The sequence below is a fragment of the Nostoc sp. DSM 114159 genome (assembly GCF_053470285.1).
This window is the reverse complement of sequence record NZ_JBPFEH010000001.1, coordinates 463,872-521,542: the sequence shown is the minus strand read 5'-3', so window position 1 is coordinate 521,542 and position 57,671 is coordinate 463,872. Positions and strand designations below refer to the sequence as shown.

General features: G+C 41.6%; 48 protein-coding genes, 1 other RNA gene and 1 pseudogene (2 of these 50 cut by a window edge). 23 read left to right on the top strand and 27 right to left on the bottom strand.

Translation table 11 applies throughout. The annotated features are described in order from the left end of the window. Positions 1-533 carry the 3' portion of an IS701 family transposase gene (locus ACR5KR_RS02045; protein WP_448270056.1) on the top strand. The gene continues 499 nt to the left of window position 1, outside the view, so the window shows 533 of its 1,032 coding nt (coding positions 500-1,032); the start codon falls outside the window, past its left edge; it ends in the stop codon at positions 531-533. Positions 534-1,154: 621 nt separating this feature from the next. Beyond that, a complete protein-coding gene (locus ACR5KR_RS02040) occupies positions 1,155-2,414 on the top strand; it encodes an ISAs1 family transposase (RefSeq protein WP_448265261.1) in 1,260 nt (419 codons plus the stop codon). Between the two features lie 334 nt (positions 2,415-2,748). On the opposite strand, the gene ACR5KR_RS02035 is transcribed toward ACR5KR_RS02040, so the two are convergent. Continuing rightward, positions 2,749-4,206: an alpha-amylase gene (locus ACR5KR_RS02035; RefSeq protein WP_445632199.1), complete on the bottom strand. Its 1,458-nt coding sequence runs from the start codon at positions 4,204-4,206 to the stop codon at positions 2,749-2,751. 341 nt (positions 4,207-4,547) lie between these two features. Between ACR5KR_RS02035 and ACR5KR_RS02030 the strand changes: the two genes are divergently transcribed. Continuing rightward, on the top strand, positions 4,548-6,611 hold the full coding sequence (locus ACR5KR_RS02030; protein WP_448265260.1) for a YfbK domain-containing protein: 2,064 nt from the start codon (positions 4,548-4,550) through the stop codon (positions 6,609-6,611). Between the two features lie 296 nt (positions 6,612-6,907). On the opposite strand, the gene ACR5KR_RS02025 is transcribed toward ACR5KR_RS02030, so the two are convergent. The 3 genes from ACR5KR_RS02025 to ACR5KR_RS02015 all read right to left on the bottom strand — a co-directional run bounded on the left by ACR5KR_RS02025 (position 6,908) and on the right by ACR5KR_RS02015 (position 10,299). Continuing rightward, complete coding sequence (locus tag ACR5KR_RS02025; RefSeq protein ID WP_448265259.1) at positions 6,908-7,723, bottom strand: ABC transporter ATP-binding protein; 816 nt, start codon at positions 7,721-7,723, stop codon at positions 6,908-6,910. A 201-nt stretch (positions 7,724-7,924) separates the two neighbouring features. Beyond that, on the bottom strand, positions 7,925-8,035 hold the full coding sequence (locus ACR5KR_RS02020; RefSeq protein WP_448265258.1) for an iron chelate uptake ABC transporter family permease subunit: 111 nt from the start codon (positions 8,033-8,035) through the stop codon (positions 7,925-7,927). 137 nt (positions 8,036-8,172) lie between these two features. After that, on the bottom strand, positions 8,173-10,299 hold the full coding sequence (locus ACR5KR_RS02015) for an acylase (RefSeq protein WP_448265257.1): 2,127 nt from the start codon (positions 10,297-10,299) through the stop codon (positions 8,173-8,175). A gap of 593 nt (positions 10,300-10,892) precedes the next feature. Here ACR5KR_RS02015 and ACR5KR_RS02010 point away from each other — a divergent pair. Further along, positions 10,893-11,036 (top strand): hypothetical protein, encoded by a 144-nt coding sequence (locus ACR5KR_RS02010; protein ID WP_448265256.1) that lies wholly within the window; start codon positions 10,893-10,895, stop codon positions 11,034-11,036. Positions 11,037-11,086: 50 nt separating this feature from the next. Here ACR5KR_RS02010 and ACR5KR_RS02005 read toward each other — a convergent pair whose 3' ends face one another. From ACR5KR_RS02005 to modA, 3 genes are all read right to left on the bottom strand, one after another. Further along, positions 11,087-11,740: a DUF642 domain-containing protein gene (locus ACR5KR_RS02005; RefSeq protein WP_448265255.1), complete on the bottom strand. Its 654-nt coding sequence runs from the start codon at positions 11,738-11,740 to the stop codon at positions 11,087-11,089. A 260-nt stretch (positions 11,741-12,000) separates the two neighbouring features. After that, on the bottom strand, positions 12,001-12,606 hold the full coding sequence (locus ACR5KR_RS02000) for a DUF642 domain-containing protein (RefSeq protein WP_448265254.1): 606 nt from the start codon (positions 12,604-12,606) through the stop codon (positions 12,001-12,003). A gap of 66 nt (positions 12,607-12,672) precedes the next feature. Next, a complete protein-coding gene (gene modA, locus ACR5KR_RS01995) occupies positions 12,673-13,527 on the bottom strand; it encodes a molybdate ABC transporter substrate-binding protein (RefSeq protein WP_448265252.1) in 855 nt (284 codons plus the stop codon). An 820-nt stretch (positions 13,528-14,347) separates the two neighbouring features. Here modA and ACR5KR_RS01990 point away from each other — a divergent pair. Continuing rightward, the gene (locus ACR5KR_RS01990) at positions 14,348-14,749 is read left to right on the top strand and encodes a fasciclin domain-containing protein (RefSeq protein WP_322673082.1); all 402 of its coding nucleotides are present in this window, start codon (positions 14,348-14,350) and stop codon (positions 14,747-14,749) included. A 192-nt stretch (positions 14,750-14,941) separates the two neighbouring features. Here ACR5KR_RS01990 and sfsA read toward each other — a convergent pair whose 3' ends face one another. Beyond that, complete coding sequence (gene sfsA / locus ACR5KR_RS01985) at positions 14,942-15,667, bottom strand: DNA/RNA nuclease SfsA (RefSeq protein ID WP_448265251.1); 726 nt, start codon at positions 15,665-15,667, stop codon at positions 14,942-14,944. A 239-nt stretch (positions 15,668-15,906) separates the two neighbouring features. Here sfsA and ACR5KR_RS01980 point away from each other — a divergent pair, with 239 nt between their 5' ends. After that, positions 15,907-16,575 (top strand): 2OG-Fe dioxygenase family protein, encoded by a 669-nt coding sequence (locus tag ACR5KR_RS01980; protein ID WP_445628005.1) that lies wholly within the window; start codon positions 15,907-15,909, stop codon positions 16,573-16,575. Between the two features lie 2 nt (positions 16,576-16,577). On the opposite strand, the pseudogene ACR5KR_RS01975 reads toward ACR5KR_RS01980, so the two are convergent. Continuing rightward, positions 16,578-17,735: pseudogene (locus ACR5KR_RS01975) on the bottom strand (DUF711 family protein); the annotation flags it as partial. A gap of 79 nt (positions 17,736-17,814) precedes the next feature. Here ACR5KR_RS01975 and ACR5KR_RS01970 point away from each other — a divergent pair. Both ACR5KR_RS01970 and ACR5KR_RS01965 read left to right on the top strand, forming a co-directional pair. After that, positions 17,815-18,606, top strand: a complete 792-nt coding sequence (locus ACR5KR_RS01970; RefSeq protein WP_448265250.1) for an IS5 family transposase — start codon at positions 17,815-17,817, stop codon at positions 18,604-18,606. Positions 18,607-18,862: 256 nt separating this feature from the next. Beyond that, positions 18,863-20,131: a tetratricopeptide repeat protein gene (locus ACR5KR_RS01965; RefSeq protein WP_448265249.1), complete on the top strand. Its 1,269-nt coding sequence runs from the start codon at positions 18,863-18,865 to the stop codon at positions 20,129-20,131. A gap of 225 nt (positions 20,132-20,356) precedes the next feature. Here ACR5KR_RS01965 and ACR5KR_RS01960 read toward each other — a convergent pair whose 3' ends face one another. After that, positions 20,357-21,190, bottom strand: a complete 834-nt coding sequence (locus ACR5KR_RS01960) for a DUF4114 domain-containing protein (RefSeq protein WP_448265248.1) — start codon at positions 21,188-21,190, stop codon at positions 20,357-20,359. Positions 21,191-21,821: 631 nt separating this feature from the next. Between ACR5KR_RS01960 and ACR5KR_RS01955 the strand changes: the two genes are divergently transcribed. The 5 genes from ACR5KR_RS01955 to ACR5KR_RS01935 all read left to right on the top strand — a co-directional run bounded on the left by ACR5KR_RS01955 (position 21,822) and on the right by ACR5KR_RS01935 (position 26,019). Beyond that, positions 21,822-22,322 carry a helix-turn-helix domain-containing protein gene (locus ACR5KR_RS01955; protein ID WP_448265247.1) on the top strand — a complete coding sequence of 167 codons (501 nt, stop codon included), beginning with the start codon at positions 21,822-21,824 and terminating at the stop codon, positions 22,320-22,322. Next, positions 22,307-22,894, top strand: coding sequence for an IS630 family transposase (locus ACR5KR_RS01950; protein WP_448270054.1), 588 nt, complete (start codon positions 22,307-22,309; stop codon positions 22,892-22,894). The genes ACR5KR_RS01955 and ACR5KR_RS01950 overlap by 16 nt, the downstream gene beginning before the upstream one ends. 163 nt (positions 22,895-23,057) lie before the next feature. Then, the gene (argS, locus tag ACR5KR_RS01945) at positions 23,058-24,812 is read left to right on the top strand and encodes an arginine--tRNA ligase (RefSeq protein WP_448265246.1); all 1,755 of its coding nucleotides are present in this window, start codon (positions 23,058-23,060) and stop codon (positions 24,810-24,812) included. Between the two features lie 125 nt (positions 24,813-24,937). After that, a complete protein-coding gene (locus ACR5KR_RS01940) occupies positions 24,938-25,501 on the top strand; it encodes a Uma2 family endonuclease (RefSeq protein WP_448265245.1) in 564 nt (187 codons plus the stop codon). Between the two features lie 8 nt (positions 25,502-25,509). Next, positions 25,510-26,019 carry a cobalamin biosynthesis protein gene (locus ACR5KR_RS01935; RefSeq protein ID WP_448265244.1) on the top strand — a complete coding sequence of 170 codons (510 nt, stop codon included), beginning with the start codon at positions 25,510-25,512 and terminating at the stop codon, positions 26,017-26,019. Between the two features lie 4 nt (positions 26,020-26,023). On the opposite strand, the gene ACR5KR_RS01930 is transcribed toward ACR5KR_RS01935, so the two are convergent. From ACR5KR_RS01930 to ACR5KR_RS01895, 8 genes are all read right to left on the bottom strand, one after another. Next, positions 26,024-26,377: a phage holin family protein gene (locus ACR5KR_RS01930; protein ID WP_448265243.1), complete on the bottom strand. Its 354-nt coding sequence runs from the start codon at positions 26,375-26,377 to the stop codon at positions 26,024-26,026. Between the two features lie 588 nt (positions 26,378-26,965). Then, positions 26,966-27,961 (bottom strand): peptidoglycan-binding domain-containing protein, encoded by a 996-nt coding sequence (locus ACR5KR_RS01925; protein WP_448265242.1) that lies wholly within the window; start codon positions 27,959-27,961, stop codon positions 26,966-26,968. A 106-nt stretch (positions 27,962-28,067) separates the two neighbouring features. Next, complete coding sequence (locus ACR5KR_RS01920; protein WP_448265241.1) at positions 28,068-29,342, bottom strand: M16 family metallopeptidase; 1,275 nt, start codon at positions 29,340-29,342, stop codon at positions 28,068-28,070. A gap of 74 nt (positions 29,343-29,416) precedes the next feature. Then, entirely contained in the window at positions 29,417-30,682 is a 1,266-nt protein-coding gene (locus ACR5KR_RS01915; RefSeq protein ID WP_448265240.1) for a M16 family metallopeptidase, read from the bottom strand. Positions 30,683-30,849: 167 nt separating this feature from the next. After that, positions 30,850-36,270, bottom strand: a complete 5,421-nt coding sequence (locus ACR5KR_RS01910; RefSeq protein ID WP_448265239.1) for a trifunctional serine/threonine-protein kinase/ATP-binding protein/sensor histidine kinase — start codon at positions 36,268-36,270, stop codon at positions 30,850-30,852. 136 nt (positions 36,271-36,406) lie between these two features. Further along, positions 36,407-36,590, bottom strand: a non-coding RNA gene (gene ssrS / locus ACR5KR_RS01905) — 6S RNA. 60 nt (positions 36,591-36,650) lie between these two features. After that, positions 36,651-37,817 (bottom strand): 5-(carboxyamino)imidazole ribonucleotide synthase, encoded by a 1,167-nt coding sequence (locus tag ACR5KR_RS01900; RefSeq protein ID WP_448265238.1) that lies wholly within the window; start codon positions 37,815-37,817, stop codon positions 36,651-36,653. Next, positions 37,814-38,338: a pentapeptide repeat-containing protein gene (locus ACR5KR_RS01895; protein WP_448265237.1), complete on the bottom strand. Its 525-nt coding sequence runs from the start codon at positions 38,336-38,338 to the stop codon at positions 37,814-37,816. The genes ACR5KR_RS01900 and ACR5KR_RS01895 overlap by 4 nt, the downstream gene beginning before the upstream one ends. A gap of 727 nt (positions 38,339-39,065) precedes the next feature. Between ACR5KR_RS01895 and ACR5KR_RS01890 the strand changes: the two genes are divergently transcribed. Next, positions 39,066-39,389, top strand: a complete 324-nt coding sequence (locus tag ACR5KR_RS01890; protein WP_448265236.1) for a slr1957 family protein — start codon at positions 39,066-39,068, stop codon at positions 39,387-39,389. Further along, a complete protein-coding gene (locus ACR5KR_RS01885) occupies positions 39,382-39,576 on the top strand; it encodes a hypothetical protein (RefSeq protein ID WP_448265235.1) in 195 nt (64 codons plus the stop codon). The genes ACR5KR_RS01890 and ACR5KR_RS01885 overlap by 8 nt, the downstream gene beginning before the upstream one ends. A gap of 157 nt (positions 39,577-39,733) precedes the next feature. On the opposite strand, the gene ACR5KR_RS01880 is transcribed toward ACR5KR_RS01885, so the two are convergent. Next, on the bottom strand, positions 39,734-40,219 hold the full coding sequence (locus ACR5KR_RS01880; RefSeq protein WP_194040625.1) for a beta-lactamase hydrolase domain-containing protein: 486 nt from the start codon (positions 40,217-40,219) through the stop codon (positions 39,734-39,736). A gap of 322 nt (positions 40,220-40,541) precedes the next feature. On the opposite strand from ACR5KR_RS01880, the gene ACR5KR_RS01875 reads away from it, so the two are divergent. The 5 genes from ACR5KR_RS01875 (at position 40,542) to ACR5KR_RS01855 (ending at position 43,986) form a co-directional block, all read left to right on the top strand. Next, on the top strand, positions 40,542-41,258 hold the full coding sequence (locus ACR5KR_RS01875) for a DJ-1/PfpI family protein (protein ID WP_445628018.1): 717 nt from the start codon (positions 40,542-40,544) through the stop codon (positions 41,256-41,258). Between the two features lie 114 nt (positions 41,259-41,372). Further along, the gene (locus tag ACR5KR_RS01870) at positions 41,373-41,876 is read left to right on the top strand and encodes a GNAT family N-acetyltransferase (RefSeq protein WP_445628019.1); all 504 of its coding nucleotides are present in this window, start codon (positions 41,373-41,375) and stop codon (positions 41,874-41,876) included. A gap of 112 nt (positions 41,877-41,988) precedes the next feature. Then, on the top strand, positions 41,989-42,597 hold the full coding sequence (locus tag ACR5KR_RS01865) for a TetR/AcrR family transcriptional regulator (protein WP_445628020.1): 609 nt from the start codon (positions 41,989-41,991) through the stop codon (positions 42,595-42,597). A gap of 176 nt (positions 42,598-42,773) precedes the next feature. Next, positions 42,774-43,154 (top strand): DUF120 domain-containing protein, encoded by a 381-nt coding sequence (locus ACR5KR_RS01860; protein ID WP_445628021.1) that lies wholly within the window; start codon positions 42,774-42,776, stop codon positions 43,152-43,154. Further along, entirely contained in the window at positions 43,147-43,986 is an 840-nt protein-coding gene (locus tag ACR5KR_RS01855; protein ID WP_448265234.1) for a class I SAM-dependent methyltransferase, read from the top strand. Before ACR5KR_RS01860 ends, ACR5KR_RS01855 begins: the two co-directional genes overlap by 8 nt. A gap of 11 nt (positions 43,987-43,997) precedes the next feature. Here ACR5KR_RS01855 and xylB read toward each other — a convergent pair whose 3' ends face one another. The 6 genes from xylB to ACR5KR_RS01825 form a co-directional block, all read right to left on the bottom strand. Beyond that, positions 43,998-45,464, bottom strand: a complete 1,467-nt coding sequence (xylB, locus tag ACR5KR_RS01850; protein ID WP_448265233.1) for a xylulokinase — start codon at positions 45,462-45,464, stop codon at positions 43,998-44,000. Positions 45,465-46,236: 772 nt separating this feature from the next. Continuing rightward, entirely contained in the window at positions 46,237-47,736 is a 1,500-nt protein-coding gene (locus ACR5KR_RS01845) for a mannitol dehydrogenase family protein (RefSeq protein WP_445628024.1), read from the bottom strand. Beyond that, positions 47,693-48,850, bottom strand: coding sequence for an ABC transporter ATP-binding protein (locus tag ACR5KR_RS01840; protein ID WP_448265232.1), 1,158 nt, complete (start codon positions 48,848-48,850; stop codon positions 47,693-47,695). The genes ACR5KR_RS01845 and ACR5KR_RS01840 overlap by 44 nt, the downstream gene beginning before the upstream one ends. Positions 48,851-49,029: 179 nt before the next feature. Continuing rightward, a complete protein-coding gene (locus ACR5KR_RS01835) occupies positions 49,030-49,893 on the bottom strand; it encodes a carbohydrate ABC transporter permease (RefSeq protein ID WP_448265231.1) in 864 nt (287 codons plus the stop codon). 38 nt (positions 49,894-49,931) lie between these two features. Then, positions 49,932-50,855 (bottom strand): carbohydrate ABC transporter permease, encoded by a 924-nt coding sequence (locus ACR5KR_RS01830; RefSeq protein ID WP_448265230.1) that lies wholly within the window; start codon positions 50,853-50,855, stop codon positions 49,932-49,934. Between the two features lie 111 nt (positions 50,856-50,966). Beyond that, the gene (locus ACR5KR_RS01825) at positions 50,967-52,313 is read right to left on the bottom strand and encodes an ABC transporter substrate-binding protein (protein WP_448265229.1); all 1,347 of its coding nucleotides are present in this window, start codon (positions 52,311-52,313) and stop codon (positions 50,967-50,969) included. Between the two features lie 148 nt (positions 52,314-52,461). On the opposite strand from ACR5KR_RS01825, the gene ACR5KR_RS01820 reads away from it, so the two are divergent. Together ACR5KR_RS01820 and ACR5KR_RS01815 are read left to right on the top strand one after the other, a co-directional pair. Beyond that, entirely contained in the window at positions 52,462-53,262 is an 801-nt protein-coding gene (locus ACR5KR_RS01820) for an SDR family NAD(P)-dependent oxidoreductase (RefSeq protein WP_448265228.1), read from the top strand. A gap of 101 nt (positions 53,263-53,363) precedes the next feature. After that, positions 53,364-54,344 (top strand): sugar-binding transcriptional regulator, encoded by a 981-nt coding sequence (locus ACR5KR_RS01815; RefSeq protein ID WP_448265227.1) that lies wholly within the window; start codon positions 53,364-53,366, stop codon positions 54,342-54,344. Positions 54,345-54,633: 289 nt separating this feature from the next. Here ACR5KR_RS01815 and ACR5KR_RS01810 read toward each other — a convergent pair whose 3' ends face one another. Both ACR5KR_RS01810 and ACR5KR_RS01805 read right to left on the bottom strand, forming a co-directional pair. Next, entirely contained in the window at positions 54,634-55,383 is a 750-nt protein-coding gene (locus tag ACR5KR_RS01810) for an SDR family NAD(P)-dependent oxidoreductase (protein ID WP_448265226.1), read from the bottom strand. A 128-nt stretch (positions 55,384-55,511) separates the two neighbouring features. Beyond that, positions 55,512-56,999 (bottom strand): DHA2 family efflux MFS transporter permease subunit, encoded by a 1,488-nt coding sequence (locus ACR5KR_RS01805; protein ID WP_448265225.1) that lies wholly within the window; start codon positions 56,997-56,999, stop codon positions 55,512-55,514. A gap of 472 nt (positions 57,000-57,471) precedes the next feature. Here ACR5KR_RS01805 and ACR5KR_RS01800 point away from each other — a divergent pair, with 472 nt between their 5' ends. Next, positions 57,472-57,671, top strand: the start of a protein-coding gene (locus ACR5KR_RS01800) for a hypothetical protein (RefSeq protein WP_448265224.1). It continues 250 nt past the right edge of the window; 200 of the gene's 450 nt are visible here — the first part of the coding sequence; its start codon is at positions 57,472-57,474; its stop codon lies off the right edge, out of view.

Sequence of the window (57,671 nt, the reverse complement as noted above, 5' to 3'; positions counted from 1 at the left end):
CCAGTCAGAAAAACCTCAAGTTCTTTAAAGACAAGGAATTAAGGTTTTTAACAGGAGTAGCTAAAAATCGTTCATGTTCAGTCGATGGGAAAAATTATACTCAAGTCCAAAACTTAGAAATTCCAGAAGTTGGTTTAGTAGTGTATCTAAAAAACTTTGGTCAGGTAAAGGTATTTCGCAGAAGTTTCAAAAACGAAGCTTACAGATATTACATTATGTATATTCCTGAAAAAGATGCACTTTTATCAATTTCTAGAGCAGACTTCAAAGAATTACACTCAATACATTGGGGTATTGAGTGTTACCACAGAGCTATTAAACAAGTTTGTGGTGTTGGTAAATTTATGGTGAGGACAACTGAGGCCATCAGAACTCATTTTTTTAGCGCAATTCGAGCTTTTACACAGCTAGAATTAATGCGAGCAGAAGAGTTAATAGAAAATTGGTACGAACTCCAAAGAAATTTATCTCTTCAAGTAGCCCGTGACTTTATTTTAGAACACCTATCACAGAAGTTGATCCAGATTGCATAATACCAATTTTCTGTCAATGCGTAAGTTCTACTAGTTTTTTATTGTCTCCTACACTAGAATTTGTCTTATAGTTATAAATCAATACAGTTCAGGATGAGCAACAAAACCTTCATGTAGAGACGCGATTTATCGCGTCTTCAAAGACCAATTATCTACATCAATAACCCTTAAGCCAAGCGTATTGAGCTATAAATAAAATATTGGAGTAAAAAAATTATTTATCTGATAATTCTGATCTTGTGGGCTGTTGATCGGAGTTAATAAATTCAGTCTTAGGTGGTCTTCCTATAGTATTAGGAGGTTGTTTTTTTGTTTTGGGTTGTGGATTATTATTCTCGCTCATGTTCATTTATCTCCTTAATAGCTTTAATTATTTGGCTGTTTTAAGATTTCTTGCTTGGAGTTGAACAAGCAAAAAATTCAGCGAACGCAGTCAGTTTGTGTTCTGATGATTATGACTTCAAGCGATCAGGGTAAGCTCATCTAATTTGGTATAGGGTGAGCTTGACAAATTAAGTAAGATAAGCATAAACAAAGGCGGAAAAAATGCACTTGACTTAAGAACAAGATCAATGAGAAGACTTTAATACTGTTGTCCCAAAATCTTCAGGAGCCAAGTTGATGTCACAGGGCTTTGAAACAAAATCTGCGGATGAACTTCAAAACGCACGTAGTCAGCGAAAGTCAAAAGAAATAGCAGACATCGGCAGTATTCAACAGAGTTTAATGGAGCATTTTGGGGATATCAAAGACCCAAGAGTAGATCGAACCAAAAAACATCAACTCACAGATATTTTAGTAATTGCGATTTTAGCCATCATCGCTGGAGCGCAAGGGTGGGAAGATATTGAGAATTATGGCATCAGCAAGCAACAGTGGTTAGAAGAGTTTTTGGCATTACCAAACGGTATTCCATCGGATGACACCTTTCGTCGAGTATTTGAATTCATCGACCCAGAAGTATTAAATCAATGTTTTCTGCAATGGGTGGAAACCCTGGTTGGTTCGATGGGGGGAGAGATTATCCCCATAGATGGAAAGACCATTAGAGGTTCTTATGACCGAAATCAGGGTCAAAGCGCACTCCACGTCATAAGTGCCTGGGCAAGTGAACAACGTTTAGTGTTGGCACAGGTAAAAGTAGAAGATAAATCTAATGAAATTACGGCGATTCCCGCATTATTAGAGTTACTAGATATCACAGGTGCTATCATCACCATTGATGCAATGGGGACACAAACTGAAATTGCCAAACAGATTGTCGCTAAAAAAGCTGATTATGTCCTAGCACTTAAAGCTAATCATCCCACTCTCCACTCTCAAGTACAACAATGGTTTGAAACTGAGAAAGCCAATAATTTCCGAGGCGTTGATGTCAGTTATGACAAACGAATTGAGAAAGCACATCATCGCCGAGAAATTCGTGAAGTTTGGACTGTACCTGTTGCTGCTATTGGCGAGCTTTATCAACCCAAATTATGGGCAGGATTGAAAACCCTAGTGATGGTAGTTCGTGTGCGTCATCTTTGGAACGAAACTACCCGTGAAGTTCAGTTTTATCTCACCTCTTTAAACAGTGATGCTCAACTTATCGGTCGGGCTATCCGAAAACACTGGGGCATTGAAAACGAGGCTCATTGGACTCTCGACTGTACTTTTGCTGAGGATGCTTGTCGCATTCGTTCTTTTCATAGTCCCCAGAATTTTGCGCTTTTAAGACGCTTTGCTCTCAATGCCCTTAACCTTGAACAAACTTACAAACGTAGTCTTCGTCAAAAAATGAAACGCACTGCTATGGATAATAACTATATGATTCAGGTTCTTAGTTGTTGTTTGATTGACAATATATTAGGTTCTTCCGATTCCTTGCGTCAAGCCTGATTGAGATGCTCTTACCCTGTTCAAGCGATGCGATCGCAATTCCGTAATTCTGTTGAAAATTTTGTTCCATTTCTATATTAGACTTCTTGGCATTTGTCGGGAAAAGGGGAAGGGGGGGCCCCCTCTGGGGATAAGGGGAAAGTGGGGTCCCAAGAAGGGGATAAGGGGCGAGGGGAAGGGGAAAAAGGTACTGCAAAAGTCCTTTCCCCTTTAACCTTTACCCTTTTCCCCAAGAGTGCAAAAAGCACAAATGCCAAGAGGTCTATTGTCAAAGAGGTAGATAGTGAAAAAACTCCTTACTATCTACCTCTTTAACCTTAGTTTTCTATTCAAACTATTTTTGCAGCCAGACCGATATTGAACCACCAGGACATGGAAAATTTCCCCATCCGTCGTTATTGGTGTGAATGATATCGTTTATATGTCCCGTGGCATCGTAAAATTCCTGATTGGGTCGGAACATATTCATCCACTTGTTCCCTGGTGAGCCATTGGTCAGCACTACAGCCATTGCACCTGGATGATTACTATTACCTAAGCGCGTCCAACCGATAGTATTGGGATGGTCAAAGTAATCATGCTGGTCGCCAAAACCGTATTCTCTCCGCGCCTTTAAGAACTTGTCAATTAAAAAACGGTGAGAGTAAAGGGTATTATCGCGTCCATTATCTTGATATTGTGCCCCGTAATAATCTGCATAAAAAACGCAAGGATAGCCTTCGCGACGCAGTAAGATTAGTGCATAGGCTAAGGGCTTAAACCAAGGTTCAACAGGCGACTCTAGAGATTGACAAGGTTGGGTATCATGGTTTTCAACAAAGGTAACAGCTAGGGCAGGTTGTTCTTTAGCTAGAGTTCTATCAAAAATCGATCGCAGATCGAAACTACTACCCTGGCGACTTGCTTGGTGAAACTTGAAATGTAGAGGCACATCAAATAACGATAAACGCCCATCACTGGAAGTAATATAACCGTGTAAGGCATCGATATCTTGAGACCAGTACTCGCCAACGCTAAACAGTTCCCGCCCACCAAAATGAACTCGCAGATGATTTAACCAATCACGGAAAAAAGTAGAGCGAATATGTTTAACAGCGTCAATGCGAAAGCCATTTACACCTGTGGTATCAACAAACCAACGCCCCCAATACATCAACTCACCGCGCACGAGATCGTTACCTGTATCCAGGTCGTTAGCCATTAAATAATCGTAGTTGCCGTGTTCGTGGCTAACTTCCGTCTCAAAATGTTTATCTTTAAGGCGATAGAGTTTGTCTGCCTTTTTGGTATCTACATTGTATGATAATGAATCAAAGCACCACCAATACCATTTCATACTAGAATATTTATCTCCACGACCAGAAAAATTGAACTTTGTATAAGCTCCAATTTCGTACCAATCACTGACTGGACGGTTACGGTCATTCCAATCCATTTCTTGAGCTGAGATCCGTTCTATTTCATCCCCACCATCTTTGTGGTTGAAAACCACATCGGCATAGATTTGAATACCTGCATCCTGTGCCGTTTTAATAGCCCTTAAGTATTGCTCGCGTGTTCCATATTTTGTCCGAACAGTATTTTTTTGATCGAACTCACCCAAATCGAACAAATCGTAGACTGCGTATCCAACATCCCATGTTCCACCACTGCCCTTATAAGCTGGCGGCAGCCATAAAGCAGTGAAGCCTGCATCAGCTAGCTCATTAGCTGTTTTATCCAGCTTGTCCCATAACGTACCATCATTGGAGATGTACCAATGGTAATACTGCATTATTACGCCGTTAGTCATGCGATCGCCTTTGTAGAATCTTTGATTTTCCAGATTTCTGTCAGAAATCCTGATGCTAGAATATGTTACTTTTGTCACACATCGTAACTTCATCTGAATTTATTTAGGTTTCAATGACGACTGAGTAGCTGAAGTTAAGCGATTAAGTAATTTATTTAACCCAGATTTTTGAGTTGATACCAACAAACACTGTGATATTCCCTAATGCCAAATGGAAATGGTTAGTGTTGTATAAATTACAGTTACCAAAACTGAAACGCTTATCAAATCCCAAGCTGCTCAGGACTATTCTGGGTAAATAGTCAAATGTGACAGAAAAAATTTAGTGTGAGGATTTAGCCGTGTCTTACCCGATTCCATCCAAAATGTGGCAACGAGTCAGTATTGTAATATTGTTTTTATTGATACCCTCAATAGGAATTGCCGTTTTACGCCAGTCTGCTACGGTTGCAGTTCCAGCCAATCAGAATCCTGCCAGTTCTACTCCAAAAACTTCCGTTCTCCCCAATCACCCTGACTACCAAGCACTCCAGACATTGGTAAAACAGTATAGTTGTGTCGTTCCCGTTCAAAATTTTGGCACTCTTCCTGTAACCCGAACTGAATTTGCCACAGTCTTGAATGCCTGTGTGAATCGGAGCAATGAGCTAATAGCGACCGATCCCAAGATAGTTACCCCAGCAGATATGAAAATTCTGCAACGCTTGCAGTCAGAATTTGCACCGGAGTTAGCAACCCTAAAAAGTCCAATAGAGGAATTGGAAGCTCCTAGTCCCATCACTTTGAATCAGCCTAACAGAGAACGAATTCAAACTGAGTCTAACCAAAAGACTCAACCCTTACCTATAGCCCCACCCCTTAGTATTCCGTCTGGCTCATCTGTCCAGGATCGAGTTGCTAATCGTGCGAATATGCCTAAACTCCAAACTCGTGACAGTATTGGAAGGGTTGCCCCGGAACCTCAAATAGGTAGCGGATTCAATACAGAAAACTACAACCGGATTGAAGATAATCCCTTTCATCGCGTTGGAAACGATCCCCTTTCCACCTTTTCCATTGATGTAGATACAGCATCTTACAGCAACGTGCGACGGTTTATTACTCAAGGAGAATTACCACCCAAAGATGCAGTGCGAATTGAGGAATTAATCAATTATTTTACCTACAATTATCCCCAACCAAAAGGCGAACGTCCTTTTTCCATCACCACTGAAGTTGCTGCTGCTCCCTGGAATCCTCAACACAAGTTGGTACAGGTGGGTTTGCAAGGTAAACGCCTAGAAACCAAAACCTTACCGCCAAGCAACTTAGTATTTCTGATTGATGTCTCCGGTTCTATGGATGACCCGAATAAATTACCCTTAGTGCAACAGTCGCTCAAATTGTTGGTGAATCAACTGCGTCCTGAAGATCGGGTAAGTTTAGTAGTCTATGCGGGGAATGCTGGATTGGTGTTACCGGCTACTGCTGGTAGTCAAAAATCAACAATTCTGGCGGCGATTGACCGCTTAAAGGCTGGAGGCTCCACTGCTGGCGGTCAGGGTATTGAATTAGCTTACAAGATAGCCAAAGAAAGCTTCCTCAAGTCTGGTAATAACAGAGTCATTTTAGCTACTGATGGAGATTTTAACGTTGGGGTTTCCAGTGATGGCGACCTGACGCGATTAATTGAACAAAAGCGAGAGCAGGGAATTTTTCTGACGGTGTTGGGATTTGGCACCGGCAATTATAAGGATGGAAAAATGGAGCAACTGGCTGATAAGGGTAACGGCAACTACGCTTATATTGATACCCTATTGGAAGCCAAAAAGGTTTTAGTTAACGATCTTAGGGGAACTCTATTTACTATTGCCAAGGATGTAAAAATTCAGGTGGAATTTAATCCGGCGAAAGTTCAAGCATATCGCTTGATTGGTTACGAAAATCGCCTGCTGCAAAACCAGGATTTCAATGACGACAAGAAAGATGCAGGGGATATTGGGGCTGGTCATTCTGTGACAGCGCTTTATGAAATAATTCCCACTGGCACGAAAAGCGATGTGAAACTGCCAGAGATAGATCCTTTACGGTATCAGCGTTCTAGTGAAACTGTCTCGGATGCTGCTGGTAATGAGTTGATGCAGGTGAAACTGCGCTATAAGTCGCCCCAGGACAGCACCAGTCAACTAATTACCCAAACCATCCAAGATGATGATTTGAGAACTGACCCCTCCACAAACCTGAGATTTGCTGCTGCGGTAGCGACCTTTGGGATGGTGCTGCGTGACTCTGAGTATAAGGGAGATGCTAATTATGATTTGGTGATGAAATTGGCAACCCAAGGAAAGGGGGAAGACCAGGAGGGCTATCGGAGTGAGTTTATTCGCCTAGTGGAGCAATCTAGAGCGTTGATTACAAAAAAATGATTTTAGACCATAAATGAGACGGCGAGTAGGGAGTGGTGTAGTTGAATTACTTGAAAACCGTTATCATCTCTGGGAGATATCACAATCTACATCAAAGGACATCAAAGGCGATCGCTCTCCACTGTATTAGATATCTGCAATAAATACAGCAATTTAATTTCAGAAGAGAGCATTGCATATCTGCAAGATGTTTTGCGATCGCTGCTAGTCAGAAAAATTATTCCCTACTCTGCAAGACAAGAAAGAAGAAATGCTTAACTGAACTGTATTCTGCTGTGTAAGGTTTTGATTTGTTTTTATGTTCTCCCCTTTCTTCCCACTGGTATACACATCGGTGTGCCGGAAACCGGGTCTGGGATAACCCGACATTCCAATCCAAATACTTCCCTTACCATCTTCTCAGTAATCACCAAATTAGGTTCGCCAACAGCAAAAATTTGACCTTCTTTCACTGCTACTAAATAATCAGCATAACGACAGGCGTGATTCAAATCATGTAACACCATAACAATCGTTCGTTGCTGATTTTGGTTCAAATCATACAATAAATCTAAAACTTCTATTTGGTGCGCCAAATCTAAAAAAGTAGTTGGTTCATCTAACAATAAAATATCTGTATCTTGAGCTAATGCCATTGCAATCCAAGCACGTTGTCGCTGTCCACCGGAAAGAGTATCTAACTCGCGTTCTGCCAAATATTTAATTCCAGTAATTTCTAACGCTAGTTCCACTAATTTTCCATCTTCTTTTGTCCACTGCTGCAACCAATTTTGATAAGGAAACCTTCCACAAGCTACCAAATCTCGAACGGTTAATCCTTCTGGTGGAACGGGGCCTTGGGTAAGAATTCCTAATTTTTTAGCAACATCTTTTGTTGATAGCTTAAATAAATCTGTTGTATCTAAATGAATTGTGCCAACGCGAGGTTTTAATAATCTTGCTAAACCCCGTAATAAAGTGGATTTTCCAGAACCATTTGCACCAACTAAAGCAGTTATTTTTCCTGGTGGTATATCTAAATTTAAATCCTTAATAATAGTTATATTATCATAACCCAAAGTCAAATTCTTCGCTGACAGTTGGTAATGTAACTTATCGCTCAATATTGACATAATTAAACTTAAGAGAATCTTTGAGAATTTTGTAAATATGTAATATCATATCTACTTGATTACTTAATTAAACCCAAAGAACCCCACCCCACGAAATCAGCGCTTTGCTTCCCCTGACCGCAGGTAGATAGGGGATTAAAGGGAGCCAGCGCGGTCATGGCATGAGCGGCGCGTAGGGTGCAAGTACTATGAGAATCATAACTAATTATCTTGCCAATATAGAACAATACTAATTATTACAGCAAAAACCGCACCTGCATTCATCCCCAAAATACCAGGCTCGGCCAATGGATTACAAGTCACACTCTGCATAATTGCACCAGAGTAGACATTGCTGCACCTACCAATATTGTCAAAAGCGATCGCGTGCGTTTGTATTTAGCATTTCGGTTGCAGCTGTAACATAATCAGTCAGCATTTTGATGCATAACTTATGGTTAGCGCAGCTCTTAAAAAGTTTTGCGTTCCTCCAAATGTGCTAATACTTCTTTTCGAGTTCGCCAAACAGAACGCAATTGCTTGCGAGTAAACAGTGGTAATTGGTCAGTAATGTGGGGCGAACCGGGTTGAGTCGCGTTACCGTAGCCGATCAGAGCCATTGCTTTTACTGGTTGTGAAAACTCAATGGTTGCAACATAACTATCACCAGCGACAGCTTGAAAGCGTTCATCGTTAGCTGGAGCAAAATTTAGGGCGCGGAATATTCCTAGATCCCCATCGCCACCATTGGCAGGTAAATCTAAGTTTCCGCTATGTACTCGGAAGACTTCACCCCAAGCAACATCTAGCTTTCCATAAGCTTTTTCGACTTTTGTTGCTGCTATTTGTAGCGCTTTCGCCGCACTTTCTGGGTTTTTTAAACCATCGGGTGTGGTGCGCGGCGAGTTCTCACTCCAAGGAATACTGAAGGTTTGGTTTTTATCCATTTCTTGCCACCAAAAAGCAAACAATACCGCGCCTCGACTATCAGCATCAGCATTGCGATTCCAAGCAGCTAAAATATCAGCAGCATGACGGGCTAATTCATCGCCATATTTTTGAGCTGCGGGAATTAAATCATCAAGGATGCGTTCTGCAAGTTCCATTTTGGTGGAATGTTTGTACTTAATCATTTCCGCAAAAGAAATTTTTGGATCTTCAGCCAGCATTTTTGCAGAACTTTGTGCCCGAAAAGACATCTCTCCTCGTGGAGCCATATAAGCAGGGTAATCATCTGCTTTGATGACAGCGGGGAAAGTCGTTGTCCAAGGTGGATCGTTGGCATTTTGCAACCAACCGCTAGGCGGGTCAATTACACGCGGTAAATCTTTGTATGGGTGCATTTTTGTCCACAAAGTCTGAGATGTGTCGCCAGGAATTAAACCTTCCCAGTATTGAAAGTCTCCCTGTTGACGAATCGGCACCAGACCGTTGAATAAGTGCATGATATGTCCTTCTCGGTCTGCATACATGACGGTAAACATTGGTAGTTGCAAGCGTTTCAATACCTTTTGAAATTGGGTTAAGTTTTGGGAACGCGCCATATCCCACCACTGTTCCAACACACCGGGACGGTCTGTACCGACAACCCGCAGTGCCACAGCAAACCCATCTTTTTCTTGAATGACTGCACCGTGGACGGAACTTTTGACTAATAATGGTTGTTCGACTAACGAGCCATTCTTTTGCTTAACTTTTAACAAAAACTTTGATGTTGTAAAAGGACGGACTTTGCCATCAAAAAGATAACCATCATCAGCTAATTTCAACTTATATACATCCCAACCATCATGAGTATTGACGGTATGAGTCCAACCCAAATAATCGTTAAAAGCGATCGCTAAAACCGGAATTCCCACCAGCGCTGCTCCCGAAGCATTCATCCTTGGGGCAGTAATTTGGGCTTCGTACCAGACAAATAAATCCGACCATAACAAGTGGGGATTTGCCAGCAACATCGCCTTGCCACTGGCAGAATGTTTAGGTGCGATCGCCCAACCGTTAGAACCAGCTTCAGATTGAGTATGAGTCATATCTGCTACCTGTTCTTGATTGACAACAAAAGTAAAATACAGCACTCTTTGCAAATGTGCCAACACATCCTCTGGCTTTACAGGTAATACTATTTTTACTTGCTCGTCAATTAAATCAGGATGGGCTTTGGCATAAGTATTTATCCCACTAACAAAGGCATTTATATAACTACGGAAAGTTGGACTTTGTGCCTGATACCAAGAATTAGCACGATCGGATACTCCCATCGTCAGTACCCATTTATCAGATTCTAAATACTCTTCTCCCCAGTATTCGGCTGCTTTTCCCCTAGCTTGACCATAGAGGCGCAACAGCAAGTTAGCGTGACTCTGCATTTGTGCCCAACCAAACGCCTGAAAAGCGCTTGAAGCATCTTTACTATATATATGTGGTATGCCGTAAGTATCCCATAATATCTCTGTAGTTTTGGGTGCAGTCGCAAAACTGTTATTTGCCAAAACGATAACTAAAATCGCACTAAGGATAAAAGCTAAAAATCTAGAAAATTTTCTTTTCAGTATTGACCGATCGAATTGCCACAAATAAATTCCAATATTCAACATGATGGTTCGATTAAATTAATTTGACTGGAAAAATTTAGTGACTTTCGTCTGTATTCCGTAACAAACAGACATTAAATCTACACTCACTAGCAACATACATAAAGAGGCATCCCAGCACCTTTGTTTATGCCACCATAAGTTGATAAAAATTCCATACTAATAGCGCCATACTACTAGCGTGGAAATAATGCTTTTGAAGTAGCATTAATCCCACTGATGCCGAATAGACGAGCGATTGTATATTATCAATAATGTTTAACACTAGTTCTAGAATTCTCAAAAGCTATCTGCGACTGATTTGCATCTAACTCTAGTGCTATTAGGAGACATTATCATAAAGGCTACACCTGAGCAAGCATTTATCAAAACTTCTGAATTTTATAAATCTGACTTATGTTGTGCGATCAATCCTTATAGATAAGTCTTTTTAAGGTATTGGTATAGCAGCAGCTAAGTTTTTTAATCTAAATTAAATTATTGTCATCTATCTTTTGATATACTTTTGGAAGATTTTTGGGAATAAAAGATAATAATAGTTTTTAATTAAAATTACTTGCTATCTTAGCTAAGTTGCTTTAAAATTCTAAAATTAATTGCAAATTACTGGCAATAGTACTAATCGGTATAAAACACAAGTAACGACTCTAAATTATCGAGAGTTAGATCGATATATTAGAGCGATCGCCGTTTTAGTGGAAAATGACCAAATCCCTCATAACTACCACACAGTAGTTTGAGGGATTTACGATCTGTTCTTTTCCAAAAGGTAAAAAAAGGGCTGTTCTTTCTAGCTAATTGCTTTCTTTTTCTTCAGCCATATTCCTAATAAACCAGCAGTAACAACTATTCCTCCAATAGTTGATGGCTCAGGCACAGGTTTTACACTCACATTATCCAAGTATAAGAATTCATATTTATCCCAATCCCCAAACTTTAACTCTGTGGATGACGCATCTGCCGTGAAATTGAACTTATATTGCGTGTATGGTTGAAAAGAAATGTCTTTTTGATCGAAAAGCTTATTTCCACCTACGAATGTCTGAAATTGATTATCAAGGTCAGGGGCCTCATCTATAGATGCTAAATAGTAACTAAGTTCGTATTGCTGACCAGGTTGTGTAGAAAGTGTCTGTGATATGTAGCTGAGGTCTATAAATCCACTAAGTGATAAGCCTTGATTACCACTACCATGCTGAGGAAAATTGCTTATTCTTATCCCTGATACATCCATCGGATCGCCAGACTTAATCCAGTCTGTAATATTCGGATTTGTGGCGTTGGGATTATTAGGATCTACGAGAGGATCGAGTTCAAAGCTTCCGTTTTTAACAAGTTCTGCTGCTTGTGCTGCTGTATTATAAATATTAGCGATCGCAGCAGTACTAATTAAGGTAATAGTAAAACTAAAAACAATAATTGAGAGTTTTTTAGTTACATTCATGAAACTTGACTCCAAATAATTTTAAATTTTGACAATGAAAACAAGTTGATAGTTACATCCATGCTGGCTGGCTTTCAGTAGTGTCAATAAAAATGAACATTTTCTTCTGGTTTCTAAGAGTTAGTTATAGATGTAGATAACGATTCATACACTAAGACAATTTTCTCAATAAACCCATAATGGAGTTTTTAAATCAGATGAATGTTAGTGGCATTCTTGACACTATTGAGCCAGACATTGCTTAGGCTCCTACCTGTGGTTTATTGATATCCATAGTTTTTTCCTTGATGTTTAGGTATAGCTTTGACACTTACATCATCCAAATATAAAAACGCATACTTGGCTTGGGAGCCAAATTTTATTTCGGTGGATCTTCCTTTTGCTCTAAAATTTAACGTGTATTGTGTGTAGGATTGGTAAGGAGTATCTTTTTGAACATAAACCTTTTTACCACCTACAAAAACCTGAAATTTGTTATTCAGATCGGGTGCCTCTTCTGTCGATGCAAGATAGTAAGTAAGTTTGTAGCGTTGACCAGGAAATGTATGGATAGTCTGCGATATGTAGCTAATGGCTGAAAATCCACCAAGAGATAATCCTTGCTTACCAGTATTAGGAAAATTGTCAATTTTAGTACCTGATGTATCTATTGAATTACCAGATTTAACCCATCCTGTAACATTAGGATTTGTAGTTTCAGGATTATTAGGATCTATCAGAGAGTCGTATTCAAATCCCCCATTGATAATCAGTTCTTGTCTTTCAGCTTGTGCTGCTGACTTATAAGTATTAGTAATCACAGCAGTATGAAGGAAAGCAGTAGTCAAACTACAAACAATAATTGAGAGTTTTTTAGTGAACTTCACAAGACATGACTCCAAATAGTTCAAAATTCACGACAACGAGTACTTGATTGATTTACTTTCTGGTGATTAAGGCAGGATAAACCCGTAAGTATTTTTGAAGATATTCTGAGCTGTACTACCACTTAAGTAGTTAGAAAAACTCTGTGCCGTCGTTAAAACTTTAGTTCTGGTGAGTATACCCAGTGGATAAACAATCGAATCGCTCTCTGTTGTGAGGGCAGTTTGTACCACTCTTACCTTGTTAGAAATGGCCGCATCAGTTTTGTAAACAGCACCTGCACTGATAGTTTTAGTTACACCATCAACTAGAAGAGTTTTATTTTCAACAGCAGTTAAGACGGCACGCACATTGGCAGCACGGTATAATTTAGGACTGAGAATATTAAAAATACCTCGGCTAGTGAGAACTTGTTTGGCATAATTTCCTGCTGGCACAACTGGAGGAGTACCTGTGTAGTCACCTATGGCAATACCAGTAATGTTGGCATTGGTCAAACCATTGAAGCTAGTGAGAGCAGCACTACCAACACTAACGGGAGGTGTGGTAGGCGCAATCAAAACTAGACGGTTTTTGACAACGTTTTTGCGGCTACTTGCAACCAATTTACTTGGGGTTGAATTCTGCAATACATCTATTTGGCTGTTAGCAGCAGAAATGAAAATATCTGCTGGTGCTCCTGCTTGTATTTGACTTAGTAAAGTACCAGAAGCACCAAACGTATAAACAACGTTGACGCCTGGGTTAGCATTTTGGTACTGAGTCTTAATGGCATTCAGCGCGTTTGTTAAACTGACAGCTGCATACACGTTCAGTGTCGTTACAGAACTTGCTGGTGATAAATTAACGAACTGCAAGCCTATTACCAGCATCATGCTGCTAACTGCTGTAGCAATCCAAGCAATAAGTCTTCTTCTGTTCATGAAAGTTATAGTTTGGGGAAAATATTACCTAAAAGTCTCATTGTTGACATACCTGACTTACGCACAGGCAACAGAAATACCAACCACACAGAAGGTAGAGGATATAGATAAATGGGAGTTAGAGAAGGTTTTGGCGTAAATCTTACGCATCATAAATTCTGGAAACAACAAACGGCCAATCACAATCGGCCAATCACAATTGCTAAAAGCATTGGTTATGATGGGCCGTTTGTTATTTCCAAGTGGAATTACACAAACAGCGAGTGAAATGTATTTAGTGATGAAATAATATCAGTTAAATACGCTTGTTACCAACTTTTTTGGTTAACGAATCCTGACAAAAAGCTAATGCAAGTATATTTAAATTCTCTAAATATCCCTTATCTGTATGTATATAGTAAATTTTTATATCGATCCTAAATATCTAAAGCTTGATTTATACCAACTAAATATTTTTAATCTTCTATTTAACTAACTTTATTGGTATGCGATCGCTGCTTTGACAATCTTTGGATGCGGCCTCTATTACTGTGTAAAAAAGAGCGATGCCCTTCTCTACGAGACGCTCCGCGTAGCTTGCTTCCACGAAGTGGTACGACAGGCTCAGGGTAAGACCTGCGGCGGTAAACTACGCATCCAGCAGCGCCCATAACTCATCCATTTGGACGATATACGTATAATTATTTACTAGTATAAATATATATATAAACTTTTATGATATCAATAACAAAAATGATTTGACATACGCCTAATGATAGATAGATTTTATTAAGCAAATAGTTTAGATTTGTAACAAGTTACACAGAACTAGATAAAACATATGGCCAACATAATTGACACTGCCACTAACAATGGTTCTTTTAACACACTAGTTGCAGCAATCCAAGCAGCTGGTCTGGTAGATACACTTCAAGGTGATGGGCCATTTACCGTTTTTGCACCCACCGATGAAGCATTTAATAAGCTTCCAGCAGGTACAGTAGACGCATTACTTCAAGATATTCCCAAGCTCAAGAAAATCTTGACCTATCATGTTGTCTCAGGCAAGGTACTTGCTGCTGATGTAGTTAAGCTAAAGACAGCTAAAACAGTTGAAGGTTCAGATGTAAAAATTGACGCTTCTAATGGCGTTAAGATCAATGATGCAACAGTTGCAACAGCAGATGTTGCTGCTGATAACGGTGTCATCCATGTCATTGACACAGTTTTGATTCCTGCATAACCAAACGTCAGAATAGCGAACGCTATTTGTGGAGTGACGACTACCTATAGTCATTTCTTCATTACAGTCTGGTTGAATGTTTTTTAGTAAACATCAACTACCAACAAATCCATCTAGATGCTGTCTAGATGGATTTATTGTTTTATGCGTGTAGAAACTTTGCCATTGCTAGTCTCTCTTAATTAAATGCAATCAAATTTTTAGTTTTGCTAAACCCAAATAACGGATACCTTCGGGGGAAATTTCAAAACGACAAGGTAAAACTTCTAAACCGAGAGCGATCGCATCCCGCAATAATTTACCATATATAGGATCTGTGCGATCGCCAGGAGAGAACTCGATACAATCACCGCGATTGATAAAGTAAAGCATCACCGCACGAGTCAAAGGTAATAGCGCCATCAGTTCTCGCAAGTGTTTTTGTCCTCTTGTAGTCTCCGTGTCAGGAAATAAAGCTAATCTCCCTTCGGACAAAGTTGTATTTTTCACTTCTAAATAAATCGGGCGTTCCTCATTACTTCCCGTCAAGAAAAAATCCACTCGACTTTTTTTATCTAGCCCATAAACCACCTCGCCCTTAATTTGGCTGTAGTCGCCCAATTCTGGAAAAAGATGTTTCGCCAAAGCTAGCTTTACCACCCGATTGGGCAAAAAAGTATTTATACCTACCCAAGTCGGTTCATTATCATGTACCTGAATTAGTTCTAAAGTGTAAGCCAATTTGCGATTAAGATTATCGCTTTTAGAAAGCTGTACTGCACTTAGAGGTGTCGATACTCCAATCATTGGCCCTGTATTAGGACAGTGTGCTGTCACTATTTCGCCAGAAGTGAGTTGAACGTCAGCAAAAAACCGCTTGTAACGCTTGAGTAAAATACCGGGATACAAAGGTGGGTACTTATAAAGCCAATCTATCATTATGGAACCTTGTTGCTGTTTGTAAATATACGTCGATTCTTTGCCCACCGAACCGATATCTGCAAATCTTTTCAGCAGCTACTCCGCCCTGCGACAGCATTTGAGTAACCTCACATATCATGGATTGTCAATTTTTGTAGTCAAATTGACAACATAGTAATAAAAAGTAGCATATACTAAGTATTACAAGCCTCCCATAAAAATCTGGGAGAATTTCAACGTGCAAGGAGGTAAATCCTATGCAAAAAGTGTGGACATCAACGGAATTAGAATATGCTTTTCTGTTTACTCTCAGAAAGGTAAATTCGATCAATCCAGAAGGTTTTAAGGCATTTTTTAGTAATATGCCTATTGACCCTTATATCAAAGGCACTTATCGTTCCAGAAGATTATCTCGGTTTACAGTTTATGGAAATCAATTAATCAAATTACCTCATGGCTACCTCTTTCAAAGTAAAGAGTACAATCCATTAGTGGGTGACATAAAAAGAGAGTTTGCAGAATTAGAAGATGGACTTATAGAACTTGATATCTTTAAGAATCTTGTCTTAGCATTCAGTGATTCTTGTAAACTTCATCCGGAAGCTGAAATCGGAGTTCATCAAATTAGAACTATTTGTTCGGCGGATAATTTGGGTAATCCCGCACCTGAAGGTATTCATCAAGATGGTACTGATTTTATCGGTATATTTTCAGTAGATAGAGATAATATTCAAGGTGGAGAAACACATCTATATACTGACAAAAAACAAAAGCCCGTATTTAGTAAAGTTCTAAATCCGGGAGAACTATTATTAGTCAACGATCGTGATTTTTTCCACTTTACCACTCCGATTAAACCACAGATTGATGGTCAGGGAAGTAGAGATGTTTTTGTGCTAACTTCTCCCAGCTTGCTTTCAGAATAATTTTAGTCGACCGTAAATATTTTACAATCTACGAGATATGGGGAATTGAATGCAGTCATTTCCCCAGCTTTTTTATTTGGAATTGGAAATAATCGTGCTGATAGTGGTTTATCTAATTTGATAGCTAAAGTTGCCATATCAATTAATAAAGCTGTAATTTTTTCTATTGTGATATCACCTGGAATCGGAACTGTATCCAGTCCACAGCCACAAACTGCTGAATATAATAATAAATTTGTAATATTATATGTTTGCTCATTAGCTCTGGTAGCTAGTCCAACATCTTCACAAACTGGAAGCATCAGTCCAGAATAACCACAGGTTTTTACTGATACATTTTTTAATACGCGAGTCAGCATCCCAGAAATTGCAAGAGTTCCTGAATGACCAAACTTGCCATTCATCAATTTTTCATAAGCAAAAGCAATACTATTTTTTTTATCTAAAGATGGAGCTAGAGACGTATCAATTCCTTTATATATAACGGCAAATCGATCTGAGATGTTTTCAGCAATAACTGCGATTTTCTTTAATTCTAATTCTAAAAGTAATTGCAGGTTTTGCTCTGCCGTAGGAATATTGTTAGCTTGGGAAAATGCTTGCATTACCAAATCGCCTAACTCTAAACCTATAGTAAAAGATGTATTGCCTGTATGATATGCCGTAGGAAAAAATGGGATATCTGGCTGGCAGTTTGCCCATGCACAAAAATGAAAGTTACCATAGCCATTTTCACTTTCTTGGGAAATACGTTTAATGGCTTTGGCAGATTCCTTAGCATTCTCAAAAATTATACCGTTTTCCCTGTCTCCTATTTTACTAGAGCAATAAATAATTGATGTATTTTTATTGATATCTGGAATTATATCTATAGTTTCCGAGTTGCTGGCATAACCAATATTGAAAAAGCTGATATTCAAACTTTGACAAAGTTGTTCGAGAGCTTGAATTTCATTAATAATTTCGATTTTAGATAAGCCTTGCAGATATTCTTCCCAGCTATTAGTAGCAATTCTAGTTGTTTGGACTTCATATCCTTGTTTTTCAAACAAAATCTGTACCTGCTGATTAAACTCAGCAGCTTGCTTAATTTTTTCCTGATATTGGAGAGATTGAATTGATATACCTGTTGTAATAGTTCTAATTTTCATTAGAGGATGTTTTAAAAGAGAGGGGCTGTTGTAAGAAAGCTCACAAGGCTTATGCTGAGATTTGTAGAAAACAGCACCTTGTGAGCGAATGACTAAAGCATACCGTAGCAATTTGACATGGGAACAGTGGGAATTAATTGCAGACCTATTCCCAGGAGCAAAGCCAGGTGGTCGTCCCCGAAAATTAGCCTTATTTGCGGTGGTGAATGCGATTCTCTATGTATTGTGTGAGGGGTGTACGTGGCGAGGTCTACCAGGTGATTTTCCCGCCTGGTCAACGGTTTATGGTTATTTTTGGAGATGGGGTAAAGATGGTACATGGTTGAAAGTTCACGATCAACTCTACCAGTGGGTGAGAGTAGACGCGGGGCGTGAACCTAGCCCATCAGAAGCAGCAGTTGATAGCCAGTCAGTAGAAACAGCAACGATGATCTCTATTGATGTTGGTTACGACGCAGGTAAAAAAATTCATGGGCGTAAACGCCATTTGAGTGTAGATTTACTGGGTCTAGTTTTACGGGTTTTGGTAACATCGGCTAGTTTTCCAGAACGTGAAGGCGCGAAAAAAGTCCTCAGCCGAGTTCACAATACAGGCAATCAAGTAAAACGGTTGAACACTATTTGGATGGATGGAGGATACCGAGGAGAAGAATTTATGCGGTGGGTGATGGATATGTTTCGCTGGATTGTAGAAATTGTTCTTAGACCCTTGGAAAAAAAGGGTTTTGTTCATTTACCAAAGCGCTGGGTTGTTGAGCGAACTTTCGGGTGGCTTAATTGGTGTCGGCGTTTAAGCAAAGATTATGAAAGATTACCTGAAACTTCCGAGATATTTATCTATATTGCCATGATTCGTATTATGGTCAGACGACTGGCATAATTTTTGACTGGTTTTGACTTTTAAAACATCCTCTTAGTATAAATAATTAGCGATCTTTTCATTAAACTTAACTCTAGAATCTGGACGCGTACAATATTCTATTGGATAAATTTCATTTATAACAACTTAGGGTAGTGTGTTGTTTTTATTTCACAAAAAATATGAAATATACTTAAAATATGAAGATGAGTGCATAGGTTAGGCTACAAAAGAAGTCTGCTGGAATTCAATGAACTGAATCAACCAAACAAATGCCATGAATGACGAATTTTACAATCGGGGATTGGAAAAGGCTAGGCGAAAAGATTACGCGGGAGCAATTGAGGAATTTAACCATGCTTTACAACTAACACCTTACTTTAGCGAAGCTTATTTGCAACGGGGTTTAGCACATTATGACTCAGGTGCAATATTGAAAGCTGTTTCAGATTATACCGAAGCCCTGAGGCTGAATCCTGAGAGTGTGGAAGCATATTATTGTCGGGGATTGGCTAGGGTAGCGCTGAAAAATTTACCGGGGGCGTTGGAGGATGTAGAACGTGCGATTCGTCTCAATCTTAATTATGCTGCTGCTTATAATCTGCGGGGAATGGTGCGGCGCAAACAGGGTTATATTCAAGATGCGATCGCTAACTTTAAAAAAGCTGCTGGGTTATATCTAGAGCAACAAGATAAAGAAAATTGTCGTCTGTGTCTAGAACGAATTAAACAGCTACAACCACCAGAAAAAACTGCCATTGAACAATCGCGTTCCATCAATACGCCGATTTTATCCACCAATGATTATTTCACGCAATTATTAGAAAAGGCTGAAAAGGGAGATACTCAAGAAGCACTCGCCGATTTAAACTGGGTATTAAAAGCCGATCCGCAAGATGCCCAAGCTTACTGCTGTCGTGGAGTTGTGCGTTATAAAATGCGGAATTATCGAGAAGCGATCGCAGATTTTAATCAAGCATTACGACTAAATTTTCAAGATGCCATTGTCTATCGTAACCGAGGTAAAGCCCGTTCTATCTTAGGAGATCATCAAGGTGCGATCGCGGATCTCAACCAAGCAGTCCAGATGCAACCCGAAGATGGCTTAGTTTATATTGCCAGAGGTAATGTCTATCGGACAACGGGTAATTATCTCGGTGCAATTCAAGATTACACCCAAGCGCTGCAAATTAATTCTGATGAGGCTCAAGCTTATTACAATCGCGCCATTGCCTATACTTGCTTAGAAGAAATACAAAACGCCGTGGAAGATTATCAACGGGCGGGGAGTATCTTTTGCGAACAAGAAGACTGGGAAAATTATCAACAAGTCTTAAATAGCCTCGAAAAAATCCAGAAATTTAGTCCAGAGTCAAAAAAGCAAAGATATCACTTGCTACGTCAGCGACTTTTACGAATGGTTGGAGGATATTGGGAAATTGCCGAACGATTGATTCAGCAAAACAAAGATTATCATCCTGGAATGTCAGACGAGTGGTATTTGCAAAAAGTGATTGATGATTTAGAACGCGATCGCAATAGATAAAATCAGCTAATCAGCATTCAAGTTGCATAATCAGGGCGGACAAGATGTCCACCCCACAAGATATTGAGAAAATTTTAATATACAAAATAGATGTGCTTTAGCTTATAAATGCCACTACAAACGTAAAATCACCCGTACATTATTTATACGGGTGAAAATGCGAGCGATCGCTTGTTATTTTCCAATGAAACTAAATGCGCCTTATATTAAGCACCGTCTCAAAGTTTAGTTAGAAATGCGACTTTGACGGCGGCGGTGCAATCCAAACATACTAACTGCTCCCACCGCAAACATTGATAGAGTAACAGATGGTTCAGGAACGGTAGCACCAATTAACGCTTTAACATTTGCCTCACCGATATCAAGAACGACGACAACATCATTAAAGTCGCGATCGGAACTTTCGTTCCACTTACCAGTTGCAGAATCTACCCCTGAAGCGTATAAATTTCCGTATAAATCCTCAAATGCCAGGAGGATGTAGTTGTTGTAAGCATAAGCAACTGCGTGCTGTAGTCCGTCAGCGTTAGAAGCAGTGTCAGTACCAAAGATATTAGCAGAGTTGCCACGGTTCAAACCATCAGCTCTCAACCATAAATCTAGTTGAGTACCGGCGGTAACATTACCAACTTTGACTCCATCACCTAGTTTTAGTGCGTTACCGCCCCAGCCGCCAACACATCCATCTCCTTCACAGGAAATATCATTAAAAAGCAGCCCAGATTTGTTAGTAGTTCCTGTAGCTTCAAAGGCTAACTGGTTTCTATAACCTGCGCCCTCATTAATAAAGTAAACAGAAACATCGTGGTCGTATTTTAAATTTAATTTACTGGGGTCTAATTTAAATTGTCCGCTGTTTGGAAGAGCAACACTTTCTGCTTGGACAAATTGTTGAAAAGGAGCGTCGTTAAAACCAGTTTGAGACTTATTATATACAGTTGGTTGAGTCCATGAATTATTCCAATTAAAATCAGCAGCAGATGCAGTTTCTACTTTGGAAACTAATCCGGTTAATGTAGCTGTAGCGGCAATCAAGGCAGGGAATAAATTACGTTTCATATTATGAGCCATTAAGTAGGAAAGACAATTTAGATAATGCTTTTTGAGCAGCTATCTCTCTTCAGTTGTCTCTTACTTCTAACAGCTAGACTTCTGCAACGTCAATCTGTCTATTTACTTTTGCTAGTATATTTAAATAGCGCTTTATCTAAAGGGTTTTTACTGAAAAGAAAGATTTTTCTTCTAGGATGATACTGTTATCAATACTGAGTACTTAAACTGATATATAATGAAAAATTCATGAATAATATATAGTTTGTATGAAAATTAGATATGCAATTTCTCTAGTGAAAAGCTAAAAGCTTTATCTAGAGGAATTTTCATTTAAATGAGGTAGATAAGTAATGGTGTGCCGTCATCCGTATCAACGAAGCCAAGGCTTAGTTAATACGCTGCTATACAAATAGAGATACTCTCCGTACTTACGTTGGAAAACGTAGTAATCTATCAAATCAATGAAACCTGGGTAAATAAGTTTAGTCTTTGTTTTAAGCGCTAAAGTGTTTACTACGTACTACGCTTTAGTTGACTGGATTAACTAGTAGTCTGTCAAAATCGACTTCGGTATCGTCATACCAATTCACTAAAAGTGTGATACAGATAAAATAGGAATAAATATGAACGGGTGAAAATGGCTGGAATCACCAAAGTTGAAATCAAAGAATCAGTCCAAGAGTTGCATGAACTGCTCTTAAACCAGAAAACAGCATCAAGCCGCGAACGAATTCAAGCTTTGTATTTGCTGAAAATGGGCCAGGTGAGAACGGTACAGGATGCAGCTGTAGTTGTGGGCAGAGAAAGGGTGACGGTGCAAAGATGGCTCTCAATTTATACAAAGTCAGGAATAAATGGTCTGTTGTCAGTAAACAAGAGTACAGGGCGACCGCCAATTATTAATGGTTTGGCTAAAGAACAACTTTTAAAAGAACTTGAACAGCCAGAAGGATTTAAAAGTTATGAGGAAATCCGAACATGGTTGAAAGCGGTGGAAGGAGTAGAAGCGTCATACAAAGTAGTACACGATACAGTACGTTATCGAATGAAAGCGAAGTTAAAAGTACCAAGAGCAGTAGGGATAAAACACAATGAAGAAGCAGAATTAGAATTTAAAAAAACCTGCCACAATACCTAGAAGTCATTAGAAAACACGCTATAGAGCCAAAAGATAAACACAAAAGAATTAGATATTGGTGTGGTGATGAAAGCCGTGTAGGATTAAAAACAGAATTGGGGAGGCTGATTACGCTTTGTGGCATAAAACCTATCGGCATCATGCAATGGAAGAGAGAAAACTTCTATTTATACGGGTTAGTAGAACCCTTAACTGGCGAGTATTATATTTGGGAATTCTCTCATCTCAACACAGCTTGTTTTAACATTTTTTTAGAACAGTTTGCTGCTACATATTCGCAAGATATACATATTATTCAATTAGATAACGGTGCTTTTCATTTAAGCCAGACTCTTAAAATTCCCGAAAATATTATTTTCTTATTTCAACCTCCACATACTCCCCAAGTCAATCCAATTGAACGTTTATGGGAAGAAGTCAAAAGAAATCTAAGTTGGGAATGCTTTGCTAGTTTGGACGAGTTAAGAACAGTTATCTGGCAACGTCTTGAGGAATTAAACACATCAATTGTTGCTTCTATTACAGGTTGGGGTTTTATTCTGGATGCTTTATTTGTATCAGGCTTTTCGTGAATTGGTATCAGAATCTAGAAGTTATGCCGAGGATGGGAGACAATTTAAGGGGGTTCTACTTTAAAATGAGAGTCTTTGCTTAGACTTGATGAATATCTTTTAAGGTTAAAATAATCAAGCTTTTCCAGAGCTACATTCCCCCTTTCACAGATAAAATCTATATATGAACGCTACACAAGAAAAACTAAAAGCTCTCTTAGAGCAGGCTTTAATCGCGGCTTTTGGCGCTGACTTGGCTGGAGTAGATCCAATTTTGGTTCCTGCTAGCAATCCTAAATTTGGCGATTATCAGGCGAATGTGGCTTTATCCTTGAGTAAAAAGTTAGGATTGCAACCAAGAGCGATCGCAGGTGCGATTGCCCTGAAACTAGATGTATCCGAAATCTGTGAACCGCCGGAAATCGCTGGCCCAGGATTCATCAATCTCAAACTGAAAACAGCATACTTAGAAGGACAACTCAACGCGATTCAAGCCGATCCCAGACTGGGAGTTCCAGCCGCGAAAACGCCGAAGCGAGAAATTGTAGATTTTTCCAGTCCGAATATTGCTAAAGAAATGCACGTCGGACACCTGCGTTCGACAATTATTGGTGATTCCATCGCCCGGATTTTAGAATTTCTTGGACACGATGTGCTGCGGTTAAATCATGTCGGTGATTGGGGTACGCAGTTTGGCATGTTAATCGCCTATCTGCGGGAAGTTTACCCCGACGCCCTTACCACCGCGAATGCTTTAGATATTGGTGATTTAGTCTCTTTTTATCGCAAAGCCAAACTGCGGTTTGATACAGATGAAGCTTTTCAAGAAACAGCACGCCAAGAAGTTGTCAGATTACAAGCAGGTGCAGAAGATACACTCCATGCTTGGAAACTTTTGTGCGAACAGTCGCGGCGAGAGTTTCAAGTAATTTATGAGTTATTGGATATCAGGTTAACTGAACGCGGCGAATCTTTCTACAATCCCTTGCTACCAGGAGTTGTGGAAGATTTAGAAAAATCTGGATTACTGGTAGAAAACCAAGGGGCAAAATGTGTTTTCTTGGAAGGGTTTACAAATAGAGAAGGTGAACCTTTGCCCTTAATTGTGCAGAAATCAGATGGTGGTTATAACTATGCCACAACAGATTTAGCATCTCTCCGTTACCGGATTCAGCAGGATCGAGCAAAGCGGATAATTTATGTAACAGACGCTGGACAAGCAAACCACTTTGCTCAGGTTTTCCAGGTTGCACGCAAAGCTGGATGGATTCCTGATGATGTGGAATTAGTGCATGTACCCTTTGGGTTGGTGTTAGGAGAAGATGGCAAGAAATTCAAAACTCGTTCTGGGGATACTGTGCGTTTGCGGGATTTATTAGATGAAGCTGTTTCTCGTGCCCATGCTGACTTAAAAACTAGATTACAAAAAGAAGAACGCCAAGAAAGTGAAGAATTCATTAATGAAGTTGCTAGGGTAGTTGGAATCAGCGCAGTTAAGTATGCAGACTTAAGTCAAAATCGCACCAGTAACTACATCTTCAGCTACGACAAAATGCTGGATCTTAAAGGTAATACTGCGCCCTATATGCTATATGTTTATGCACGGATTCATGGGATTAGCCGCAAGGGTGATATTAACTTTAAAGAGTTGGGAAATAATGTCGTCTTGTTGCAGCATGAAACAGAATTAGTGCTGGCAAAATATTTACTTCAACTGGATGAAGTTATTAGTAGTGTAGAGCAAGACTTGTTGCCCAATCGTTTATGTGAGTATTTGTTTGAACTGAGTCAGAAGTTTAACCAATTCTACGATCGCTGTCCCATACTACAAGCTGAGGAACCGCAGCGCACATCCCGTTTAGTTTTATGTGATTTGACTGCTAGAACTCTGAAGCTGGGATTATCTTTGTTGGGAATTCAGGTATTGGAGAGGATGTAATACTTTTTTTAACGCAAAGTGGCGTTAAGGTAACGCTAAGGTACGCAGAGTAAGAGTTAAGTTATAGCTTCTTTGTGTACTTTGCGGTTTTTTAATTAGAATTGCTGGACTGGAGGCGATCGCTTATGGTACGCACACCATCTAAAAATATAACTTTGGCAGAGTTTCTGATGTTACCAGAAACAAAGCCCGCTAGTGAATACATCGATGGCCAAATTATTCAAAAACCTATGCCACAAGGAAAGCACAGTATAATTCAAGGTGAAATGGTTAGCACTGTCAACTTAACGGTCAAGCCCAAGCGAATTGCTCGTGCTTTTCCAGAACTGCGGTGTACTTTTGGTGGAAGGTCAATAGTGCCAGATGTTTCTGTGTTTACTTGGCAAAGAATTCCTCGTGATGAAAATGGTGAAGTTGCCAACGTATTCCAAGCAGCTCCCGATTGGACTATTGAGATTCTATCGCCTGACCAAAGACAAACGAAAGTTACAAAAAATATTTTACATTGCCTGAATTATGAAACACAAATGGGTTGGCTGATCGATCCAGAAGAACAAACGGTATTTGTGTACATCCGCAATCAACAGCCACTCATGTTGGATGAACTAGAAGCTTTACTCCCTGTCCCAGATTTTGCAAGTGAGTTGAGGCTGACGGTGGGTGATTTATTTGGTTGGCTGTTAGAGTAAACCCAATCATGTCAAACTCTGACAGCCTGAGTAAGGAAATAGACCAAGTACAACAGGTTTTATGGGTAGGAATCGGTTGTAAACAAGGAACATCATGGGAGTCGATCGATCTGGCAATTGAGCAAGTATTTCGAGAAAATCAACTTTTTCCAGGTGCGATCGCAGGTATTGCTACCATTGATACTAAAGCCTCGGAAGTTGGCTTAGTCAAACTTTGTCGCCTCCGCAATTTGCCCCTAAAAACCTTTTCTGCGGAAATTCTTCGCTCTGTCTGTGTCCCCAACCCTGCCACAATTACCGAGGATCGAGTAGGTACACCTAGCGTAGCAGAGGCAGCTGCTATTCTTGCAGCTTCTCAACTCACATCTTTAACTGTTTTCCCCTTTACAAACATAGAGGAATTGCGAGTGAAGTTTTTAGTTCCTAAACAAATTTTTCAAATACAAGGGCAACCAGGAGCGGTAACTCTTGCTGTTGCCCAAGCTTTAAATATTATTAGTATTACAAAAGTTCCTTAATTTTCTATTCAACAACTCTCAAAAAATAGTTAATGATGCTAGAAACAATTGCTAGTACAATTGAACCTAACAAAGCAGGTAAAAAGCCCTGAATCTCAAAACCAGAACCGGGAGTTAGGACGCTTGCCAGCCAAAGGGCTAAGGCATTAATCACTAATGTAAATAAACCAAAGGTGAGCAAGGTAATTGGAAACGTCAAAATCTGTAAAATTGGTCTAATAAATGCATTAACCAAACCAATTACAAAGGCAGCAATTAAGGCAGTCACAAAATTCTTGATAAAGAATCCTGGAACGATATTAGCTGTAATGAATAACGCCACCGCAGTACCGAGCCAAGTTAATACAAAGTGTTGCATAAGTTTTTTTTAGAGGAATTAGCAGTAAGTTTAATTAATTTCACTATTGCTAGTTGTGATTTGTAACACTATCGAGTGTTGTTGTGCTTGACTCCAAAAGTTGCCATCATCTTTTATCAGCCTAAAATCAATGTAATTTTTCAGTACTGGCAAGAGAGATATTTCTAATCGGTATATCTTTATCGTATTGCAGGATGTACCGCAGTGAACTACCCACACCGACCTGAGTACAATTTAAGTAGGGAACTTATACCATTTTAGATTTTGGATTTTAGACTTCGGCTCCTTTCGACTTTGCTCAAGGCAAGTCGCTCAGTCGAACGATTTTGGATTGGGAATTGTCTTGGTGCGTCTGGCTTGGTGTGAATCCATCTGTCGCAATCATTTTTCAAAATGGTATTACGATGATTTAGTTAAATTCATAAAAAATATTGTGAAGCGCAAAACCCCTACAGAGGTTTATTGAAGTTGAAAAACCTCTGTAACTTGGGGATTTCCAAAAAAGAAATAAGTTATCAAAACTTCGGAGCATTTTGTCAGCGTTTTTGCTCACACGCAAAGGAGATGCTGGCTATGCTCATACTATGCCTAACGCCGCAAAAGAACCTCCCAGGTAGAGCCACCAACTACGCCGTCAGGTTCTAAACCATAGCGTTTTTGTGCAGCTTTCACTGCTGCTTCGGTTGTCTCGCCAAAGTCGCCATCGGCATCACCTTTTAAGAAACCAAGCTTTTTCAGTTGTTGTTGCAACTTAACAACTTCAGAACCACGTAATCCTATACGCAAAATTGGCAATCCTTCTGAGGTGTATTGAATACCAGGAGTTCGTTTTGTAGTTGTGTTTGACTGAGTTCTAGTAGTTGATGTAGTACGCTTAGGCGGTTTCTTTGTGCTAGAAGTTGTAGTTTTTCTGGGAGTAGCAGGTCTTGGCTCAGGGTTGTTCGTAACTTGGGTTACAGCTTTTTTTGGGGTAGTAGGTTTTGGTTCTGGTCTAGTCGGAACTTGTGTTACAGCTTGTCTGGGAGGGTTGGGGTTGGGATTTCCAACGTTGGTGAGGTTACTAGCCTGGGTTGGAACAGGAAAATTTGTAGCTGAGTTAAATCTTGGCTGAGATGAAGGGGCGGTTGATGCTGCTACTGGTTGATTAGGAAAAAGTCGTTGCCAAGTGCTGGCATCAACAACGCCATCTGGATTCAAGCCAGCTGCTTGTTTAAATCGAGAAACAGCAGTAGCTGTATTTTCACTATAAATACCATCGACTGCACCAGAATAAAAACCCAAAAGTTTTAGAGCTGCCTGAAGTTCAGCTACACGTTCGCCTTGACTGCCAACTTTGAGGCTAGGGCGGTTGATGCTATTTCCAGGATTTACTTGGGCAATTTTTTGTGGGGCTGCTATTGATACTACAGCAGTTGAGGTAACAAGCAGAGGCGTAGCAGAAAACAAGAGTATTTTAATGGCTGATAAAGATTTAGACCTCTTTGGTTTCCAATCTTTTTGCCGTTTTTCCATTCTACAGCGATTTACAGTTGGGTCTAGTAATTTTAAGTGACTCAAAATACTTGCTGTCAGGCTGCTTTGCATGGAATTCACTCCCAGAATATTCTCATGCTAATGGTACAGCCGCTTGGTCTAAAAAACAGCTGCTGCATTTTACAATATCTCCGACGGGGGTCGTTGCGGCAGATTCTCAGTTCGCGATCGCTCGATTAATTGCTTCTTCTTGACCAACTAAAGACAAGTAAGGCTCTTTTAAATACTTACAAGCTGAAGCGATCGCATCCTTGGCACTCACCGCCGCAACCAATTCTTGGAACTTGGTGTCAAAATCAATTCCTAAGCCCAAAATTTCATACCAACCGTATATCTGAGCAATTTGCCCGTTGGTTTGTTTGCCCAAGGCGTATTGCCCCAGGATCTTGTTTTTAGCAGCTTGGAGTGCGCTTTCGGATACTTCGGTGGTAGACAACAAATCTACTTCTGTACGCAATCCTTCTAGGGCAATGCTGGTGTTTTCTGGTGCTGTACCCATATAAACCACAAATGAGGCTGGAAATAGCCTTGTGGAGTAAAAGGCGGATACTTCGTAAGCTAAACCGCGTTTTTCCCGCAATTCAACAAACAAGCGACTAGAAAGCCCATTTCCTAAGTAGGTACATAGCAACTTCAAGGCGGCGTAGTCATTAGAACTCACCGATGTTCCTAAATAACCGAGCATCACAATTGATTGTTGTGTTTGTACTGGTTTTAGCCTGATCTGCGGTTCTACCTTAATTTCAGGTAAATTCAGTATTGGTAGTGCCTGGGCTGGCGCTTGCCAATCAGCAAAAACTTCTTCCACCAACGCTACTGCATCTGTGGGTGTGACTCTACCAGCAATACTAATTACTACATTATCTGGACGAAAATAAGTCTGGTGATACTCCACTAAATCTGCACGAGTTAAGCGGCTCATGGTGGTTTCATCTCCCAGCACTGACATGGAGTAGGGATGATTTTGGTACATTACCTGCCGCATTTGTTCAAAAGCGACATTGAATGGTTGCTCTTTTTGCGAACGAATATCCTGGAGTGCTAAACGCCGTTCTAGTTCCACTTGAGTTTCAGGAAAAGTCGGCGATCGCAAAATCCGCCCTGCCAATGTTAAAATTTCCCCAAAATCAGATGTTACCGTCTTGAAAGATAGCAAAAAATAATCAGTGCCAGCATCCGCACTCAAACTTGCCCCTACAGACTCGACAATTTCTGCAATTTCCAAGCTAGAAAGTCCATCACATCCTTTTGTCATTACTGCTGAGAGCAAATGTGCCAACCCTGCTTGCTCCCGGTTTTCGTTACAACTACCGGCACGCACAAAAATTCGCGCTGCAATAATGTCCGCAGCCGGATTTTCTGTCACCACCACGACAATGCCATTATTCAATACAGTGCGATGGATAGGCGATTTTTGCAGCAAGGTTGTCATTTATCATTTGTCCTTTGTCATTTGTCACTTGTCATTTGCCCAATGCCCAATGCCCAATGCCCCATACCCAATGACTAACACGGTTTAAGTATAGTAACTGCATAATTCTCTAATGAGAGATACTGTTTAGCTAATTTTTGCAGTTCTTGGGCATCAAAAGACTGAATCTGCTGGGGATATGTCAGAGCTAATTCAGCTTGGGCAATGGTATTGTAATATCCATAAAGCCCTGTAAGTTGATTTGGCGTTTCGGTAGAAAACGCATACTCGTTACATAGCAACCTGCGTGTCCGAGCAAGTTCTGGTTCGCTAATTCCTTTAGTCTGCAAATCATCCAAATGAGCGCAAATTAAAGACTCAACTTTCTCTAGATTTTCTGGTTCTAACCAAGCAGTAATTGTAAATAAACTTGATTCTCGTTGTAGAGAAAAACTACTGCAAATTCCCTGTACCAATTGCAAATCTTCTCGTAAATCACGCACTAAACGCGAAGTCCGCCCTTCTGCCAATAACACTGACAAAAAATCTAAACCATAGCCAATACGGATATCTTCTACTCCGGGTACCAACCACGCCATCAACAATCGCGCTTGCTCTATGCGTAGTAAACACAGTTCTTGACGGTGAATTCCGGCGATCGCTGGCTTTGTCACTTTCTCCAACTGCGGACAATTCGAGGGTTCGGCAAAATCACTAAATGAATGACTTACCATTTCCCAAGCTGGTTGCTGGGCTATACCCCCTGCAATTACCACCGTCATGTTTTCCGGCTGATAGTGAGTGCGGTGAAAACAGCGCATTGCTTCTGGTGATTGCTGCATCAGTTCTTGCTCAGTACCCAACACCGAACGTCCATAAGGGTGATGCGGATAGATGCTTTGAATCAGTGCTTGAAATCCTATCCAGTCGGAATCGTCTTGACAGGAGCGAATTTCCTCTAGCACTACATCCCGTTCTCGGCTAAATTCATCTTCTGGAATTGCCGCGTTGAGTAGTAGTTCTCCCAAGTAGGGAAGAGTATCTTTTAAATAAGGAGCAGCTGTGGTGAGTGAATAATGAGCATAATCATAGCTTGTCGCTGCATTACTGATGCCTCCTTGATTTTCAACTTGGGAATCGAACATTCCAGGGGGTAGCGTCGCCGTACCTTTAAAAATCATGTGTTCTAGAAAGTGCGCCATGCCAAACCACGGTTTTGGCTCTAAGCTGGCTCCAGCACGCACCCAAACATCCGCCACAACTACGGGAGTAGTGGGAATTTCTTGATGAATAAAAGTTAAACCACTCTCTAGTCGGAAAATCGAGGCTGGAAATACGGTATTAGTTAGTTGTTTTAACAATTTTTTGTAGTTTTAACCACAATTTAACGCAATTGTGTCATTTTAACTCTGAACGCTACCTCATTTAGAATCAAGTTATACAGATTTAGGAGAATTATGCTATTGCTGTTCTCCACATTACCGAAAAATTAGAAACGTTATGCATTGTGAGGAAAATCGCAAATTACTTAAAATACTGGAATCTCAATGACAAATTCTGTTCCTTCACCAAGCACAGAATTGCAACTCAACCGCCCATCATGGGTTTCTTCGACAATTTGACGAGCGATCGCGAGTCCCAATCCTGTTCCTTTCCCAACCTCTTTCGTTGTAAATAGGCGGTCGAAGATCCTAGCCCTAACCTCCTCTGGCATTCCCTGACCGTTATCTTTGATGCGAATTACTACCATGTTTTGTTCACTGGATACTTCGGTATGAATCAGTATTTGGTGATGATTGGCTTGGGCTTGGGCAAAAGAAAGCCATTCACAGGAAGTATCTAAGACATCGATTGCGTTAGCAAGGATATTCATAAATACTTGATTTAACTGTCCTAAAAAGCACTTAACTGGCGGTAATTTTCCGTATTCGGTGATGACTTCAATTGCTGGACGTTTTTCGTTAGCTTTGAGGCGATACTTCAAAATCAACAGGGTACTCTCAATCCCTTCGTGGAGGTTACAAGCAACTTTTTCAGTTGTATCGGCTCTGGAGAAGGTGCGGAGACTAATGCTAATGTCTTTAATCCGATCGCTTGCCACCTTCATCGAACTTACTAGCTTTGGTAAGTCTTCAGTCAAGAATTCTAGGTCAATTTCTTCGCTATGCTCAATGACTGCGATCGCCGGATTGTCATGATGTTGTTGGTAGCATTGGATATGGGCGAGTAAGTCTTGAATATACTCTTCGGCATTGTTAAGGCTGCCTTTGAGAAATCCAATGGGATTATTAATTTCATGTGCCACCCCAGCAACCAAATTACCCAAGGTTGCCATTTTTTCATTTTGCACCATTTGTAATTGGGTATGCTCAAGTTCTTGTAGCGATCGCTCTAACTCTTGGGCATAATTTTGAGATTCTTGATAAAGACGGGCATTTTCTAGAGAGATGGCAGCTTGAGTGCATAGCAGTTGGATAACTTCGGTGCGATCGCTTGTAAATGCACCAATTGTCAGGGGATTTTCTAGATATAGCAGCCCGATGAGTTTACCCTGATTTAACATCGGCGTACACAACACACTCTTAGGTTGTTGCTGCATAAAATATGAGTCGGCGATAAAATCTGTTTGTGCTGTTGCATCATCCAGCACAACAGTTTTTAAGCTGCGTTTGACATAGTTTACCAATGTAATCGGAATGCTTTCACTGGTTAACAATGGTGCAGATACCAGGCTGACTCCTTCATTGATGGTAGCTACAGCTTCAACCACCAAGTCGCCCTGTTGAAGTACAAGTAATGCAGCTTTTTGTGCCCCAGCATTTTCCATCACCACTTGCAAAAGGGTAGTGAGTAATTGCTCTAATTGAATTTCACTGGAGAGAACTTGTGCGGCTTTAAAGATGGTGGCAAAATCGAGGGCTTCCGAAATACTGCTGCTAGAAAGATTTGTGTGGATGGTTTGATGTGGAAATGATGATGCATCGACGGTTGAACTCAGTTGAAAGCGATGATGCTGCCCTTGTAAGATGGGAGCCAGGAGTTGAGGATAGCGTTTTTCTAAATCCTCAGTTTTGGCTTTAGCACCCCAACGAGCATAGCAGTAATAAGCTTCTTGCATATAAACTTGGGCGATTTTTTCTTTGCCCCAGTCGAGGTAGAACTTGGCAGCTAGTTCATTGCTCAAGGCTTCTTCTTGGATATATTGGTTTTCTTTCGCTAGAGTTATGGCGCGATCGTACAATTCTATTGCTGCTATTTTTTCGCCTAAAACCCGATGGCGTTCTGCTTCCACCAAATCAAATTTGTGCTGGAAATTCATCGGTGCAAATTTGGCTCTAAACTGCAATTTTTCCTGATTTTCGCCAACTTTCAAGAGTAATTGCTCCTGTTGAGATGGTTCAGCCGTAGGATAGACAGCCAGCCGAGACAGAGAATCGTAGTAGTAGAAAACAGGCACAGATAGCATTCCTGCTGCACCGTTAAGGTATTGCTCTCCCTGATTTGCATTCTCAACTGCCGCCGAAAAATTCTCAAAAAGATAACCAAGTGTTAACTTACTCAAGAAAAATATATGGAGTGTTAATTCGTCGTTCTCTTTGATGAGCGCAGATAAAAGTTGTTCTTCTTGACAATTTTCACCAATGAGGCATTCTGGATTGTCGCTATATTCGATTAGATTTTTAATGCTTTGACAGACTATACTAGACCAATTTAATAAGCGCTGGTTTTTGGCGAAATTAGATTCGTAGGCTTTGATATCTGCTAGCAAGACTTCTAAAACTTCTGTGCCACTTAAGTAGACATAGAATAACTTGAAAATCATCGATGCAAGCACATGAAAAAAGTCGCCTGTTTCTAATCCAATATTATGAGATTCCTGTAATAAACTAATTGAGGCGCGAATATGTTGTTTATTAGATTGATTTAATGCAGCCACCTTAAATATAGTCATACTTTGAACAGATTTTGCTTGAAATCTATCCACAAGTATTAAAGCTAGCTGGCCAAATTCGTAGCCTGACTCCAGTTGGTTACAAATATTAAGTACAATTCCAAAATCTGCATACCCTGGTGCAGAGAGTGGTGCATTACCGTATTTAAGAGATAAATTTACCTCTTCGCAGGCAATAATTGGTAAAAGATAGGAAGAAGTCTGGTGGATAGCGGGAGCAATGCTAGCCATAATCCGCAAAGCAACCAAAGCTTTGGTATCATCCATCAATGGCAAATCAACTAAGCTCTGAATATTTCTGGCTGCCAAAGTTGAGAGTGTGTTGACTACATATTGCTGAATGTCTGGAGGTGTTACTGATTCAGGTAATGTTACCCCAAGTTGAGCGAGAAGTTCACACCCTGTTGCGATCGCTCGGAATGGTTGACCCTGAACCTGATAAGCTTGGAGTTGCACTTCATAAACTTTCACTCTATCCAGTAAGGTGGTTGTTTGTTGAATGACAACCTGGATAAGAGATTCCATCTGCTCAAATTCATTGTTGAGAAAAGCAGCTTCGGCAGCTTCTTCGTGTAAACTTCGAGTCAATTCGTAGGCGATTTTCCAACTATTAATCGGTAGCAACTGCATTCCATAATTGAGATAATGAATTGCTGCGGCATAAGCGGTAGCTTCTTTCGCTTTTCGACCGGCATTCAGATTTAACTGAGCTAACTGTTGACGTTGAGTCGGCTGGGTGATTAATGCCATTCCCCAATTCAACTGACTGACAATCTCGAAAATTCGCTCCTCTTGCTGAGACTCAGAGGTATTTTGTAAGAGTAATTGACCAATTTTTAGATGAGTAAATTGTTTCTCTTCATCTGGAATTAGAGAGTAAGCCGCTTGCTGCACGCGATCGTGTAAAAATTTATAGGTGGGGATTTGGAAATTAGAATCTAAGGCGTTTGAGTCATAAATATGTTCATTATCTTGAAAAAATTTATAAACTTCACTAGTAGGTAAAACTAACCCTTCTTGCAAAGCTTTCCATAAAGATGCTGCTGCTTCCGTTTCCGATTGTTCAGAAACAATTGCTAAGGTTAGCAAATCAAACTGGTTGCCAATACATGCAGCTAATTTCAACATATCTTGCGTTGCATCTGGCAATTTTTGCAACTGTAGCGCTACGAATTCTACAACATCATCCGTAAGGGCGAGTGCTTTCACAGCAACAATATCACATTGCCAGTAACCTTGAGCAAAATTAAAAGTAATCAGTCCATCTTCATACAATGCTTTGAGAAAGTGCGTTGCAAAAAATGGATTTCCTTGAGTTTTTTGATAGACGAGTTGCGTTAGTGGTTGGGCAGTTTTACTTGAACAACTCAAGGTATCAACTACCAATTGATTTAAACTAGCTTTACTTAACGGAGCTAAAGTAATGCTGTGGATTGTCGCATTGACTTTGCGAATCTCCGCTAAAGTCAACATCAACTGATGCGCGGTAGATACTTCATTGTCTCGATAAGCCCCAATTAAAAGTAAAGCTCCACTTCCTGATTCGCTCATCAACAACTGCATCAATTTGAGTGATGCAGAATCAGCCCACTGCAAATCATCGAGGAAAATTACTAATGGATGTTCTTTTGTGGTGAATACCTGAATGAACTTTTGAAAGAGTAAATTGAAGCGATTCTGGGCTGCACTCTGTGAAAGTTCCGTTGCAGGTGGTTGTTGACCAATAATTTGTTCTAATTCGGGAATTACTTCAAGAATAACTTGCCCCTCATCCCGCAGCACTTGTAAAATTTTATTTTTCCAAGTTGACAATTGGACATCACTTTCACTCAGTAATTGTCCCATTAAGTCTCGAAATGCCTGCACAAAAGCGGAAAAGGGAATATTCCGATTAAATTGGTCAAATTTGCCTTTGATGAAATAGCCTCTCTGCCGAACAATAGGTTTGTGAACCTCGTTAATTAAAGCAGTTTTACCAATACCAGAAAAACCAGCTACCAGCATTAGTTCTGTTTGGTTGTTGGTAACGCGTTCAAATGCTTTCAGCAGAGTTTCAACTTCATGCTCGCGCCCATAGAGTTTTTCTGTGATAATAAAGCGATCGCACACATCCCGTTGAGCAATTGGGAAACTTACAATCTTACCCGTCTCCTTAAGTTGAGCTAAACAATTTTCTAAATCATATTTCAGCCCAAATGCACTCTGATAGCGGTCTTCGGCATTTTTCGCCATCAATTTGCTAACGATAGATGAGAGTACAGGCGCAATTTGTGGATTAATCTCATGCACTAAAGACGGAAGTTTGGCAATATGACAATGTACCAATTCCATCGGATCGGGCGATTGAAATGGTAATTGCCCTGTTAGTAATTCGTAAAAAGTTACACCCAGAGAATAAAAATCAGTCCGGTAATCAATCCCCCGATTCATTCGTCCGGTTTGCTCTGGAGACAAATAGCCAAGTGTCCCTTCTAATACATTAAAACTCATGAGGCTTTGAGTTTCTCGTGGCAACAAAGATGCAATACTAAAGTCAATTAACTTAACTTCTTTAGTTTCTGGATGAATTAAAATATTGGCAGGTTTAATATCTTTGTGAACGATCCGATAACGAATTAGAATATCTAATGTATTGCACAGTGCGATCGCAATTTGTAAAAACTCAATGAGAGCTTGTGTTGTTTCCCCTATTCTCCTATTCTCTACTCTGTCTTGCCACTGCTTTAGAGAAATTCCCCCAAAGTCTTCCATCACTAACACATAGCCATTCTGATAGGGTTCCAGACTATAGGTTTGGATGATTCCAGGTAGATTCAAATTTTTGGCAATGGTGAACTGGTTGCGAAACTGTAGCAATTCGCTGAAGCTGGGATAAGCAGTTTTCATCAGCTTAATCACCACAGATTTTTGGTCAGTTTCTCGATTAGCACGATAAACCAAGGTTCGAGAACCGTTGTAGAGTTCTTTGCTAATTTGATATCCGGGAATGCTGACCATAGGGCTTAATTCTTGAGACCTCAGTATCTAGGTTTCCCAAAAACATGCCTATCTTTACTGTCAGTTCGCTTATTTTAAACTGATTTAAATAATTAAAGCTCCCAAATTCTAATTGACCTTGGGAGCTAATAATTTTAAGTTCACCGCGACGCCGTTTTACCTAAGTTTATGACCTGGGTTTATCCAGGTGGGAACCTAAATTCCTCGTTTAAAGTTTCCGGGTACATGCCCGGTATACTGCCACGAGAACAGTTGACTCCCTTGTCATTAAAGGCATAGATCAAAAAACTTGATGGCAGTCACCAACGTCGTAGTGCAACTCACTCATTATAGCTTTTCAAAAGATGTTGTGTGTTCAATATCGAAACTTTCCCATCTATTTACCTGGGATACCAGATAGATTCTATGTTGCGGGCGATGTTATTGGCGTATGCACTTGCCGACTCTCGATTTTGATTATCCAGCAAAACAGTGACATGTCCCAACTTCCGCCCAGGACGTGATTCTGTCTTCCCATACCAGTGAACGTGCGCCTGGGGAATTTCTGCTATTTGTTGACGTTGGCTTTGGTAGTCACTGTAAGAATTTTCATACCCCAGTAAATTAACCATTACAGCACCAGCGCATTCTAAAGCCGGATTCCCTAAAGGTAAACCACAAACCGCTCTGAGGTGTTGCTCAAACTGAGAAGTTTCGCAAGCGTCAAGAGAAAAATGTCCAGAATTGTGGGTACGTGGTGCAATTTCATTTACCAGTACTTTGCCATCAGCCCTGAGAAATAGCTCAATTCCAAAAATTCCCACTACTTCTAGGCTATTTAATAGAGTATGTGCGATCGCTTGGATTTCTGCTACTTGATTGGGCGTAATTTCGGCTGGCGCAATCGCCCGCCGACAAACTTGTTGTTCTTGTTGGGTTTCTACTACTGGGTAAGTGACAATTTCTCCCTCCACAGAACGAGCTGCAATTATTGCTAATTCTCTTTCAAAAGGAACAAATTCTTCTACCAAGAAAAGTGATTGATTTAAAGTCTTTGTTGTGGTTTCATGACTTAGCTTTTGTTCTAAAGCAGCAAAATCCTGAATTATGAAAGTACCTTGACCGTCATAACCATGACGACGGGATTTCAAGACTGCTGGAAAACCTAGATATTCTATTTTGGATTGAATATTTTCCACCTCCTCAAGGGCGAAAAATTGAGGAACTGGTAAGCCCAAATCACGTAAATAGCAACGCTGATGATATTTATCTAAAAGAGGAGCTAAAGCTTCTAATTTGGGACGGAAACAAACGCCTTGCTGTGATAAAAGAGATAAAGCTTGCAGGTTAACAAATTCGTTTTCAAAGGTGATAACATCGCATTTTTGAGCTAATATTTCCGTAGCACTTGCATCATCAACTGGCGCGAAAACAGTTTCCTGAGCGATTGACACGGCCGGGTCGTGAACGCTTGGAGTTTGTACTATTAATTCTACTCCTAGCTTCTGTGCTGCATCCGCCATCATCCAGGCTAGTTGTCCGCCACCAATTACACCAACACGCTTCATTGACATCCTAGAGAATCACGAGTTTGCACGCCTGTTTTGGAATTCACACCACTGGCTTTTTCGCACAGTTCTTTAATTTGCGCTCTATCCAAAATTGCATCTGTAAAATCTGCACCGTCTATATTTACATCATTAAATATGGCGCGGAGCAAAAGAGCTTCTTTGAAAACTACATCGCTCAAATCTGCCTTAGTCAAGTTTACCTGATCGACCATTGCATTCGTTAAATCCGCTCCGTGGAGATTTGCTTTTGTCATCACCGAAGCGCTCATGACTGCTCCCCGTAAGTCAGCGTTTGTAAAGTTAGCCAATTCCATATTGGCGTTAGAAAACTCCGCAGCTTGCAAACTCTGTCCAGAAAAATCACGTCTTGATAGCTCTGCATTGCTAAATGACAGTGGATGAGTCCAGTCTACTGCCACTGCTGGATCGGCTACACACCAGATAATAATTCCGAGAAGGAATGCTAGTGTTTGCCGCCAAAAGATATTGAGAGCCAATTTAGTGTATAATTTCCCCATTTAATTACCGCATTTGAATATTAGCAAGACTGAATCGTACTAATTGAGACTCGCAGCCTTGCTACTGGACTTGGATAACGTGTATTTCCGTTGCTTAATATTTTGTAACGCAAAAAGAGCATAAACTTCTTACTTTCGCAAAATTCTCCCTGCTACTTGAGGTAGAGAGGGGCAATCTGCGATCGCACTAAAATTAAATATTCAGAACAATATTTATACAATAGCGATCGCCATGACTGAGTATAAATTGTTTCTCCGATCGAGCAAGCTTTAGCAAAATAGAGACGGGGAGCATAATCTATCGCTCTTGATAAAGATAAAACTTGAAATTCCTAACTCTAAAGGAATAATTTAGCTGAGTAAAGCAATATTTCCTATGGTCTATGCTTGTTGACCTATTTACAATTATTCATTTGTAAATTTAAATTTTCAAGATATAAAAAGTTTTTTTGAGCAGTAATACTCATGGAGTTATTTACAATTCTTGACTTTCCATTTTTCAAGTAAAGTTTGTTGTCTTTTAAATTCAACAGCCCCGATCAACTGTTAGTCTTTTAATTAATGAAAGCAAGGTTTGAGTCGTAATTATATGCGTCTCAATTGCTTAACAAAGCTTAAATATCGAGCATTAGCGTTCACTTTATAGCGATTAGTTAGTTCTTCAGGAATCTCCCAGAGTTTACATTCACCAACTACACAACTTCTACAAACCGAACTCCGAAACCCGATGATGAATCATTACTCTGTTCAATGGATTGAGGCATGGTGTCAAGAAAATGGCTGGACAGATTTATTTGTTGAGCGACGTAACAACTTCTGGGCTTTTCCTCCGGGTGGGGTAATGCCAGAGCCAATTCCAGTTCATGTTCTCAGATTGATTAAAGCCGAAAAAGGACTGACTTTTGAAGAGCGATTGTGGTCAATGTCCGCAGTAATAGGCACAATCCTAGCTGTTCTTTTTACCTTTTGGTTTCAGTCGCCAATGCCATTAGTTTTAGCTTTCGCTTTTAATGCTGTTACGGTGGCTCAATTTGAACTTGAAGATGCCTAAATTTTTATGTTGGGCTTTGCTATTAAAAACTGCTCTTGTCTACTTTCAGCAAGAGCAGTTTTTAATTTTTAAGAAGAAAGAATTCAGGAGTCAGGTGGTCGCCGAGCCTGTCCTGAGCGTAGCCGTTGGCGCAGCCTCTCGTAGAGAAGGGCGCAGTCGAGGTGAGTCAGAATGGGCTAAACCTTAGCTATCCGCTAACAGAATTGAATTCTGTGGGACTCGCTACCGCAGCGCGAACATAGAGAACATCTTAATTTTGAATCCTAACTTCTGAATTCTTCTTCAATAATTTGTATAGCAGCCGTCTAGTCTATTAAGACATAACAATTAGAAATCACTAATACTTAAGAGCAGCTAGCAGGTAAAGCTACCTTCGCGTGTTTGTTAACATAGTCCACAAATAATTGCTTCAATCGGGGACTAACACCAGCGTGTTCAAAGAATCCAAAGCCGAGATTTCTTGCTTTTGCTAAGGTTTCCTCTGGCGTTAATCCTTCCTGGATAGCGATACTCAACAGCGCAATTCCAGTCGAGCGCATTCCGGCGGCACAATGGACAACCGCTGGTTTCGGGATTTGTTCGAGTGTCGTGAGGATTTTGGTAATTACCTCTTCATTCAAATTTTTGAGATCCACCTTGAGGGGAACATTTTGATAATACAGCCCCAATGCTTCCGCTACTTTTTGCTCATCCTTAGAAAATCCTAGTTCATCAGGCGATCGCAGATTGAGAACGGACTTAAAACCTTCTTGAATAGCTTGCTCAAGCTGTTTCGGTATGACTTGTCCTGTAGTTGTCAAGTTTTCGTTAATTTGTATGGCGTTGATCACATTCACTCCTTTTGACTTTCTAATATCTGCCAGCTTGCTAAATACTCTAAGAGAGCAAGCTTTAAGCAGATATTCAAAATAAGCACAACAAAATTAGCCAAATATCACAAGATATTGCTTGATTACTTCAAAATTTGTCTTTCGAAGTTGGTTATTTTATTGCTTTATCCATAATATACGGTTTGTCGGTAGATTTAGTGGTGATTAAAGCTTGTAATACTTTTTGTCGATAAGATTACCGTAGTTTATGTTTCAGAAGTTATAGTATTTGACAAGCTGGGAGAGCAATTATATTAGAATTTTGCAAATAAGGGTATAAATAATGACTTTTATTGAACAGGTTCCTTCTCTATCGATTGGAATAGTATTATTCCCAAATGTGACGCAGTTAGATTTCACGGGGCCCTACGAAATCTTTGTCAGATTGCCAAAGGCGCAGGTATATTTGCTAGCGGAAACACTCGAACCAATTCGGAGCGATCGCGGCCTTACCTTTCTACCTGACACAACCTTTGCTCAAGCCCCAGCCTTAGATGTGTTATTTGTGCCAGGAGGCCCAGGTATCAACGCCAAAATGGAAGATGAAAAGTTTCTCAATTTTCTTAGAAACCAAGGGAAACAAGCTCGCTACGTTACTGCTGTCTGCACTGGTTCTCTGCTGCTGGCGGCGGCGGGTTTACTTCAGGGGTATCACGCCACTACTCACTGGCAATCGTTGGATTTGCTTGAGATGTTGGGAGTTGAGACAATTGCCCAAAGAGTTGTCATCGATCGCAATCGAATTACAGGTGGCGGTGTGACAGCTGGCATTGATTTTGGACTAGCGATCGCTGCTGAGTTATTTGGAGAAGCGATCGCCCAAGCAATTCAACTAGGGATCGAATACAATCCCCAACCACCCTTTAACAGTGGTTCTCCCCAAACTGCTCCGGCGGCTGTACTTGCTCGTGTTACCGCTGCGAGTCATAATGTTCAGGAAATTAGACGGCAAATTGTCCAGCGAGTTGTAACTCAATTGCAAACTACTAATATCAGCTAATTGATGTGTTGCGATGTCTATGACGGGCTACTGCCTACCCAACTAAAATTTTTATATCCCAAACTCGATATCTTTGGCTTAGAAAGTCAAACAAGCATCTAATACAAATTTCAAATGAACACTAACGAAATATCTCTTCGACCTGCCCAAGAAACAGATGCGTGGGTGCTGAGTGCAATTCATATTGCTGCTATCAAAGCTCTACCTGCAACTTTCTACACCCAAAAAGAACTTTTAGCTTGGCGCAATTACCGCGACAAACCTGATGGTTCAAATATCTTGAAGAGTATGAAAACAGAATCTTTCTGGGTTGCGATCGAGGGAGATGTTGTTGTCGGTTTTGCTAGTTTCATTGTTGATGAACTCATCGGGCTGTATGTTCATCCTAAATATCAAGGTAAAGGGATTGGCCGTGCTTTAGTTCAACATTTTTGCGACGAAGCAACTGAGCAAAGTATAGACAAGGTAATTACAACTGCTAGCCTTTATGCTGAAGGGTTTTATTTACGATTGGGATTTACTGCTATCCAAAAAGCACCTCATTATTTAAGAAGTGGGATAGTTGTTCCAGTTACTAAAATGAGTAAAACATTAGCTATTGCAGCGAAATCAACTTAAGAGGGAAATATTTTCAATAACTTTAAAAATGTTGGCATTAATACTATTTTCCCTAAATTACGACTACTTTTTCTACATAATCTATGATCAAAGTAAGTACTTGCCAGCATAAATGCATAAAACTATCCGTTCATCAACTCTCACCCGTACACGTTTGATAGAAGCCGCCTTGCAGGTATTTGCCAGTTTAGGTGTTCAAGGAGCAACTACCCGTGAAATAGCTCGTGTTGCTGGTGTAAATGAGGTGACTTTATTTCGCCACTTTGCTAGCAAAGAACAACTTCTGGGAGCAGTAATGAAAAATGCCTTAGCACTCCAGACAGAAGCCCTTGCACACCCCGAAGCGTGGACACAGGATCTCAAAATTGATTTAAAACAGTATGCCCATCTTTACAATACTATGCTGGAGACGCAGGAAGACTTAATTCGTACCTTCATTGGAGAAGCCAAACGTCATCCAGAGGCAGCCAAACAAGTGATTCAAGAAGCTGCCAAGCCCTTAGCCGAAAAACTGGTAGCTTACCTGCAATCGAGTCAGAAACGAGGCACTGTCAGAGCAGACCTCGATCCATTTCCGGCTGTCGATATGTTCACAGGAATGCTGTTAGCTGGAATGCTATGCCGCAGTGCAAAATTCAATTCCAGCAGCTATAGCTGTGAGGACTATATCGAAACCTGTGTAGATATTTTTGTGCGCGGTATAAGTACTACTCCCCTCTAATACCATTTTACTTTCAGGTTGATACAAATAGGGAGCAGGGGAGCATACTTCGACTACGCTCAGTAACCGTGGGAGCAGGGGGAAAGAGTTAGAGACAAATTATTGTTTCTGTATTTTAAATTATTCTTGAAGTTTAACTAATATAAATACCAGCTTATTTATATACATAAAGATATATGAAAATTTTAAAAGGTAAGGTTGTCAGTGGTTTCGGAAACTTTTCTTACTGGATTGAGAAACTCCAAGAATATTACTTGAAAAAAACCGGAATGAAATTCTTCCCTGGAACTTTAAATATTCAATTAGATCGACCTTACCATCTCCCGAAAAATGTTATGCGTCTGGAAAAGGAAGAATATGGAGGGACTGTTTCTGTGAGCATTGTTCCTTGTCAGATATTTGGTAGAGATGCTTTTATCTTAAGAACAGACAAAAATAATACTGAAAATGGAGATCATCCAAAAACAATTATTGAGATAGCTTGTGATGTGAAACTGCGGGAGCTATATAACCTTAAAGATAATGATTTGATTGAAGTTGAGATTCACGATGTCTAATTTATCTGAATTAAACAATCTGCTTGGAGATGAAGCGTTAATCCATTACGCGAGTGGTCAAGAGCAAGATCGGTTATCAAAAGGTGCAGGTCTGCTGGAATTAGCCCGAAGCCAAGAACTTATTAGCCGCTACCTACCGCCTCCTCCCGCAGTGATTTTCGATGTTGGCGGTGGTGCTGGCGTTTATTCTTTTTGGCTTGCTCAACAGGGTTATGAAGTCCATCTCATTGATGCTGTTCCTTTGCACATAGAGCAAGCCCGACATTTGTCTCAAGCTCAACCGGAATATCCTCTAGCTAGTTTGGCTGTTGGAGACGCTCGGCAACTCAATCGGGCGGATAATAGCGTTGATGCTGTTCTGTTACTTGGGCCTTTGTATCATCTGACTGAGCGCACAGATCGGATTATTGCTTTACGTGAAACTCATCGGATCTTAAAAACTGGAGGTTTTGTTTTCGCTGCGGGAGTTTCTCGTTTTGCTTCAACCTTAGATGGATTATTTGGCGGACATTTAGACGATCCAGAGTTTGTAGAGATTGTTAAACAGGATTTGATTGATGGTCAACACCGCAACCCAAACAACCACCCTCGCTACTTTACAAAAACCTTCTTTCATCATCCAGAAGAACTCAGAGCAGAGGTTGAAGAAGCGGGTTTACATTCTGAAAAGATTTTAGCGATTGAAGGGCCAGGCTGGTTATTACAAAACTTTCAAGAACACTGGAATGAGCAAGGTCGCCGCGATCGCCTTTTAGAAGCGATTCGCTGGTTAGAAACCGAACCCTCTATGTTGGGGATGAGCGCTCACATTATGGCTGTTGCCCGGAAATAGGCGGTTAATGCTCAACGCACAGCTTTCAAGGTATCGTAAAGTAGCTTGTAGCGGTTAAAACCTGCTTCGTACAAAAGATTTGCCTGTGGCTGTACTACATTACTATCCTGCGGGAAAATCTTGAGTGCAGTTGCTAAATTGGGGTAAACACCAATCCCTACCATTGCCAAAATAGCTGCTCCGTAAGCAGCTCCTTCCTCAGCTTTGGGTGCAATGAGTTTTGTTTGCAAAACATCTGCCAAAATTCGTAACCAGATGTGAGAACGTGCGCCTCCACCCGTTGCTAAGAGTTGATCGAGGGGAGCGATCGCACTAATTACCTCCAATGCTGACCGCAAGCTAAATGCAACCCCTTCCAGCACAGCACGAATTATATCTGCTTGTGTATGAGCTAATGACAAATTTACCAAAGCACCGCGAGTATCTGGATCGAGGTGGGGACTGCGTTCTCCTGCAAGGTGGGGTAGAAATAGCACACCACGCGCCCCAGGATGCGATCGCTCTGCCATATCCATCAGTTCGGTGTAAGATATATGCGCTGCAAATGTATCTCGATACCAACGCAGAGAACCACCTGCTGCTAACGTCACCCCCAGCAGATGATAGCCGCCATCCACATGGCAGAACAAATGTACCCGACCTTCGGCATCGGGAATTGGGCGCTCGCATGGTGCAAAGATTACTCCGGATGTGCCGATACTCAAACTACCCCGACTCAGGTTGCTGGATGAGATGCCTAAACCAATTGCGGCTGCGGCATTATCACCTCCGCCTGCGACTACAGGTAATCCCACAGGTAATCCCACGCGCGCGGCTATTTCTGATTTTAACCGTCCAGCGATCGCAGTAGATTCGATTACCGGAGGGAATAACGCTGGATTAATATTAAGAGCATGGAGAATATCTGTATCCCATTGCCGATTTGCCAGATTTAGACAGCCGACACCAGAAGCATCAGATGGTTCCGTTACTACTTTGCCAGTTAGCACATATCCCAGATAATCTTTGGGCAAAAGAATCTGCCATAACCGAGTGTATGCTTGTGGTTCTTCAGTCCGCAACCATAAGAGCTTCGGCAGTTGAAATCCTGTAATTGCCGGATTTCCAGTGCGCTGGATCAACTCCTGTCGGGGAATAGCGGCTTCAATCTCAGCAACAGCTTTACCAGTGCGCTGATCGTTCCATAAAATTGTCGGTCTAATCGCTTTGCCTTGGGCATCAAGAGCAACCATACCATGCATTTGTCCAGACAAACCGAGGGCAATTGCCCGATGTCCGTTTAGCTGTTGAGTAACATCGAAGAGAGCATCCAAGCTAGCTTCCACCCAATCCGATGAGTTCTGTTCCGTCCAACCGGGTTGTGGAGTTAAAAGGGGATAGCTTCTGGTTGACTGAGCGATAATTTGCCCTTGCAGATCAACTGCGATCGCTCGTACTCCTCCTGTACCCAAGTCTAAGCCAATTACGATGTCAGTCATATCAAGTTCGGATAATAGTTATACCAATTCGCAATTCGCAATGGGCGCAAGACTTTCATGATTTACATCTGTTGCCTTATTTTGGAGAATTGGTGTTATGCTTCCTACAGTCATTGCACCCCACCCCGCCAAAGCTACGTTTTGTCTCCCTTCTCCTTAGCAAGGCTATGGTGTACACACAATTCTTTTGACCTGCAACTTAATTAGACTTCTCCGGAAAAGATTTAGAAACCTTAAATTCAGGCGCAGACCTAACCCCCCTACCCCCCTTCCCTTCAAGGGAAGGGGGAATTAAAGCCTCTCTCCGCTTGCCTAACGGCAGGCTGACGCCAACGGGGAGAGGTTTGGAGAGGGGTCATGGATTAATTTTCGGAGATGTCTATTGCATTGACCTGCAACTTAATTGCATTGACCTGCAACTTAATTGCATTGACTTGCAACTTAATTGCATTGACCTACAACTTAATTGCATTGACCTGCAACTTAATTGCATCGACTTGCAACTTAATTGCATCGACTTGCAACTTAATTGCATTGACTTGCAACTTAATTGCATCGACCTGCAAAAATTAATCCACCCGGCGTTACGTAGCAACTTTAAAATTATTGTGTGTACACAGTAGCCTTTGCAAGGAAAGGGGATTAAGGGTGGGGTTCTTCGTGTTTAATAAGTAATCAAGCGAACATGATATTAATTGCCCCTCAAAATTTTCAAGGTTAGAAGGCGGAAATTAAACTTCCGCCTTCAAATGTTACAGCTTCCACTCTCTGGTTAAGTTTTCTGTAATAATTTAACTAATGTTTCTTTAGCTCCAAACTCATACAACCTGCGTAAATGGTTCGTAACTGCATCAACAAAAAGCGGTGATTGGGACAAATCGCCAAAAATCTCAGTTAAATTGAGCAATGGTTTGGCATCGCTGTCACTGGAATGAGCTAGTTGAGTTAGAGTACCTGCTATTGGGTCATCAATGGGAATGGGATTCCCTCGGTCATCCTGTCCGTTGAGGTAACGGAACCAAGCAGCAACCGTTAGGCTCATGTAATCAATTGCCCCTCCTTGATGCAGCGCGTCACGCACTGAGCCGAGAATAAATTTTGGCATTTTAGCGGAGCTATTCAGGCAAAGACGCGGCAGTTGATCTCGAATTTTAGGATTGGCAAAGCGTTCAATTAAGGTCTTTTTATAACTATCTAAATCAATTCCAGGTACGGGTTGAAGTGTGGGCGTAACTTCTGCCATCAAATTATCGACGGCTTGCCGAATTAATCGATCTGCCATAACTTCATGAACGTAAGTGTAGCCAGCCAAGGAGCCAAGATAGCCAATTAACAAGTGACTGGCGTTGAGCAGCCGGATTTTCATCATCTCATAGGGATGAACATCACTCGTCATCTGAACGCCAACTGATTCCCAATCAGGTCTACCCGCGCTGAAATTGTCTTCGACTACCCACTGAAGAAACGGTTCGGCAACAACTGGAAAGGCATCATCAATGTTAAACTGTTCCGCCACCATTTTGATATCTGCTGGTGTGGTGGCGGGAGTAATGCGATCGACCATGCAGTTGGGAAAAGCTACCTGTTCGGCAACCCAACTTCCCAATTTTGGGTTCTGCATTTGGGCAAATGCGGTTAACATTTTGCGGGCAATGTTACCGTTACCTTGGAGATTGTCGCAGGACAACACGGTAAATGGTGCGATTCCCTGTTGACGGCGGCGATCAAGGGCTGCTGTCAAAAAGCCATATACTCCTATTGGTTCATCAGGATGCTGCAAATCGTACTGGATTGTCGGGTGATTGGCATCGAATTCACCGCTACCTTCAATATAGTAGTAACCGCCTTCGGTAATGGTGAGGGTAACGATGCGGCATTTGGGGTCTGCTAAAGTGTCAATCACAGCTTGGCGGTTATCTGGGGCAAACAGATATTTTGTAATTGCTCCGATCGCACGAGCGCGATCGCCTTCTGGGGATCTTTCAACTAAGGTATACAAACAATCTTGAGAGTTCAGTGCATCCCGCATTCGTTTGTCGAATTCCAGTAGCCCAACCCCGCAGATTCCCCATTCACTACCGGGATTTTGATGAAAGTAATTATCCAGGTATAATGCCTGATGTGCGCGATGGAACCCACCCACACCGATATGGACAATACCGTTAGTAATTTGGTGGCGATCGTAATTGGGTACGCGAACGTTATTTCCTAAATTAGACAAAGATGCTTCATTCAGCTTGATTGCCGATCCTGTGCTGATATTGCTGTTCATGGGATTCATTTTGGGTTAGGTGGTGACGATGAACTTTGGGGATGGCTTCACCGTCGCGATCGAACAAATGGCAAAGCTCACCATTAATGTAAATCGGAACGTAATCATGCATAATGGCTGGATTATCTCCGTCTGTTTGCACAACTATAGTTTCGCCACCTGCAATCTTGATGTAGAGAAAGGTTTCTCCGCCTAATCGTTCTACGACTAATACTTCACCATTCACGCTTGGGTTATTGCGATCGAGCCGCAGATGTTCGGGACGAATCCCTAATGTTGCTCTATCCCCAACTGACAGGGTTTTGGGCTTCACCGGAATTGTTACGGTTGCGTCACCAGGGAGTCTAACTGTTGCCCCAGAGTCATTGACGGCTGAAACTGTCACCGAAATAAAGTTCATTTTTGGCGAACCAATAAATCCGGCGACGAATAGATTGCGGGGATGGTGGTAGAGTTCCAGAGGAGAACCCATTTGTTCGATGATGCCGCCTTGTAATACCACAATTTTGTCGGCAAGGGTCATTGCCTCAACTTGATCGTGAGTAACATAAATCATCGTGGCTTGCAGGCTGTCGTGTAAACTGGCAAGCTCAATCCGCATTTGCACCCGCAATGAAGCATCCAGGTTGGACAGTGGCTCATCAAACAAAAATACTTTCGGATTACGCACCAAAGCACGACCGATCGCCACGCGTTGCCGTTGTCCTCCTGATAGTTCTTTGGGCTTCCGGTTCAAAAGCGGCTCTAGTTGCAGGATACGAGCGACTTCACGCGCCCTTTCATAACGCTGGGCTTTGGACATACCCGCAAGTCGGAGGCTAAAGGCCATATTTTCTGCCACTGTCATGTGAGGATATAAGGCATAAGTTTGAAACACCATCGCCAAACCACGTTTATCGGGTGGCACATCATTGACTTTTTGTCCATCAATAAGTAAATCGCCAGAGGAAATTTCTTCTAGTCCAGCAATCATCCGGAGTAAGGTTGATTTCCCACAACCGGAGGGGCCGACGAAGACCACAAATTCGCGATCGCCCACGTCGAGATCGATGCCTTTGATAATCTCTGTGTCGGCGTAGGTTTTATGGATATTTCTTAAAGCAACTGTTGACATAAAATGTTTCCATTAACGGGTTTAAGTTTTTCTCACGCACAGACGTAGAGGTGCAACATTTAATTAATTCGTAGCAAATTCTCTGCGTACCTTTGCGCTTACCTCTGCGCCCCTATGCGTTTAAATTTAAAACCTCAATTCGCCAAGGTTTTACGCAAAGCTGTAAGAGTGCCTGCCTTCTACTTCACAGCACCAAAAGTCAGACCCCGGACTAATTGCCGTTGACTCAGCCAACCGAAGATGAGGATGGGTGCGATCGCTAGTGTTGACGCTGCGGAAAGTTTTGCCCAAAATAATCCTTGAGGACTGGAAAAGGAAGCAATAAAGGCTGTAAGTGGGGCGGCATCTGCCGTTGTCAAGTTCAAGCTCCAAAATGCTTCGTTCCATGACAAAATAATCGAAAGCAAAGCTGTGGATGCAATTCCGGGCACTGCCAATGGCAACAACACATGAACAAGTTCTTGCTGAGTGGTTGCTCCATCCATGCGATCGGCTTCGAGAATTTCTTTAGGAACTTCTTTGAAGAAGCTGTAAATCATCCAAACGACGATTGGCAAATTAATCAGGGTATAAATGATAATCAAACCGATGCGAGTATCCAGTAATCCGGCGTTGCGGCACAAAATGTAAATTGGTACTAGCACACCAACAGGTGGCAGCATTTTGGTGGACAGCATCCAGAGTAAAGTTCCCTTGGTGCGTTTGGTTGGGAAGAATGCCATTGCGTAGGCGGCAGGTACGGCAAGCAGCAGCGCGACTATAGTCGAGCCAAGGGAAATCGCTACGCTGTTAAATGCATAATTGAAATAATTTGCCCGGTCTTGGATTGCAATATAATTCTCCAATGTCGGGCGGAAAAATAACTGTGGAGGAGTTGAAACTGCCGCTACTTCAGTTTTGAAACTGGTGATAAACATCCAGAAAATTGGAAAAAACAATATGCAGGCAGCAAGCCAGCCGAGCAATGTCCATAGCCAAATCTTCGAGGTTTTACGTGCCATAATGCTAATTCGTAATTCGTAATTCGTAATTATGTAAGCCATTTTGGTTTGCGTTGGTAGCCTTATTTTGGAGATGTTTATTAGGTATCCAAATTACGAGCAACACTACGCATCAAAAAGATTGCGACGATGTTGGCAAGGATTACGGCAATTAATCCACCGGCTGAAGCACCACCGACATCGAATTCCAGTAAGGCTTTTAAGAAGATGTAATAGGCCAGGTTAGTGGTTGCAAGCCCTGGCCCGCCGCCTGTGGTAACAAAGATTTCGGCAAAGATGGTCAGGAAGAAAATTGTCTCAATCATGGCAACCACAGAAATAGCGCGGCTTAAATGCGGTAGCATGACGAAACGAAATAGAGCGATCGCATTTGCCCCATCCATTCGCGCAGCTTCTAACTGGTCGCGATCGAGTGATTGAATGGCTGTTAATAAAATCAGCAAAGCAAAGGGCAGCCATTCCCAGGAAACAATAATAATGATGGCAAGCAGGGGAACGCTGGCAAACCAATCAATTGCTCCCAAACCCAAACCTCTGGTAATTTGAGCAAATAGCCCATTCACTGGATGCATCAGCATATTTTTCCAGATTAGGGCGCTGACTGTGGGCATGACGAAAAATGGAGAGATTGCCAGTACTCGCGCTACTCCACGACCATAAAAATCTTGGTCAAATAGTACTGCTAGTAATGTGCCTAAACCAATTGTGATTGCTAAAACGGAAACAACCAAAACTATTGTGATGGCGATCGATGTCCATAAAGCTGAGTCACTGAGGATGAAAGTGAAATTTTCAATCCCGATGAATTTACGTGCATCTGGATTCAGCAAGTTATAACGCTGAAAGGAAAACCATACGGTCATCACCAGAGGTACAATCATCCACAGCAGTAGGAGAACGACCGAAGGCGCAACCAGAGGTAAGGTTGATACTTGCCGCGTAGTTCGTTGCTTGGTGGGTGGTGGCGTTTCGGATTGAGGTTTTACCGCTAATGAAGAAGACATAACCTAAAGGAATTTTAGATTTTAGATTTTAGATTTTGGATTCTGAATGTTTTGTAGTTGAGCATTGGCTCTTTTTACCCATGCCCAATGCCCAATGCCCCATGCCCCATTTCACTCGATATAACCTGTGTGTTTCATGAAGCGTTCAGTTGATTTCTGGGATTGCTGCAAAGCTCGATCTACCGAAGTTCGATTGGTCAATGCCGCCGCTAAGGTTTGCCCGACTGAAGAACCGATCGCTTGAAATTCTGGAATATCAACGTATTGAACTCCTTTATACGGAGTTGGTTGTGCGGATGGACGGGTAACATCGGCAGATTGGATTGCTGCCAACACTATTTCTGCAAAGGGTGCAGCCTTTCGATAGTTGGGATTCTCATAAGTGGAAGTCCGAGTTCCTGGTGGTACAGCAACCCAGCCATTTTCCTTGGCAACCAGTTGAATGTATTCCTTTGATGTTGCCCAAGCAACGAACTTTTGCGCGGCTTCTGGTGATTTTGAGGTTTTTGGAACCGCTAGCGCCCAAGCCCAAAGCCAATTTGAGCCGTTGGGATATTTTTCAATTGGCGCACGAGCGAAGCCAACTTTGTTATACACTTGAGATTCTTTCGGATTGGATAACAACCCGGCAGCAACGGTTGCATCTACCCACATACCACATTTACCTGTGGAGAATAATGCCAGATTCTCATTAAATCCATTAGAACTGGCTCCTGGCGGCCCATATTTGTTAAGCAGATCGACATAAAAGGCGATCGCCTCTTTCCAAGCTGGAGTATCGATCGTTGGTTGCCATTTCATATCAAACCACTGTCCACCATAGGTATTAACTAATGTGGAAACAAATGCGATGTTTTCACCCCAACCGGGTTTTCCGCGCAAGCAAACTCCATAAACCCCATGCGCTGGGTCGTGAATTTTGCTTGCCCATTCTCTGATTTGGGGATAAGTTGGCTGTTGAGGAACTGCAATCCCAGCTTTTTCAAACAAGTCTTTGCGGTAGTAGAGCATGGAACTTTCCCCATAGAATGGCACAGCATAGAGTTTGCCGTTATTGGAAAGTCCTTCTCGTATCGGTTTGAGCAGGTCATTTACGTCATAGTTTGCGCCTAGATCCAAAGGTCTTAACCAATCCCGCCTAGCCCAGATTGGTGTTTCATAGGAACCGATGGTCATGACATCAAACTGCCCACCCTGGCTTGCAACATCTGTAGTTGTGCGTTGGCGCAACACATTTTCTTCCAGCACAACCCACCGGAGTTGAATATCAGGATTAGCTTGCTCAAATTTGCGAGAAAGCCCTTGCATCACCACCATGTCGCCATTATTAACAGTGGCGATCGTTAGTTTAGTTTTCTCTGCGGCTTGGGAGCGCGGTGAGCAAGCATATAGCAGATGCACCAGCATTACTCCAGCGAGAAATGCAGCTAGCACTTTCGCGAAGCGGCGAATACGCATCGCATAACTCCTTTAAAGTAAAAAACCGAACAAAATAAATTTTTGATTTTATGCTCTAATTTTGGGCAAAAGCTCAATAATAGAAATCATACCAATCTGATTTTGATCGTGGGCATTTGCAACAATTCTTCAATAAGAGGTTGAATCTATGACGGCAAAAGCAACTTATCAGTTTGCAGGTAAGACCATCCTAATTACGGGCGGTGCAGGAGATATTGGCAAAGCAACTGCACACCGTTTTGCTGCTAATGGCGCAGGAATAGCCCTGCTAGATTTGAATGAACCGAAGATGACAGATGTCGCTGCGGAACTAAAAGGTTACAACGTTCCAGTCGGCACGTTTCGCTGTGATGTTACATCTAGTGATGATGTTGCTAAAGCCTTTACTGCTGCTGTAGAGCAGCTTGGGCGCATCGACTATGTATTTAATAATGCGGGTTATCAAGGAGTGTTTGCCAAGACTAACGAATATCCTGAAGACGACTTTCAAAAGGTCATTAATATCAACGTCGTCGGCGTTTTCCATATTCTCAAGGCGGCTGCACAACAATTACACGATGCAGGTGGAGGTGCGATTGTCAACATGGCGAGTTATGCAGGGGTGGTTGGGCCACCAAATATGTTGGCTTATGCCGCTTCTAAGTTTGCTGTCATTGGAATTACTCAAACGGCAGCAAAAGACTTAGCACCTTACAGCATTCGGGTAAATGCACTCTCGCCTGCGTTGATTGGCCCTGGTTTTATGTGGACGCGGCAAACTGAATTGCAAGCAGCAGTAAGATCGCAGTACTTTGATGCCGATCCCAAGATGGTTGAGCAACAGATGATTAATTCAGTACCAATGCGGCGTTTAGGAAGCCTGGAAGAGGTGGCAAATGGGGTAGCGTTTTTGATGAGTGAAGAGGCAAGCTACATTACTGGGTTTAACTTAGAGGTGACTGGGGGATAATAGAAATTTAAAAATAATTGAGCAAAGATTATTTCTTTGGGCATATAGTCTAAATAATGCAATCATACCTTTGATAGGTACATAGTTTTTGCAGGTAGTATATGGGACAACCTTTTTTAGAGCGGCGCGATGCCACCCCCCTTCGGGCGCGCAAATTAGACTTGGCTGCTCATGCTGCTTGGCTCTATTACATCGCCGGCAATACGCAAGAAGAAATTGCTGCCAAGCTCAATGTATCCCGGCAAGCTGCACAACGCTTAGTAGCACTGGCTGTCAGTGAAAAATTGATTAAATTTCGACTAGATCATCCCCTGAGTGAATGCATTGCTCTGGCTGAGTCGTTACGCGATCGCTTTGCTCTGTCACTTTGTGAAGTAGTACCAACTGACGCAGGTAGTGGTGATACATTATACGGAATTGGTGTATGTGCTGCCACCCACCTAGAGGCTTACCTGATGGCTAAAACCCCTACCATACTAGCGTTGTCATCAGGTCGCACATTGCGAACAATGGTGGAGCAGATCCCCTCAATGAACCAACCCCAGCATAAAATTGTGTCAATTATTGGCAATATGTCTCATTCTGGGCGTGCAGGTCGTCACGAAGTGGTTATGCATTTATCCGATCGCGTCGGTTCCCAAGCTTACCCAGTGCCGACTCCCGTTGTTGCGACTAGTGTCGAAGAACGAGAACTCTTGCAGACTCAGCGATCGTTTGTCGCTGTCAAAACTCTTGCAGAGCAAGCCAAAGTAACCTTTGTCGGAATTAGTCACATTGCCTGGAATGCTCCGTTACATCAAGACGGCTTCATCAATGACGATGAGGTAGCTGAATTGATTGAACTGGGAGCAGTCGGAGAAATTGCAGGTTGGGCTTACAGCGATCGCGGAGTATTACTGCAACAAGGGACAAACAGCCGGGTTGCCAGTGTAGCCCTCGAACAACCCGCTCATCGACTGATTATTGGAGTGGCGGGTGGTGTGAGAAAGGCAGAGGCAATTTTGGCTGCTCTGCATGGCAAGTTAATTACAGGATTGATTACCGATGAAGCTGCTGCCCAAGCGATTCTTTCTAAAATTTAGTAAATACTAAGTGAGATAATTTATGCTCAGTGTTAAGTTCCTAATTCGTAATTCGTAATTTTTGGGTTTAATTCCTCTTCCCCCAAACAAAGAAGCTAAGTCTATCTATACCTATACATGGCGCTTTTTTCAGTAGTTCCCTACGAGACGCTATAGGTAGCTTTCTTCCTCGTATAGGTAAGATAGACTCAAGAAACATCTGGTTCTAAATCCCCTTACGTAACAGTCTTTAATTACGAATTACAAACTTGTACTGAGGTAGCCGAAGTATTACGAATTACAAATTATGTTAATGTTCTTGTCCCGTTGGTCGGATGAGGATTTCGTTGACATTAACGCGTGGTGGTTGCGTAAGGGCGTAAACGATCGCAGCAGCAATGTCTTCGCTTTGCAGAGGTTGAATTGACTTGCGTCGTTCTTCGATCCGTTGTTTGGCAACGGGATCGGTAATTTGGCTGTCAATTTCCGTATCCACCAACCCAGGTTCAATAATGGTGACGCGGATGTTATCTTTGTGGACTTCTTGGCGCAATGCTTCCGAGAGAGCATTAACACCCCATTTGGTAGCATTGTAAACACCAACACCCGCCCGTGCCGTCCGGCCTGCCACTGAGGAAATGTTGACTATATGCCCAGATTTTTGTGCTTTCAACAGAGGCAAAACGGCATGAGTCGCATATAGCAGTCCCAATACGTTGAGGTCAAACGATCGCCGCCAGTCTGAGCTATTTCCAGCTTCAATCGTGCCTAATAAGGCAATCCCGGCATTATTCACAAGGATATCGACTCTTCCCAATTCTGCATTGGCCTTTGCCACCAAGTTATTTACCTGAGTTTCATCAGTCACATCAGTAACAATAGGCAATGCCTTGCCACCACTAGCTTCGATGCGTTCTGCTAATGCCTGAATGCGATCGCCACGCCTAGCAGCAAGTACTACTGTTGCTGCTTCTGCTGCTAAAGCGATCGCAGTTGCTTCTCCAATTCCCGCAGAAGCACCAGTGATAATTGCCACTTTTCCTTCTAATTTACCTGTCATTTCTTTAACTCCTTAGTAATTGATAATTGAATATTGGGCATTGGGCAAAACAGTGCTGTTAGCGATAGCGGGGCGTTTAGCCCGTGCTGAGTTAAGAGTTAAGAGTTAGGAGTTAGAAGTTAGGAGTTTTATTTATCTCCTTGTCTCCCTTGTCCCCTTGTCTCCCTCATCTCCCTGCTCCCCTGCTCCCCTACCCACCTCTTACCGATCCTCAAAACAGATGCAACAGCCGCCCCACACAGTATTAGGGCTGCGAAGCGAAAAGTTCCTTGGAACCCTGCAACGATCGCATCAGGAGGGGCAACAGAGACATCTGCACCGCCAGATATGCTACCGATTAAGGCTCCAAATATTGCCCCAATTAGAGAAACTCCTACGGTGTTCCCTGAGGTACGTGACAAAGACAATAGCCCAGAAGCAATCCCTAGCCGTTCCCTCGGTACCGATCCCATAACAGTGCTGTTGTTGGGCGATTGAAATAAACCTAGACCAATGCCGTAAATAAAATAGCGCGATACATAGCCTAATTCAGTAATTTGAGCGTCAAAGGTACTAATCCCTAAACAGCCGCCAATCATCAACCCCAGCCCAATTGAACTGATTAGTCGAGCGCCAAAGCGGTCTGAAAGTATTCCCGCCAGTGGGGCAATTAACCCACTCAGTACAGGCGATACGGCTAGTAATAGCCCTACTTTTACCGTCGGATAATGCTTGACGCTCTCTAGAAAGAAAGGGACGATCAGTAGCGAACCGCCAATAACAATGAATGCTAACCAGCCACTTAGCAAACCCATACTCAACTGAAGATTGCGAAACAGCTTTAGCTCTAGTAGTGGCTGCTTTAGAATCGCTTCAACTACCAAAAATGTAATGAAACTTACGGTAGCGATCGCTAATAATACTAATGCATTAGTACTACTAAAGCCCTGGCTCTGTCCTAGCGTCATACCTAGCCCAAAAGTACCCAGAGTCAATAAAGCCAATATGGCTCCCAAAAAGTCAAATTTCTGTTTGCCCTCAATCCGTGCAGAAGGTGGCACTACACGAGCTATTAAGAAACTAGCGATAATCCCCAAGGGTACATTGATGAAGAATATACTATGCCAGCCTGACCAGCTTAAGAGCAATCCGCCAGCAGAGGGGCCAAAAGCAATTCCCAGTGACACTACACTACCGATGATGCCAACAGCCCGACCTCGCTCGGAGGAGGGAAAAACTTCTGTGATAATTGCTAAACCAAGCCCAGAAATGAACACAGCACCTAATCCTTGAAGCGCCCGAAAGACGATCAACCACTCGATACTAGATGCAAAACCACACAACAGCGAACTGAAAGTGAACAGAACTAGTCCCCCTTGGTATAAGGACTTTTTACCCCACATATCTCCCAAGCGGGTTGCTCCCAAAACTAAACCGGAACTGACCAACTGGTAACTCAGTACAGCCCATTGGGTAGTAGGAAAACTAGTGCCAAAGGCTTGCACTAATGTGGGCAAAGCAACATTAATGATGCCCACATCCAGGGTAGACATGAATACCCCAAGTCCGACACCGAGTAAGACCCAATTTTTTTGAGAGCTTGATAAAGCCAGAGGTTCTGCTTGGAATTGTGCCAATGTTTAGCCTCCACCTTTGACTTTACGGTTGTGAATAGTTTGCATACGTATATTCATTGTAGGGTGCTATCCTCGCTACCAAGTTCAGGAAACTAAGTTTAACGTCAGTTCTTGCAGAAGTAGGAAAAGGTTAAGGGGTAAAGGGTAAAGGTCTAAAATTTTCCCTTACCCTTTAACCTTTCCCCAACACAGGTATCTACTTCCCAATCGGCAAGATTGGCTTTTCCACTTGTCATATATTTGGTAAAGTACTTAAGTACTCTTAACTCTGCACTCCTTCGGCTATATTAACGATAGTGTTCAACAAAGTACGGTAATTTGATAGATTTACTGTATTTTGACTAGTTAGCAAACTATCATAGACAACTCTCAGAAGCAAGCTCTAAAGAAAATGGAGAATAGAAAATGGGAAATGTCAATTATTAAAGTTACATCTGCAACTGCAAACAAGTACCTTTTTGTTGTATAAGCAATGACTCAAAAAGCTGCCTTATCTCGATTTACTTTAGGATTTATTGCAGGCTTTGTGTCTGTTTTGCTATTTCATCAAGGTATGTTGGCGCTGTTACATGCAGTAAATTTTACACCCCGCGCCCCTTATTCAACTGCACCGACACAACCATTAGGAATCCCGCAAATTTGGTCAAATGCCTTCTGGGGAGGCATTTGGGG

What these genes read in the sequence shown, in the direction of transcription:
- ACR5KR_RS01930 (WP_448265243.1), bottom strand. Translation starts at nt 26,377, where the DNA reads ATGCAACACTTTGTATTAACTTGGCTCGGTACTGCGGTGGCGTTATTC.
- ACR5KR_RS01955 (WP_448265247.1), top strand. Translation starts at nt 21,822, where the DNA reads ATGGCTGGAATCACCAAAGTTGAAATCAAAGAATCAGTCCAAGAGTTG.
- ACR5KR_RS01845 (WP_445628024.1), bottom strand. Translation starts at nt 47,736, where the DNA reads ATGAACAGCAATATCAGCACAGGATCGGCAATCAAGCTGAATGAAGCA.
- ACR5KR_RS01865 (WP_445628020.1), top strand. Translation starts at nt 41,989, where the DNA reads ATGCATAAAACTATCCGTTCATCAACTCTCACCCGTACACGTTTGATA.
- modA (WP_448265252.1), bottom strand. Translation starts at nt 13,527, where the DNA reads ATGAACAGAAGAAGACTTATTGCTTGGATTGCTACAGCAGTTAGCAGC.
- ACR5KR_RS01840 (WP_448265232.1), bottom strand. Translation starts at nt 48,850, where the DNA reads ATGTCAACAGTTGCTTTAAGAAATATCCATAAAACCTACGCCGACACA.
- ACR5KR_RS02005 (WP_448265255.1), bottom strand. Translation starts at nt 11,740, where the DNA reads ATGAATGTAACTAAAAAACTCTCAATTATTGTTTTTAGTTTTACTATT.
- ACR5KR_RS01895 (WP_448265237.1), bottom strand. Translation starts at nt 38,338, where the DNA reads ATGGGGAAATTATACACTAAATTGGCTCTCAATATCTTTTGGCGGCAA.
- ACR5KR_RS01935 (WP_448265244.1), top strand. Translation starts at nt 25,510, where the DNA reads ATGTCAAACTCTGACAGCCTGAGTAAGGAAATAGACCAAGTACAACAG.
- ACR5KR_RS01940 (WP_448265245.1), top strand. Translation starts at nt 24,938, where the DNA reads ATGGTACGCACACCATCTAAAAATATAACTTTGGCAGAGTTTCTGATG.
- xylB (WP_448265233.1), bottom strand. Translation starts at nt 45,464, where the DNA reads ATGACTGACATCGTAATTGGCTTAGACTTGGGTACAGGAGGAGTACGA.
- ACR5KR_RS01815 (WP_448265227.1), top strand. Translation starts at nt 53,364, where the DNA reads ATGGGACAACCTTTTTTAGAGCGGCGCGATGCCACCCCCCTTCGGGCG.
- ACR5KR_RS02040 (WP_448265261.1), top strand. Translation starts at nt 1,155, where the DNA reads ATGTCACAGGGCTTTGAAACAAAATCTGCGGATGAACTTCAAAACGCA.
- ACR5KR_RS01885 (WP_448265235.1), top strand. Translation starts at nt 39,382, where the DNA reads ATGCCTAAATTTTTATGTTGGGCTTTGCTATTAAAAACTGCTCTTGTC.
- ACR5KR_RS01980 (WP_445628005.1), top strand. Translation starts at nt 15,907, where the DNA reads ATGCAAAAAGTGTGGACATCAACGGAATTAGAATATGCTTTTCTGTTT.
- sfsA (WP_448265251.1), bottom strand. Translation starts at nt 15,667, where the DNA reads ATGATAGATTGGCTTTATAAGTACCCACCTTTGTATCCCGGTATTTTA.
- ACR5KR_RS01860 (WP_445628021.1), top strand. Translation starts at nt 42,774, where the DNA reads ATGAAAATTTTAAAAGGTAAGGTTGTCAGTGGTTTCGGAAACTTTTCT.
- ACR5KR_RS01870 (WP_445628019.1), top strand. Translation starts at nt 41,373, where the DNA reads ATGAACACTAACGAAATATCTCTTCGACCTGCCCAAGAAACAGATGCG.
- ACR5KR_RS02015 (WP_448265257.1), bottom strand. Translation starts at nt 10,299, where the DNA reads ATGTTGAATATTGGAATTTATTTGTGGCAATTCGATCGGTCAATACTG.
- ACR5KR_RS01855 (WP_448265234.1), top strand. Translation starts at nt 43,147, where the DNA reads ATGTCTAATTTATCTGAATTAAACAATCTGCTTGGAGATGAAGCGTTA.
- ACR5KR_RS01960 (WP_448265248.1), bottom strand. Translation starts at nt 21,190, where the DNA reads ATGAAACGTAATTTATTCCCTGCCTTGATTGCCGCTACAGCTACATTA.
- ACR5KR_RS01990 (WP_322673082.1), top strand. Translation starts at nt 14,348, where the DNA reads ATGGCCAACATAATTGACACTGCCACTAACAATGGTTCTTTTAACACA.
- ACR5KR_RS01965 (WP_448265249.1), top strand. Translation starts at nt 18,863, where the DNA reads ATGAATGACGAATTTTACAATCGGGGATTGGAAAAGGCTAGGCGAAAA.
- ACR5KR_RS01875 (WP_445628018.1), top strand. Translation starts at nt 40,542, where the DNA reads ATGACTTTTATTGAACAGGTTCCTTCTCTATCGATTGGAATAGTATTA.
- argS (WP_448265246.1), top strand. Translation starts at nt 23,058, where the DNA reads ATGAACGCTACACAAGAAAAACTAAAAGCTCTCTTAGAGCAGGCTTTA.
- ACR5KR_RS01810 (WP_448265226.1), bottom strand. Translation starts at nt 55,383, where the DNA reads ATGACAGGTAAATTAGAAGGAAAAGTGGCAATTATCACTGGTGCTTCT.
- ACR5KR_RS01925 (WP_448265242.1), bottom strand. Translation starts at nt 27,961, where the DNA reads ATGCAAAGCAGCCTGACAGCAAGTATTTTGAGTCACTTAAAATTACTA.
- ACR5KR_RS01970 (WP_448265250.1), top strand. Translation starts at nt 17,815, where the DNA reads ATGACTAAAGCATACCGTAGCAATTTGACATGGGAACAGTGGGAATTA.
- ACR5KR_RS02025 (WP_448265259.1), bottom strand. Translation starts at nt 7,723, where the DNA reads ATGTCAATATTGAGCGATAAGTTACATTACCAACTGTCAGCGAAGAAT.
- ACR5KR_RS02035 (WP_445632199.1), bottom strand. Translation starts at nt 4,206, where the DNA reads ATGACTAACGGCGTAATAATGCAGTATTACCATTGGTACATCTCCAAT.
- ACR5KR_RS01830 (WP_448265230.1), bottom strand. Translation starts at nt 50,855, where the DNA reads ATGTCTTCTTCATTAGCGGTAAAACCTCAATCCGAAACGCCACCACCC.
- ACR5KR_RS01890 (WP_448265236.1), top strand. Translation starts at nt 39,066, where the DNA reads ATGATGAATCATTACTCTGTTCAATGGATTGAGGCATGGTGTCAAGAA.
- ACR5KR_RS01920 (WP_448265241.1), bottom strand. Translation starts at nt 29,342, where the DNA reads ATGACAACCTTGCTGCAAAAATCGCCTATCCATCGCACTGTATTGAAT.
- ACR5KR_RS02020 (WP_448265258.1), bottom strand. Translation starts at nt 8,035, where the DNA reads ATGCAGAGTGTGACTTGTAATCCATTGGCCGAGCCTGGTATTTTGGGG.
- ACR5KR_RS01820 (WP_448265228.1), top strand. Translation starts at nt 52,462, where the DNA reads ATGACGGCAAAAGCAACTTATCAGTTTGCAGGTAAGACCATCCTAATT.
- ACR5KR_RS01910 (WP_448265239.1), bottom strand. Translation starts at nt 36,270, where the DNA reads ATGGTCAGCATTCCCGGATATCAAATTAGCAAAGAACTCTACAACGGT.
- ACR5KR_RS01835 (WP_448265231.1), bottom strand. Translation starts at nt 49,893, where the DNA reads ATGGCTTACATAATTACGAATTACGAATTACGAATTAGCATTATGGCA.
- ACR5KR_RS01900 (WP_448265238.1), bottom strand. Translation starts at nt 37,817, where the DNA reads ATGAAGCGTGTTGGTGTAATTGGTGGCGGACAACTAGCCTGGATGATG.
- ACR5KR_RS01825 (WP_448265229.1), bottom strand. Translation starts at nt 52,313, where the DNA reads ATGCGTATTCGCCGCTTCGCGAAAGTGCTAGCTGCATTTCTCGCTGGA.